The sequence below is a fragment of the Nigerium massiliense genome, assembly GCF_000826085.1.
GTDB lineage: Bacteria > Actinomycetota > Actinomycetes > Propionibacteriales > Propionibacteriaceae > Propioniciclava > Propioniciclava massiliense.
Genome location: NZ_CCYM01000002.1, coordinates 172,224 through 228,876 on the forward strand (window position 1 = coordinate 172,224; position 56,653 = coordinate 228,876).

At 71.0% G+C, this 56,653-nt stretch carries 49 protein-coding genes, 2 tRNA genes and 1 pseudogene (2 of these 52 only partly in view); 20 read left to right on the forward strand and 32 right to left on the reverse strand.

Annotated elements, in window-relative coordinates; genetic code table 11:
• Both cobO and BN1187_RS02280 read left to right on the forward strand, forming a co-directional pair.
• Positions 1-473 carry the 3' portion of a cob(I)yrinic acid a,c-diamide adenosyltransferase gene (gene cobO, locus BN1187_RS02275; protein WP_040158355.1) on the forward strand. The gene continues 136 nt to the left of window position 1, outside the view, so only the last 473 of its 609 coding nucleotides appear in the window; its start codon lies off the left edge, out of view; its stop codon occupies positions 471-473.
• Positions 473-3,004 carry a bifunctional hydrogenobyrinic acid a,c-diamide synthase/histidinol phosphate aminotransferase CobBC gene (locus BN1187_RS02280; protein WP_040158358.1) on the forward strand — a complete coding sequence of 844 codons (2,532 nt, stop codon included), beginning with the start codon at positions 473-475 and terminating at the stop codon, positions 3,002-3,004. The genes cobO and BN1187_RS02280 overlap by 1 nt, the downstream gene beginning before the upstream one ends.
• Before the next feature lie 17 nt (positions 3,005-3,021).
• Here the strand turns inward: BN1187_RS02280 and BN1187_RS14170 are convergent, their stop codons facing one another.
• Positions 3,022-3,921, reverse strand: a complete 900-nt coding sequence (locus tag BN1187_RS14170) for a hypothetical protein (protein WP_157754724.1) — start codon at positions 3,919-3,921, stop codon at positions 3,022-3,024.
• 163 nt (positions 3,922-4,084) lie between these two features.
• On the opposite strand from BN1187_RS14170, the gene BN1187_RS02295 reads away from it, so the two are divergent.
• A complete protein-coding gene (locus BN1187_RS02295; protein ID WP_040158365.1) occupies positions 4,085-5,881 on the forward strand; it encodes an alpha-amylase family glycosyl hydrolase in 1,797 nt (598 codons plus the stop codon).
• 197 nt (positions 5,882-6,078) lie between these two features.
• Here BN1187_RS02295 and BN1187_RS02300 read toward each other — a convergent pair whose 3' ends face one another.
• Together BN1187_RS02300 and BN1187_RS02305 are read right to left on the reverse strand one after the other, a co-directional pair.
• The gene (locus BN1187_RS02300) at positions 6,079-6,696 is read right to left on the reverse strand and encodes a hypothetical protein (protein WP_040158368.1); all 618 of its coding nucleotides are present in this window, start codon (positions 6,694-6,696) and stop codon (positions 6,079-6,081) included.
• A 72-nt stretch (positions 6,697-6,768) separates the two neighbouring features.
• Positions 6,769-7,158: a helix-turn-helix domain-containing protein gene (locus BN1187_RS02305; protein ID WP_052462390.1), complete on the reverse strand. Its 390-nt coding sequence runs from the start codon at positions 7,156-7,158 to the stop codon at positions 6,769-6,771.
• Between the two features lie 233 nt (positions 7,159-7,391).
• Here BN1187_RS02305 and BN1187_RS02310 point away from each other — a divergent pair, with 233 nt between their 5' ends.
• On the forward strand, positions 7,392-8,399 hold the full coding sequence (locus tag BN1187_RS02310) for an acyl-CoA thioester hydrolase/BAAT C-terminal domain-containing protein (RefSeq protein ID WP_052462190.1): 1,008 nt from the start codon (positions 7,392-7,394) through the stop codon (positions 8,397-8,399).
• Between the two features lie 7 nt (positions 8,400-8,406).
• Here BN1187_RS02310 and BN1187_RS02315 read toward each other — a convergent pair whose 3' ends face one another.
• Complete coding sequence (locus BN1187_RS02315) at positions 8,407-9,207, reverse strand: class I SAM-dependent methyltransferase (protein WP_052462193.1); 801 nt, start codon at positions 9,205-9,207, stop codon at positions 8,407-8,409.
• Between the two features lie 106 nt (positions 9,208-9,313).
• Here BN1187_RS02315 and msrA point away from each other — a divergent pair, with 106 nt between their 5' ends.
• The 4 genes from msrA to BN1187_RS02335 all read left to right on the forward strand — a co-directional run bounded on the left by msrA (position 9,314) and on the right by BN1187_RS02335 (position 11,417).
• A complete protein-coding gene (msrA, locus tag BN1187_RS02320) occupies positions 9,314-10,000 on the forward strand; it encodes a peptide-methionine (S)-S-oxide reductase MsrA (protein WP_082034542.1) in 687 nt (228 codons plus the stop codon).
• Positions 10,001-10,096: 96 nt separating this feature from the next.
• The gene (locus tag BN1187_RS14555; protein ID WP_218184552.1) at positions 10,097-10,735 is read left to right on the forward strand and encodes an OB-fold putative lipoprotein; all 639 of its coding nucleotides are present in this window, start codon (positions 10,097-10,099) and stop codon (positions 10,733-10,735) included.
• Between the two features lie 162 nt (positions 10,736-10,897).
• Positions 10,898-11,095 (forward strand): hypothetical protein, encoded by a 198-nt coding sequence (locus tag BN1187_RS02330; RefSeq protein WP_040158371.1) that lies wholly within the window; start codon positions 10,898-10,900, stop codon positions 11,093-11,095.
• Positions 11,079-11,417, forward strand: a complete 339-nt coding sequence (locus BN1187_RS02335; RefSeq protein ID WP_040158373.1) for a type II toxin-antitoxin system PemK/MazF family toxin — start codon at positions 11,079-11,081, stop codon at positions 11,415-11,417. Before BN1187_RS02330 ends, BN1187_RS02335 begins: the two co-directional genes overlap by 17 nt.
• 236 nt (positions 11,418-11,653) lie before the next feature.
• Here the strand turns inward: BN1187_RS02335 and BN1187_RS02340 are convergent, their stop codons facing one another.
• Both BN1187_RS02340 and exaC read right to left on the reverse strand, forming a co-directional pair.
• Complete coding sequence (locus BN1187_RS02340; protein WP_082034452.1) at positions 11,654-12,103, reverse strand: DUF779 domain-containing protein; 450 nt, start codon at positions 12,101-12,103, stop codon at positions 11,654-11,656.
• 4 nt (positions 12,104-12,107) lie between these two features.
• Entirely contained in the window at positions 12,108-13,631 is a 1,524-nt protein-coding gene (exaC, locus tag BN1187_RS02345) for an acetaldehyde dehydrogenase ExaC (RefSeq protein ID WP_040158375.1), read from the reverse strand.
• Between the two features lie 185 nt (positions 13,632-13,816).
• Here exaC and BN1187_RS02350 point away from each other — a divergent pair, with 185 nt between their 5' ends.
• The 3 genes from BN1187_RS02350 (at position 13,817) to BN1187_RS02360 (ending at position 17,911) form a co-directional block, all read left to right on the forward strand.
• Positions 13,817-14,881 carry a Gfo/Idh/MocA family protein gene (locus BN1187_RS02350; RefSeq protein WP_082034453.1) on the forward strand — a complete coding sequence of 355 codons (1,065 nt, stop codon included), beginning with the start codon at positions 13,817-13,819 and terminating at the stop codon, positions 14,879-14,881.
• Between the two features lie 9 nt (positions 14,882-14,890).
• A complete protein-coding gene (locus BN1187_RS02355) occupies positions 14,891-16,885 on the forward strand; it encodes a S9 family peptidase (RefSeq protein ID WP_040158377.1) in 1,995 nt (664 codons plus the stop codon).
• Positions 16,886-16,948: 63 nt separating this feature from the next.
• Positions 16,949-17,911 (forward strand): hypothetical protein, encoded by a 963-nt coding sequence (locus BN1187_RS02360; protein ID WP_147675049.1) that lies wholly within the window; start codon positions 16,949-16,951, stop codon positions 17,909-17,911.
• Positions 17,912-17,914: 3 nt separating this feature from the next.
• On the opposite strand, the gene ypfJ is transcribed toward BN1187_RS02360, so the two are convergent.
• Positions 17,915-18,784 carry a KPN_02809 family neutral zinc metallopeptidase gene (gene ypfJ, locus BN1187_RS02365; protein WP_040158381.1) on the reverse strand — a complete coding sequence of 290 codons (870 nt, stop codon included), beginning with the start codon at positions 18,782-18,784 and terminating at the stop codon, positions 17,915-17,917.
• Positions 18,785-18,914: 130 nt separating this feature from the next.
• Between ypfJ and BN1187_RS02370 the strand changes: the two genes are divergently transcribed.
• Entirely contained in the window at positions 18,915-19,640 is a 726-nt protein-coding gene (locus BN1187_RS02370; RefSeq protein WP_072041936.1) for an NUDIX hydrolase, read from the forward strand.
• Between the two features lie 57 nt (positions 19,641-19,697).
• Here BN1187_RS02370 and BN1187_RS02375 read toward each other — a convergent pair whose 3' ends face one another.
• Together BN1187_RS02375 and BN1187_RS02380 are read right to left on the reverse strand one after the other, a co-directional pair.
• Complete coding sequence (locus BN1187_RS02375) at positions 19,698-20,531, reverse strand: Bax inhibitor-1/YccA family protein (RefSeq protein WP_040158384.1); 834 nt, start codon at positions 20,529-20,531, stop codon at positions 19,698-19,700.
• Positions 20,532-20,700: 169 nt separating this feature from the next.
• A complete protein-coding gene (locus BN1187_RS02380) occupies positions 20,701-21,840 on the reverse strand; it encodes a glycerol dehydrogenase (RefSeq protein WP_040158387.1) in 1,140 nt (379 codons plus the stop codon).
• A gap of 230 nt (positions 21,841-22,070) precedes the next feature.
• On the opposite strand from BN1187_RS02380, the gene BN1187_RS02385 reads away from it, so the two are divergent.
• On the forward strand, positions 22,071-23,657 hold the full coding sequence (locus tag BN1187_RS02385) for an FAD-dependent monooxygenase (protein ID WP_052462195.1): 1,587 nt from the start codon (positions 22,071-22,073) through the stop codon (positions 23,655-23,657).
• Positions 23,658-23,669: 12 nt separating this feature from the next.
• Here BN1187_RS02385 and BN1187_RS02390 read toward each other — a convergent pair.
• The 7 genes from BN1187_RS02390 to BN1187_RS02420 all read right to left on the reverse strand — a co-directional run bounded on the left by BN1187_RS02390 (position 23,670) and on the right by BN1187_RS02420 (position 29,006).
• Positions 23,670-23,742 (reverse strand) — tRNA-Leu (locus tag BN1187_RS02390).
• Positions 23,743-23,854: 112 nt separating this feature from the next.
• Positions 23,855-24,793, reverse strand: coding sequence for a Ppx/GppA phosphatase family protein (locus tag BN1187_RS02395; protein WP_040158388.1), 939 nt, complete (start codon positions 24,791-24,793; stop codon positions 23,855-23,857).
• A complete protein-coding gene (locus tag BN1187_RS02400; RefSeq protein WP_040159746.1) occupies positions 24,786-25,256 on the reverse strand; it encodes a DUF501 domain-containing protein in 471 nt (156 codons plus the stop codon). The genes BN1187_RS02395 and BN1187_RS02400 overlap by 8 nt, the downstream gene beginning before the upstream one ends.
• A gap of 106 nt (positions 25,257-25,362) precedes the next feature.
• Entirely contained in the window at positions 25,363-25,950 is a 588-nt protein-coding gene (locus tag BN1187_RS02405; protein WP_097677296.1) for an FtsB family cell division protein, read from the reverse strand.
• 159 nt (positions 25,951-26,109) lie between these two features.
• A complete protein-coding gene (gene eno / locus BN1187_RS02410) occupies positions 26,110-27,396 on the reverse strand; it encodes a phosphopyruvate hydratase (RefSeq protein ID WP_040158391.1) in 1,287 nt (428 codons plus the stop codon).
• Between the two features lie 270 nt (positions 27,397-27,666).
• Complete coding sequence (locus BN1187_RS02415; RefSeq protein ID WP_052462395.1) at positions 27,667-28,284, reverse strand: nucleoside triphosphate pyrophosphohydrolase; 618 nt, start codon at positions 28,282-28,284, stop codon at positions 27,667-27,669.
• Positions 28,285-28,325: 41 nt separating this feature from the next.
• Entirely contained in the window at positions 28,326-29,006 is a 681-nt protein-coding gene (locus BN1187_RS02420) for a SurA N-terminal domain-containing protein (RefSeq protein ID WP_157754725.1), read from the reverse strand.
• Between BN1187_RS02420 and BN1187_RS14780 the strand changes: the two genes are divergently transcribed.
• Positions 29,005-30,501 (forward strand): serine hydrolase domain-containing protein, encoded by a 1,497-nt coding sequence (locus BN1187_RS14780; protein ID WP_052462196.1) that lies wholly within the window; start codon positions 29,005-29,007, stop codon positions 30,499-30,501. The two genes, BN1187_RS02420 and BN1187_RS14780, sit on opposite strands and share 2 nt — an antisense overlap.
• Before the next feature lie 260 nt (positions 30,502-30,761).
• On the opposite strand, the pseudogene BN1187_RS14785 reads toward BN1187_RS14780, so the two are convergent.
• Both BN1187_RS14785 and mfd read right to left on the reverse strand, forming a co-directional pair.
• Positions 30,762-30,995: pseudogene (locus BN1187_RS14785) on the reverse strand (sigma factor); the annotation flags it as partial.
• A gap of 129 nt (positions 30,996-31,124) precedes the next feature.
• Positions 31,125-34,580, reverse strand: a complete 3,456-nt coding sequence (gene mfd, locus BN1187_RS02435) for a transcription-repair coupling factor (RefSeq protein WP_052462197.1) — start codon at positions 34,578-34,580, stop codon at positions 31,125-31,127.
• Positions 34,581-34,693: 113 nt separating this feature from the next.
• Between mfd and purL the strand changes: the two genes are divergently transcribed.
• The gene (gene purL, locus BN1187_RS02440) at positions 34,694-38,641 is read left to right on the forward strand and encodes a phosphoribosylformylglycinamidine synthase (RefSeq protein ID WP_052462200.1); all 3,948 of its coding nucleotides are present in this window, start codon (positions 34,694-34,696) and stop codon (positions 38,639-38,641) included.
• Positions 38,642-38,778: 137 nt separating this feature from the next.
• Here the strand turns inward: purL and BN1187_RS02445 are convergent, their stop codons facing one another.
• The gene (locus BN1187_RS02445; RefSeq protein WP_235750551.1) at positions 38,779-41,031 is read right to left on the reverse strand and encodes an ATP-binding cassette domain-containing protein; all 2,253 of its coding nucleotides are present in this window, start codon (positions 41,029-41,031) and stop codon (positions 38,779-38,781) included.
• A 141-nt stretch (positions 41,032-41,172) separates the two neighbouring features.
• On the opposite strand from BN1187_RS02445, the gene BN1187_RS02450 reads away from it, so the two are divergent.
• Positions 41,173-41,934, forward strand: a complete 762-nt coding sequence (locus tag BN1187_RS02450) for a TetR/AcrR family transcriptional regulator (protein WP_040158406.1) — start codon at positions 41,173-41,175, stop codon at positions 41,932-41,934.
• Between the two features lie 19 nt (positions 41,935-41,953).
• Here the strand turns inward: BN1187_RS02450 and BN1187_RS02455 are convergent, their stop codons facing one another.
• The 4 genes from BN1187_RS02455 to BN1187_RS02470 all read right to left on the reverse strand — a co-directional run bounded on the left by BN1187_RS02455 (position 41,954) and on the right by BN1187_RS02470 (position 46,215).
• Complete coding sequence (locus BN1187_RS02455) at positions 41,954-43,000, reverse strand: SGNH/GDSL hydrolase family protein (protein ID WP_218184553.1); 1,047 nt, start codon at positions 42,998-43,000, stop codon at positions 41,954-41,956.
• Between the two features lie 150 nt (positions 43,001-43,150).
• Positions 43,151-43,750: an aminoacyl-tRNA hydrolase gene (pth, locus tag BN1187_RS02460; protein ID WP_040158408.1), complete on the reverse strand. Its 600-nt coding sequence runs from the start codon at positions 43,748-43,750 to the stop codon at positions 43,151-43,153.
• 1 nt (position 43,751) lies between these two features.
• The gene (locus BN1187_RS02465) at positions 43,752-44,441 is read right to left on the reverse strand and encodes a 50S ribosomal protein L25/general stress protein Ctc (RefSeq protein WP_040158411.1); all 690 of its coding nucleotides are present in this window, start codon (positions 44,439-44,441) and stop codon (positions 43,752-43,754) included.
• A gap of 148 nt (positions 44,442-44,589) precedes the next feature.
• On the reverse strand, positions 44,590-46,215 hold the full coding sequence (locus BN1187_RS02470) for an MFS transporter (RefSeq protein ID WP_082034456.1): 1,626 nt from the start codon (positions 46,213-46,215) through the stop codon (positions 44,590-44,592).
• Positions 46,216-46,288: 73 nt separating this feature from the next.
• Between BN1187_RS02470 and BN1187_RS02475 the strand changes: the two genes are divergently transcribed.
• Complete coding sequence (locus tag BN1187_RS02475; protein WP_040158415.1) at positions 46,289-46,561, forward strand: hypothetical protein; 273 nt, start codon at positions 46,289-46,291, stop codon at positions 46,559-46,561.
• A 36-nt stretch (positions 46,562-46,597) separates the two neighbouring features.
• Here the strand turns inward: BN1187_RS02475 and BN1187_RS02480 are convergent, their stop codons facing one another.
• The 3 genes from BN1187_RS02480 to BN1187_RS02490 all read right to left on the reverse strand — a co-directional run bounded on the left by BN1187_RS02480 (position 46,598) and on the right by BN1187_RS02490 (position 49,141).
• Entirely contained in the window at positions 46,598-47,578 is a 981-nt protein-coding gene (locus tag BN1187_RS02480; protein ID WP_040158418.1) for a ribose-phosphate diphosphokinase, read from the reverse strand.
• A 117-nt stretch (positions 47,579-47,695) separates the two neighbouring features.
• Positions 47,696-49,030 carry a bifunctional UDP-N-acetylglucosamine diphosphorylase/glucosamine-1-phosphate N-acetyltransferase GlmU gene (glmU, locus tag BN1187_RS02485; protein WP_235750552.1) on the reverse strand — a complete coding sequence of 445 codons (1,335 nt, stop codon included), beginning with the start codon at positions 49,028-49,030 and terminating at the stop codon, positions 47,696-47,698.
• Positions 49,031-49,062: 32 nt separating this feature from the next.
• A tRNA-Gln gene (locus BN1187_RS02490) sits at positions 49,063-49,141 on the reverse strand.
• 169 nt (positions 49,142-49,310) lie between these two features.
• On the opposite strand from BN1187_RS02490, the gene BN1187_RS02495 reads away from it, so the two are divergent.
• Entirely contained in the window at positions 49,311-49,967 is a 657-nt protein-coding gene (locus tag BN1187_RS02495) for a TetR/AcrR family transcriptional regulator (RefSeq protein ID WP_052462201.1), read from the forward strand.
• 122 nt (positions 49,968-50,089) lie between these two features.
• Here the strand turns inward: BN1187_RS02495 and BN1187_RS02500 are convergent, their stop codons facing one another.
• The 6 genes from BN1187_RS02500 to rsmI form a co-directional block, all read right to left on the reverse strand.
• A complete protein-coding gene (locus tag BN1187_RS02500) occupies positions 50,090-50,347 on the reverse strand; it encodes a type II toxin-antitoxin system RelE family toxin (protein ID WP_072041939.1) in 258 nt (85 codons plus the stop codon).
• A complete protein-coding gene (locus BN1187_RS02505; protein WP_040158421.1) occupies positions 50,344-50,625 on the reverse strand; it encodes a type II toxin-antitoxin system Phd/YefM family antitoxin in 282 nt (93 codons plus the stop codon). Before BN1187_RS02505 ends, BN1187_RS02500 begins: the two co-directional genes overlap by 4 nt.
• 64 nt (positions 50,626-50,689) lie before the next feature.
• Positions 50,690-51,622, reverse strand: coding sequence for a 4-(cytidine 5'-diphospho)-2-C-methyl-D-erythritol kinase (locus tag BN1187_RS02510; protein WP_040158422.1), 933 nt, complete (start codon positions 51,620-51,622; stop codon positions 50,690-50,692).
• A gap of 34 nt (positions 51,623-51,656) precedes the next feature.
• The gene (gene rsmA, locus BN1187_RS02515) at positions 51,657-52,529 is read right to left on the reverse strand and encodes a 16S rRNA (adenine(1518)-N(6)/adenine(1519)-N(6))-dimethyltransferase RsmA (RefSeq protein ID WP_040158424.1); all 873 of its coding nucleotides are present in this window, start codon (positions 52,527-52,529) and stop codon (positions 51,657-51,659) included.
• Positions 52,522-53,373 (reverse strand): TatD family hydrolase, encoded by an 852-nt coding sequence (locus BN1187_RS02520; RefSeq protein ID WP_040158427.1) that lies wholly within the window; start codon positions 53,371-53,373, stop codon positions 52,522-52,524. Before BN1187_RS02520 ends, rsmA begins: the two co-directional genes overlap by 8 nt.
• A complete protein-coding gene (gene rsmI, locus BN1187_RS02525; RefSeq protein ID WP_235750553.1) occupies positions 53,370-54,236 on the reverse strand; it encodes a 16S rRNA (cytidine(1402)-2'-O)-methyltransferase in 867 nt (288 codons plus the stop codon). The genes BN1187_RS02520 and rsmI overlap by 4 nt, the downstream gene beginning before the upstream one ends.
• Positions 54,237-54,448: 212 nt before the next feature.
• On the opposite strand from rsmI, the gene BN1187_RS02530 reads away from it, so the two are divergent.
• Both BN1187_RS02530 and BN1187_RS02535 read left to right on the forward strand, forming a co-directional pair.
• Positions 54,449-55,993 carry a dolichyl-phosphate-mannose--protein mannosyltransferase gene (locus tag BN1187_RS02530; RefSeq protein WP_052462397.1) on the forward strand — a complete coding sequence of 515 codons (1,545 nt, stop codon included), beginning with the start codon at positions 54,449-54,451 and terminating at the stop codon, positions 55,991-55,993.
• A gap of 251 nt (positions 55,994-56,244) precedes the next feature.
• On the forward strand, positions 56,245-56,653 hold the 5' portion of the coding sequence (locus BN1187_RS02535; RefSeq protein WP_157754726.1) for an ABC transporter family substrate-binding protein. 1,094 nt of this gene lie beyond the right edge of the window; only the first 409 of its 1,503 coding nucleotides appear in the window; the start codon lies at positions 56,245-56,247; its stop codon lies beyond the right edge, outside the window.

Here is a 56,653-nt window from a genome sequence, read left to right on the forward strand (position 1 = left end):
GGGCGCAGGGGTGGTCGATCGGGGTGTTCCAGTTCGTGAAGTCCGCCAAGTGGCGCACGGGCGAGCGGGCCGCTTTCGCCGCGCTGGACGAACACCACCGCCGCACCGGGGAAGGCGGCCCCGTCGAGTGGCAGTCGCTCGGCGCGGGCTGGACGTGGCTGCGCTCGACGGCGGGCGTCGACCAGGCCGCGCTGGCCCGGGCCGGCTGGGAGCGCGTCGCCGGACAGTTGGCCGCTGAGGCCCACCAGCTCTACGTCCTCGACGAGTTCACCTACGTCCTCGCCAACGGCTGGGTCGGCACCGAGGAGGTGCTCGCCGCGCTGGCGTCCCGGCCCGGCACCCAGCACGTCGTCATCACCGGACGCCGCGCCCCGGCCGAGCTGATCGAGGCCGCCGACCTCGTGAGCGACGTCCACAAGCTGAAGCACCCGTTCGACGGCGGCGCCAAGGGCCAGCCGGGGATCGAGTGGTGATGCCCGGACCGACCGTGCCGCCGCCGGCGCCCGTCCCGCGGATCGTCCTCGCCGCGCCGGGCTCGGGCGCCGGCAAGACCACCGTCAGCTTCGGGCTGATGGCCGCGCTCGGGGCCGCGGGCGACCGGGTCGCGCCGTTCAAGGTCGGCCCCGACTACATCGACCCGGGCTACCACGCCCTCGCCACCGGACGCCCCGGCCGCAACCTCGACCCCTACCTCTGCGGCGAGGACCTGATGGCCCCGCTGCTGCTGCACGGTGCCGCGGGCGCGGACGTCGCGGTGATCGAGGGGGTCATGGGTCTGTACGACGGACGCCTCGGCGAGACCCCCGGCCGCGGCGGCCATCCGGTGCGCGGCTTCGGCTCCACCGCCCACGTCGCCACCCTGCTGGACGCCCCCGTGCTGCTCGTGCTGGACGCCGCGCACGCGTCCCGCACCACCGCGGCCGTCGCGCACGGCCTCGCCACGTACCCCGGCGCTCCCCGGATCGCCGGCGTCCTGCTGAACCGGGCCGGTTCCCCGCGCGCGATCGCCGAGACCGAGCGCGCGCTCGCCGACGTCGGCCTGCCGCTGTTCGGCGCGCTCCCCCGCACCCCCGACCTGGTCATCCCGTCGCGCCACCTGGGCCTGGTCACCGCCGCCGAGTGGCGCGACGCCCGCGAGGCGATCGAGGTCGCCGGCCGCGTCGTCGCCGACCACGTCGCCCTGGACGCCGTGCGCGCGCTCGCCGCGTCCGCCCCCGTCCTCGACGTCGGGCCCTGGGACCCGGCCGCCGTCACCACGCGCGTCCCCGGCCGGCCCCGCGTCGCCGTCGCCGGCGGCCGCGCTTTCACGTTCCGGTACGCCGAGACCACCGAGCTGCTGGACGCCGCCGGCTGCGACGTCGTCGCGTTCGACCCGCTCGCCGACGACGCGCTGCCCGCCGGGACGTCCGCGCTCTACCTCGGCGGTGGTTTCCCCGAACTGCACGCCGAGGACCTCGCCGGCAACGCGCCGCTGCGCGAGGACATCCGCGCCGCAGTGGCCGCCGGCCTGCCCACCTACGCCGAATGCGCCGGGCTGCTCTATCTGGCGCGCACCCTGGACGGGCTACCGATGGCCGGGGCGCTGCCGGTGGACGCCCGGATGGCCCCGCGGCTGACGCTCGGTTACCACGAGGCCGTCGCGGCGTCCGACTCGGTGGTCACCCGGGCGGGCGAACGCGTCCGTGCGCACGAGTTCCACCGCACGGTGACCGAACCCTCCGCCGACGGCCCCGACGCGGACGCCTCGCCGCCCATCCCGGCGCTCGGCACCGCGTGGACGGTCGCCGATCCCGCCCGCGGCCTCGCGGCTCACCCGGAGGGCTCCGCCGGGCCGAGCGTCCTGGCGTCCTACCAGCACGTCCACTGGGCCGGCCACCCGCGGCTCGCCCAGCGGTTCGCCGACGCGGCCGCCGCCTTCGCCTCCTCCGGCACCTCCTGGACGCCGCGGGCCGCGGTCCGGACGCCCCCGCCCGACCTGGACCACCACGGGGACGCCGACCTGCGCCCCGGCGCGGTCGACCTCGCGGTCAACGTCCGCGAAGGCGCCCCGCCCGACTGGCTCGTCCGCGCCGTGGTCGCCGACCCGGACGCCTGGGCGGCCTACCCCGACCCGACGCGAGCCCGGGACGCCCTGGCGACCCGGCACGGCGTCGACCCCGCGTGCGTCCTGCCGGCCGCTGGCGGCGCGGAGGCGTTCGCCCTGATCGCCCGGGCCCTGACCCCGGCCGTCCCCGTCGTCGTCCACCCGCAGTTCACCGAGCCGGAGGCGGCGCTCCGCGAGGCCGGCGCGCGCGTCCGGCGGGTCTACCTGTGCCCCGCCGCCGGCTTCGCCCTCGACCCGTCGCTCGTCCCATCACGCGCCGACCTCGTCGTCGTGGGGAACCCGACGAACCCGACCGGCGTCCTGCACCCGGCCTCGGCGCTGCAGTCACTGCGCCGCCCCGGCCGCACGCTCGTGGTCGACGAGGCCTTCATGGACTTCGTGCCCGGCGAGCCGGAGTCGCTGATAAGCGGCGACCTCACGGGGCTGCTCGTGGCGCGGTCGCTGACGAAGATGTGGGGCATCGCCGGGCTGCGCGCCGGCTACGTCGTCGGCGATCCCGCCCTGATCGAGCGGCTCGCCGCGCAGCAGGGACCGTGGGCGGTCCCGACCCCAGCGCTCGACGCGATGATCGCCTGCAGCACCCCGGAGGCGCTCGCCGAGGCGGACGCCGTGGCAACCCGCGTCGAGGCCGACCGAGCCCACCTCGTCGCCGCTCTCGGCGAGGCCGGCTACCGCGTGCCGGGCGACCCGAGGACGCCGTTCGTCCTCGTGGACACCGCGCCCGCGGGCCCGGCGTCGGTGCGCCAACCGCTGCTGGACGCCGGGTTCGCCGTCCGTCGCGGCGAGACGTTCCCCGGCCTGGGGCCGTCCTGGGTCAGGGTCGCCGTCCGCTCACCGGAGACGTCGCTGGCCTTGGCGCGGGCGCTGGAGACGCTCCGGCTGCACCGCGAGGACGCCTGACCGACGCGAACGCCTGCTCAGCCGCCCAGGATCTGGTTGGTGACGTTGCGCATGTTCACCACGGCCTCGACGGTGCTCGGTGCGGTGAGGCCGACGATCGCCTCCGAGGACTCCTCCGCGTAGGCGACGGTGGCGCCGTTGCGGATCAGCAGGTACACCGTGCCGCCGGGACGGTCGGTCCACTTGTCACCCTGCTTGCCCTGCATCACGTAGTTGACGCGGTAGCCGACGCCGCCGGCCGTCTTCACCGGCTGCACCACGTTGGCGTAGCGGTTCTCGGTGTCCTGCGCGTCGGGGCCGCGGAACGGGCAACCGCGCTCGCCGGTCGCGACGTCCTCGACGTAGCGAAGGGCCGTCGCCTCGTCGCCGAACACGATCGCGCCCTCGATCTGCAGCATCTCCGGCCCGTCCTTCTCCAGGAAGCGGCTCGACCGGCGGCCGTCCAGCGACGGCGGACGGTTGCACAGCGACAGCACCGGGGCGTTCCGCGACTCGGCGTAGCCGTCCTGGCCCTCGTGCGGGAGCTTCACGCCGGCGGGCAGCGTCCCGAGGCTCGCCGGGACGGTCGCCGGGGCATCCACGGGGGTCGGGGACGGCGACGCGGGCGCCGAGGGCTGCGTCGGGCTCGGCGTGCTCGCCGTGTCCGTCTGGGTCGGCGTCGGTGACGGGGACGGCGTGGCCGTCACCGTCGTGGTCTGCGTGACGGTCGGCTGCGGGGTCTCGGTGGTCTGCGTGTCGGTGGGCGCAGGCATCTGCGGCGTGGTCGGGGCCGTCTCGGTCGGGCTCTGGGCCGGCATCGACGGGACGCTCGGCGTGGCCGTCCCGGCCGTCCCCTGAGAGCAGCCGGCCAGGGCCAACGACGTCAGCGCCGCGAGGACGCCGGTCTTCAATACGCGACGAGCGTGGGCGTGGGTCATCGGGTCTCTTCTCGTCCGGCGGGTGTGTGCCGACAATAACGGCTCGGCCGCCCAACGCGCGCTGGCTGGCGTCATGCCCGCCCTGACGGATACGTTCTGACGCCGACGCGCGTTGTCACGCTCAGGCCAGACGGCGTCCGCGTCAGCCGATGAAAGGAAATCTGTGACGAACACCACCAGCACGCCCGTCGTCGAGGGCATGGGGGCGATCCCGACCTCCTCGGGCACCGGCTTCCGGGTCTGGGCGCCCAACGCCGACTCGGTCGCCGTCTTCGGGGAGTTCAACGACTGGTCGACGGACGCCGACCCGCTCACCAGCGAGGGAAACGGCTACTGGTACGGCTTCGTCCCGGCCGCGAAGACCGGCGACGAGTACAAGTTCTGGCTCACCAACGGCGAAGACTCCTTCGCCCGCGTCGACCCGTACGCCCGCCAGGTCACCAACTCGATCGGCAACGGCATCATCTACGACCACGCCTCCTTCGACTGGGAGGGCGACTCCGCGAACTGCCCGCCGCACCACGAGCTCGTCATCTACGAGATGCACGTCGGCTCGTTCGCCACCGGCGAGGGCGACGTCGGCCGCTTCGACGACGTCATCGGCAAGCTCGACTACCTCAAGTCGCTCGGAATCAACGCCATCCAGGTGATGCCGGTCACCGAGTTCGCCGGCGACCGCTCCTGGGGCTACAACCCGGCGCACATCTTCGCCGTCGAGAGCGGCTACGGCGGCCCGGACGCCTACAAGACCCTCATCAAGGAGGCGCACCGCCGCGGGCTCGCCGTCATCCAGGACGTCGTCTACAACCACTTCGGTCCCTCCGACCTCGACCTGTGGACGTTCGACGGCTGGAGCGACAACGGCAAGGGCGGCATCTACTTCTACAACGATGACCGCAGCGCCACTCCCTGGGGCGACACCCGGCCCGATTACGGACGCGGCGAGGTGCGTCAGTTCATCCGCGACAACGCGATGATGTGGCTCGCGGACTACCACCTGGACGGCCTGCGCTTCGACATGACGCCCTACATGCGCAGCGTCTCGGGCGGCGGCTTCGACCTGGCCGAGGGCTGGCAGCTGATGCGCTGGATCACCGACTCCGTCCGCGAGGAGTTCCCCGGCCGCATCACGATCGCCGAGGACCTGCACGGCTACGACCGCCTCACCGGCCGCGACGACGACGGCGCCGGCTTCCACGCCCAGTGGGACGGCGAGTTCGTCCACCCCGTTCGGCAGGCCATCATCACCCCGTCGGACGATGTGCGCTCGCTGTCGACGATCGCGGACGCCATCCGGCACGACTACAACGGCGACGGCTTCCAGCGCGTCATCTACACCGAGTCGCACGACGATGTCGCGAACGGCTCGGCGCGGGTGCCGAACGAGATCGACCCCGGCGACGAAACCGGCTGGTGGGCGCAGAAGCGCTCGACGATCGGCGGCGCGCTGGTGATGACGTCGCCGGGTATCCCGATGATCTTCCAGGGACAGGAGGCGCTGGAGGGCGGCTGGTTCTCCGACACCGACCCGATCGACTGGGACCGCAACGCGAACTTCTCCGGTATCGCCCGCCTCTACCAGGACCTGATCGATCTGAGGCTCAACCGCGGCGGCGTCACGCGCGGGCTCACGGGCCACGGCCTCAACGTCTTCCACGTCAACGAGGACGCCAACGTCATCGCCTTCCAGCGCTGGGCCGAGCACGGCCCCGGCGACGACATCCTCGTGGTCGTGAACCTGCACCACGAGCCGCGCGAGAGGTACCGCGTCGGCGTCCCCAGCGGCGGGCTGTGGAAGCTGCGCTTCAACAGCGATGCGTCCCTGTACAGCTCGATCTTCGGCGACTACGACAGCTTCGATTTCGAGCCGTTCGACGAGGACGAGGACGGCATGGCGCTCCACACCGATCTCAACATCGGGCCCTACACCGTCCTGATCTACAGCCAGGACCCGGCCTGACGCGGTCTCCTCGCCGCCCGATCTTGAGGACGCCTACCGGTCCGAGGCGTCCCCCGATGACCCGCCGCCGCGGCGTCCCGGACGCGGAAGCGCCCCCGAACCGGGTGGTTCGGGGGCGCTGGCCGGGTTGAACTCGATCGACCACCCTCACTCGCGCACGCTCTGCGGCGCGGCGACGGACAGCCGGGCGCGTCAGCTCACACGCGCGGCGGCTCGGGGGTGTCGGTCGGGTGCTCGTCGACGGGCGCGTCGGCGATGACGGTCTCCTCGATGACCTCCTGCTCGAGCGGGACCTCGCCGCTCGCCTTCGCCGGGTCGGTCGCGGCCTTCTCCTCGGCGACGGTCTGCGGGTCGGCGTCCACGTCGTCGAAGTCGAACGGGCCGCGGCCGTCCTTCGGCTGCGCGGCGGCCGGCGGGCGGTTCATCAGGTTGCGGCCGCGCTCGGCCATGTCGCGGTAGCCCTTGGTGGCCTCCTCGACGAAGCGGTTCACCTGCTCGGAGAGCTGGTCGAGGAACTGCTTCCCAGCGGGATCCCCCGTGTTGTTCGGGTGCGTCTCCTGGTACTGGGTCTTCTGGTTCTCGAAGAACGCCTTGGCCTTGTCGGCCACCGTGTTGGCGAAACCGGCGGCAGCGTAGGCGGTCTCCGACGCGAACTTCATGGCCTGTTCGCCCAGCTTCTCGGTGTCGAGGCGGCCGCCGTTGTTCTGGTCGCCCGTGGTGCCGCGCTCCGCGCCGCCCTCGGTGTCGTCCAGGCGCGACTCGTCGACGCGCGGCTGCTCGTTCTTGGTGTTGTCGAAGTTGTTCTGCTCGGTCATCCGATTACTCCTTGGTTCGGGCCGGTGGGTGGTTCCGGCTGATTCTGCTCGTCGTGCTGGATCATGCCCGGCTCACCCCTGGGTTCCGTCACGTTGCCCGGAGCCGGAGATGAACGCCGTATAAATCTCGAGGAGCGCCTGCTTCTGTGCTTCAGACAGCCGACCGTCGTTGCGGATCGCGCCGGGCACCGACGTGGACCGCTCCTGTCCGGGGTCGAGCAGGCCGGCGCGTTGGAACAGGGTCTCTGCGGACACCGACAGTGCGGTGGCCAGACTCTGCAACACCTCGGCGGACGGCTTGCGCAGCCCCCGTTCGATCTGACTGACATAGGGATTCGAGATCCCGGCGCGCTCGGCCAGTTGGCGTAACGACATCTCCGCCGCGCGACGCTGGGAGGCGATGAACTCGCCGAGAGTGGCGCGCTGGGCCGCCTCGTCCTCGGTTCGCTCGTCGTCTTCCATGCCCACCATGGTGCTAGCAAGAGTTAGCAGATACAACCCCTCGGACGCCAGGGTTGGCCCTGGAGGAACCCTGACTTGCCCCGTCGCCGCCTCGAACCGACGCCGAGCCGCTAGCCATCGTTAGCAAACCGAGATCCGGGATGACCACCCCGGCATTGGTCGGTTGCGAAGACCGCGGAGGCTGCGGTTAGCTAGAAAAACGTCTCCCACCCTTTTGGTACCGAGGAGCAGCCATGGCCGATCGTCGCCGGATCGTCAAACGACTCGCAATCGGGTGCGGCGGGCTGCTCGCGTTGGTGGTGAACGCGGCCGTCGTGCTGATGTTCTTCAACCCGTGGGCGCCCAAGGTCACCGTCACCGATCCCGGTCAGGGTGGCACGCGCATCACCGAGAACGGCCTGCTCGGCAACTACTACCCAGCCGTAGGCGCCGAGCGCCGGCCCGGCGTCCTCGTGTTCGGCGGCTCCGAAGGCGGGCTGAGCCAGGGCAGCGACCGCATCGCTCGTACGCTCAGCAAGGAGGGATTCTCCGCGCTGGCGATCTCCTACTGGGGCGGCCCCGGCCAGAACCCGCGCATGGAGAAGGTGCCTCTGGAGACCTTCGACACCGCGCTCGGCTGGCTGGGCCGGCAGCCGAGCGTGGATCCGCAGCGGCTCGGGATCATGGGCGCTTCCAAGGGCGGCGAGGCGTCGCTGCTCGTCGCGTCCCGCAACCCGCAGGTTCGAGCGGCCGTGGGCTACGTCCCGTCCAGCGTGGTCTGGCAGGGGTTCGACCAGGCGCAGCCCTGGCGGATGGCGTTCGGGATGGAGTCCACCTGGAGCGCCGGCGGCCAGCCCGTGCCGCCGCTGCCGTACAGCAGCCGGTACCGCGGCGGCGACCTGGTCGACCTCTACCGCATGTCGCTGGAGGACAACCTCGCCGCGCACCCCGAGGCCGTCATCCCTGTCGAGAAGGCGCGAGGCCCTCTGCTGCTGATCTGCGGCGAGAAGGACACGATGTGGCCGTCGTGCGCGATGTCCGCCGACGTGAAGAAGCGCGCCACCGAGCATGGCCACCCCGCGGTCACGGTGCTCGCCTACGCGGACGCCGGGCACATGATCTTCGGGCCGCCGGTGCCGACGAACATCGAGTTCTACGACAAGCTCGGCGTGCTCGGCGGGACGCCGGACGCGAACAACGCGGCCGCGGCCGACAGCTGGCCCAAGGTGGTCACGTTCCTGACCAGGCAGCTGAAGTCCTGAGGACGCCTCAGGCGTCTGGGCTGCTCCGGTGCTTGCGGCGCGCCGGCGGCAGCCCTTGCTTGGCCAGGCCGGCGCGCGCGGTCAGTCGGTAGCGCGTGAGACGGGTGAGCAGGGGGTAGGGGATCTCGCGGTCATCCGGGCCGGGCCAGTCGGCGTCCAGTTGCTCACTGACGGCGTCCAGCCGTCGGCGTTTGGCCTCGTCGGATGCGGTGCGCCAATAGCTGAACGTCGTCACCAGGTCGCGCAGGTCGCGCTTGGAGATCGGCCGCGTCCAGGCGACGACGTGCTCCTCGCGCGGCTGCAGGTCGGGGTGCAGGAACCGCGGGAGCCGTCGCGTCACGGCCCGTCGCTGCTTGAGGCCGCGCTGCGCGAGTTGGTACCGGGCGACCCAGTCCACCTCGGTGTCGGCGTCGTTCCACAACATGGCGAGCGTCCCGCCGGGCCGAAGCAGGCGCAGCGCCTCGACGGCTGCGGCCGCGTGGTCCGTCCAGTGCCAGGACTGGCCGTAGCAAACGGCGTCCACGCAGGCGTCCGGCAGGCCCGTGCGCTCCCCCGTCGCCCGGACGCGGCGGGCCTCGGGATGCAGCGCCGCCAACGTCGCGAGCATCGGCTCGGACGGCTCCACGGCGACCACCCGGTGCCCCGCGGCGAGCAGCGCCGCAGTGAGCTTGCCGGTGCCGGCGCCGACGTCCGCGACGTCGCTGGGCGACTCCAGCAGCCAACCGATCGCCTCGTCCGGGTAGCCGGGACGCAGCGCGTCGTAACGGTCGGCGTCCGTGTCGAACGGGCCGGGGCTGGGGGCGTCCACCGGGTCATCATGCCAACCCCGCGGACGCTGGCGCGGGACGGCACCCTCGGCGGGAATGTCCGGGGCCGGTCGCTGGTTAGGCTGAAGGAACGAGGAGGTGGTGCCGATGTTCGGCATGACGAGGCAGGTCGATCCGCGGGTCGCGCTCAAGGGCCGTGACGAGTCGGTGCTGGGCACGTGTGTGCACGAGATCTACGGCACGGACGTGCGGGAGGTCCCGCAGGGATCGCAGGTCGCGTACTTCGCGCTGGGGTGCTTCTGGGGCGCCGAGAAGGAGTACTGGGAGCGCACGGGCGTGACGTCCACGGCCGTCGGGTACATGGGCGGGTTCACCCCGAACCCCACCTACGAAGAGGTCTGCTCCGGACGCACCGGGCATGCCGAGACCGTCCGGGTGTGTTTTGACCCCGAGCGCATCAGCTACGCCGATCTGGTGCGGGTGTTCTTCGAGGTGCACGACCCCACACAGGGCATGCGCCAAGGCAACGACATCGGCACGCAGTACCGCTCGGCGATCTACACCACGGATGACGAGCAAGCCGAGACGGTGCAGCGCGTCCGCGACGAGTTCCAGCAGGCGTTCTCGGAGGCCGGCTACGGCGAGATCACCACGGAGGTCGCCCCGGCCGGCGAGTTCTATTTCGCTGAGTGCTACCACCAGCAGTACCTGAACAAGAACCCGGGTGGTTACTGCCCGAACCACTCGACCGGGGTGAGGGTGCGGGAAGGTTGGCAGTCCGAGCCGACGCGGGTCCACGATCTCCTCGACGAGGACAAGTTTCGGGACAGCTAGTCGCAAAAAGACCGGCGTGATGCTAGCGTGACCTTCTCGCGGACAAGGGTGTCGTGTCCGCTGTCACTACCCCTTGACCAAAGAAGGCACGACCTCATGTCGCACAGCGTCAACGAACCCACCCAGCCGCCGTACCCGCCGCGAAACCAGCCCCCGTACCCGCCGCAGAACCAGCCGCCCTACCCGCAGCAGAACCGGCCGCCCTACCCGCCCAATCACCGTGATGCGAAGGCACAAGCGAAGGCTGCGAGGGCTTACGCCAAGTCGACGCGGCCCTGGTACGCCAAGAAGCGCACGTGGCTTCTCGGACTTCTCGCGCTCCTTTTCATCGTCGGCATCTTCCAGATGGGCAATGGTGGAGACGCTCCGGCACAGACCAACGCTCCGGCCAACAACGCGCCTGCTACCACTCCCGCGGCTGCTCCGCTCGTGGTCACCGCGGACAAGCTGCTTCGCGACCTCGAAGCGAACGCTCTCAAGGCCAACAACACCTACATCGATAAGAGGGTGAAGGTGACCGGCAAGGTCGACAACATCGACGCCCAAGGTGCGTACTTCAGCATTGGCCCCAGGAATGGACGCATAAGCTTCCACAGCATCCTCATGAACATCGAGCCTGATCTGAAGGACAAGGTCGCCAATCTCAAAGACGGCCAGTCTGTGACCGCCATCGGCACGGTCACGGACGTCGGTGAAGTGATGGGATACGCCATCGATGTGGAGAGCATCGGCTAGGGCGTGTCTCCCGAATCTGCGGTGGGTGTCGGCGAAGGTGATCGCATGTCGCGGAAGCTGGGCGCGCCCCGGTCCTGCCGAGCCGGCTAAGCAGTGCGCCATCGAGCACATGCCGCCAGCTACGTGTAGACGATTCCGTCTACACAGGCCTATCCTCGTTGCATGATACAGACCACGACGATCAGGGTGAGTAAGAGCACGCAGGCCCAGATCGCGCTCCTTGCCGACAAGCGGCACGAGACCGTGGACCAGACCGTCAGGGCGGCCCTGCGGGCGCTTCGTCAGGATGCGATGGCGGTTGACCTGTCGACCGACCTCGAAGAGGACGAGTCGGAGTGGCTCGATGCTGACGCCGGGTGACGTCGTCGAGGTGGACCTCGGCACGCCTATTGGCAGCGAAGCCGGCCTTCGCCGCCCGGCCATCGTCGTCACAGCGGGACGAATCCTGTGCGGCGGCCCGAACGTCGTCCAGGTCGTGCCACTGACCCGCACGATCCGCCGAGGCAGCGTCGAGGTGCGCGTCGAGCCTGACGAAGGGAATCGTCTCTGGGCCCCTTCAGCCGCTCAGTGTCAGCACGTGCGCTCCGTGGCCATGAGCCGCATCGTCGCTCAACAAGGCAATGTCGGTGCCGTCATCCTCGGCGAGGTCCGCGAAACCATCGCGCTCCTCATCGACCTCTGACGCGCGCGCTCATGCCGCTGTCGGTTTACATGTGGTCGAGGGTGTACTCGGGGCTGGCGAGCTCTCCGCCCTGGGGGGTGCCTGGGAGCGGAGAGACGTCGGGGCCGAGGATCGCGCTGGCGCAAGAAGATCGGTCGAGCTTCAGTTCTTTTCGTGGTCGACGGGAAACCCCGGGGATTGCGTACCTGGGCCACGCCGCGGGGCAGCAGGGCCGAGCATGGGTGGTCAGCTGCCGCTCAGGCGTCCAGCGCGTCTTTCTCATCGGCGGTGAACAGCCGGCTGCGGGTCAGGAACCGCTTGCCCGTCGGCCCCTCCAACGAGAAGCCCGCGCCGCGTCCGGGGACGACGTCGATCGTCAGGCGGGTGTGCTTCCAGGCGGCGAACTGGCTGCGGGAGATCCACACCTGCACGGGGTCGATGTCAGGGATGTGTACGTCGCCGAGGTGGACGTCGGAGTCCCCGGTGAGGAAGTCGCCCTCCGGGTAGCACATCGGGGCGGAGCCATCACAGCAGCCGCCGGACTGATGGAACATCACGGGGCCGTGCTGGGCCACCAGTTCGACGATGAGCGCCGCCGCCGCGGGCGTGACGGCCACCCGGGCGGGCCCCTGCGTCGGGAGTTCGGTGTACCCGGCGGCCGGGGGAGGACACATCTCCCCCGGCGCGGGCGTCGTCGGTTCGGTCATCGGCTCAGAAGAAGCCGAGCTTATCCGGCGAGTAGGAGACGAGCAGGTTCTTCGTCTGCTGGTAGTGGTCGAGCATCATGAGGTGGTTCTCGCGGCCGATGCCAGACTGCTTGTAGCCACCGAACGCGGCGTGCGCCGGGTAGTGGTGGTAGCAGTTCGTCCACACGCGCCCGGCCTTGATGGCCCGGCCCATCGTGTAGGCGCGGTGGGTGCTGCGCGACCAGACGCCGGCGCCCAGCCCGTAGAGGGTGTCGTTGGCGATCTGCAGCGCCTCGGCGTCGTCGGCGAACTTCGTCACCGAGACGACGGGGCCGAAGATCTCCTCCTGGAAGATGCGCATCGAGTTCACGCCCTCGAAGACCGTCGGCTCGATGTAGTAGCCGCCCGACAACTCACCGCCCAGGTCGACGGGATTGCCGCCGGTGAGGATCTTGGCGCCCTCCTGCTTGCCGATGTCGAGGTACGACATGATCTTCTCGTACTGGTCGTTGGACGCCTGCGCGCCCATCATCGTGTCGGTGTCGAGCGGATGACCCCGCTTGACCGCCTCGACGCGCTTGATGCCGTCCGCGACGAACTCGTCGTAGATCGACTCCTGGATGAGCGCGCGGCTGGGGCAGGTGCACACCTCTCCGTTGTTGAGCGCGAAGAAGGCGAAGCCCTCGAGCGCCTTGTCGTAGAAGGCGTCCTTCTTGTCGGCGATGTCCTCGAAGAAGACGTTCGGGCTCTTGCCGCCGAGCTCCAAGGTGACCGGGATGATGTTCTGGCTGGCGTACTGCATGATCAGCCGTCCGGTGGTGGTCTCGCCGGTGAACGCGATCTTGGCGATGCGGGGGTTTGATGCCAGCGGCTTGCCCGCCTCGACGCCGAAGCCGTTGACGATGTTGACCACGCCGGGCGGCAGCAGGTCGCCGATGAGCTCGATGAGTTTGAGGATCGACCACGGCGTCTGCTCGGCCGGCTTCAGCACGACGGCGTTGCCGGCGGCCAGCGCCGGGGCGAGCTTCCACACGCCCATCAGGATCGGGAAGTTCCACGGGATGATCTGGCCGACGACGCCGAGCGGCTCGTGGAAGTGGTAGGCGACGGTGTCCTCATCGAGCTGGCTGAGGCGGCCCTCCTGGGCGCGAATCGCGCCCGCGAAGTAGCGGAAGTGGTCGATCGCCAGCGGGATGTCGGCGTTCAGGGTCTCGCGGACGGCCTTGCCGTTGTCCCAGGTCTCGGCAACGGCGATGTCTTCGAGATTCTCCTCCATGCGGTCGGCGATCTTGTTCAGGATGACCGCGCGCTCGGCTGGGGACGTCTTGCCCCAGGCGTCCGCGGCCGCGTGCGCGGCATCGAGGGCTTTCTCGATGTCCTCGGCGGTGCCGCGGCCCACCTCGGTGAAGGCCTGCCCCGTGACAGGCGTGATGTTCTCGAAGTACTCGCCCTTGACCGGATCGACGAACTCGCCGCCGATGTAATGCCCGTAGCGAGATTTGACCTCAATGCCGGAATCGGAGGATCCCGGAGACGCATAGACGGTCATGACTGCTCCCCTCATTGGTGCGGTTGGCGGCACTGTGCCTTGCAAACGTCGTTCTGGCTAGGGGGCGAGAAGACTGTGACGTCATCGTCACCGCGGCGGCCCTTTCGGGTGTGCGCCGCCCGCGGGAGGGAAACCGCGGCTCGGGCCGTCCTACAGTGGGCTCGAACCCGATTCCGGAGGACGCCATGCCGTACCCGCTCGCCCTGCCGCCGTCCCTGCGCCCGCTGGTGCCCGATGATCTGGTCGCCGACCCGGCCGAGTGCCCGCCCGTGCGCTGGGGCATCCTCGGGGCGGGCACCATCGCCGCGGCGTTCGCCCGGGACGTCCGGCGCAGCGGCGCCTCGGTCGAGCTGGTGGGCTCCCGGGACGCCGACCGGGCCGCCGCGTTCGCGTCCGAGCACGGGGTGCCCGGCTCCGTCGGCGGGTACGACGCGCTCGCCGCGTCCGACCGCATCGACGCCGTGTACGTCGCGACCCCGCACTCCGAGCACCGCCGCTGCGCCCTGCTGGCCCTCGAGGCCGGCAAGCACGTGCTGGTCGAGAAGGCGTTCGCCCGCAACCGCGAGGAGGCCGTCGAGATCATCGAGGCGGCCCGGTTCGCCGGGCTGTTCGCGATGGAGGCCCTGTGGTCGCGCTTCCTGCCCCACCATCGGGTGGCCCGGCATCTCGTCCAGACGGGCGCCCTGGGCGACCTCGTGCAGGCCTGCGCCGACCTCGGCGATCGGCTGGCCGACGTCCCCCGCATGCACGACCCCGCACTCGCCGGCGGCGCGCTGCTCGACCTCGGCGTCTACCCGATCTCGCTGCTGCAATCGCTGTTCGGCACCCCTGACGAGGTGCACACCGACGGAACGCTCTACCCCACCGGCGTGGACGCCTCGTCGATCGTCGTCATGCGCCGGGGGGATGCCCGCGCGGTCGCCGCGTCCACGATGCTGGCCACCACCTCGAACAGCGGCTGGGTCTCCGGCACCCGCGGGCGGCTCCGTTTCCCGGCCCCGTTGCACAGCCCCGGCCCGCTCGAGGTGACCCTCGGCGACGCCGCGCCCGTCGTCGTCCACCCGCCCGTCGCGGGCGGCTACCAGTTCGAGATCGCCGAGGCATCGCGCTGCGTCGCGGCCGGCTTGCCCGAGTCGCCGATCATGCCGCACGCCGACACCCTCGACGTCATGACGATCCTGGACGACGCGCGTGGCGCCCTCGGCGTGGTCTACCCGGGCGAGGGCGGCCTGGCGCCCCAGACGGTCTAGCCTGACCCCATGCGCCCTGTCGATCTGCCGCTGTTCACCTCCGTCTCCGCCCCGTTCGTCGCGCCGGACCACGCGTGGGCGGTCGTCTCGGTCACCCACCCCGACCTGGCGGCGGACGCCTACGTGGGCCAGCTGTGGCGCGTCGACCTGACCGGCGAGCGCGAACCGCGCCGGCTCACCCGCGGCTTCAGCGACGTCCGCCCCCGGGTGTCCCCGGACGGCTCCCTCGTCGGGTTCCTGCGCTCCCAGCCGGGCGGTGCACCCCAGGTCCACATCCTGCCGACGGACGGCGGCGAGGCCGTCCAGGTGACGGACCAGAAGCTCGGCGTGCTCGAGTTCGAGTTCTCCCCCGACGGCGGCACGATCGCGTTCATCGCCCGCGTCCCCGAGGACGGCCGCTACGGCACCCTCGAGGGGGTCGAGGCCCGCGCCGAGGACCCGCGGCACATCACCACCCTCAAGTACTCCGCCAACGGGCTGGGCTGGACGAACGACCGCCGCCGGCACGTCTTCGTCGTCGAGACCCCCGACCCGTTCGGCGCGCCCGCCGTCACCCCGGTCGGACGCGCCGCGCGCGACCTGGGCACGGACACCCCGCCCTCCGCTGTGCCCGACGCCCGGCAGATCACGGACGGCGACTACGACCACTGGGCGCCGTGCTTCACCCCCGACGGCCAAGCGCTCATCGTCACCTCCGCCCGGCACGAGACCCGCGACCTGGACCTCGTCACAAATCTGTACCGGCTGCGCAAGGGCGACGACCCCACCCTCATCGAGACGCCGTCGACCGCGGACGACGCCTGCTTCTCCGCCGACGGGCAGACCCTGTTCTTCATCGGCGAGGACCTCGGCGCGGACGGCCTCGACTTCGTCGGACACTCCGCAGGAGTCTTCGCGATGCCCGCCGACGGCGGCGAGGCCCGCCGGCTGACGGACACCGCCCTGCACGTCTCCGGCCCGCTTCGCCCGGCAGGCCCCGACGGCGTCCTCGCGCTGGCGAACGTCCGCGGCCACAGCACCCTCGTGCGGGTGAGCGCCGGCGGCGACGTGGACGTGTGGGAGGAAGACTCGGCGGTGCTGGCCGCCGCCGACGCCGGCAGCATGGGCGTCCTCGCCACGGTCACCGACCCGAGCACCCCGGCCGAGTTGGCGCTCCTCGACGACCGTGGCGAGACCCGCCTGACCGACGTCAACGGCCCGCTGCGAGCGGCGTGCGAGCCGGTCGTCCCCGCCGAGCTCGAGGCGTCCTCCCGCGACGGCTACCCGGTGCACGGCTGGGTGTTCACGCCGGTCGGGCCGGGGCCGCACCCGGTGGTGCTCGCGATCCACGGTGGCCCGTTCGCCTCGTACAGCGCCGACTTCTTCGACGAGTTCCAGGTGCTGGTCGAGGCCGGCTACGCGGTGGTGGCCTGCAACCCCCGCGGTGCCGCCGGCTACGGGGAAGAGCACGGACGCGCGACCCGCGGCGACTTCGGCAACCTGGACGCGGCGGACGTCCTCGCCTTCCTCGACCACGCGCTCGAGGTCTCCCCCGGGCTGGACGCCTCCCGCGTCGGCGTGATGGGCGGCTCCTACGGCGGGTACCTGACGGCCTGGATCATCGCCCACGACCACCGATTCGCGGGTGCCATCGTCGAGCGCGGCTTCCTCGACCCGGCCTCCTTCATCGGACCGTCCGACATCGGATCGTTCTTCGTCGCCCAGTACAACGGCGCCGACCTCGACCGCTTGAACGCCCAGTCGCCGACCCTGCTGACCGACCAGGTCACCACGCCCACGCTGGTCATCCACTCCGAGGACGACCTGCGCTGCCCGCTCAGCCAGGCGCTGCGCTACTACACGCGGCTGAAGCAGGCGGGCGCGGACGCCGAACTCCTGGTGTTCCCGGGCGAGAACCACGAACTGTCCCGATCGGGCACCCCGCAGCACCGGCTGCAGCGCTTCGATGCCATTCTCGCCTTCTGGGCGCGGCACCTTCCCACGGCACACTCCTCGAAGGCGTGAGACACATACAGGAACCCGTGACCTGGTCGTAATTTAACGGCGATTTTGGGTAACCTCTTTAGCGTGCCTGTGTTCCACGTCGCGCGTCGGAGCTGCTGCGCGATCGTGGCGGCGTGCTTCCTGTTGTCCGGCTGCGTCAGCGACGGTCCCGTGGTCAGTTCGCCCACCACGATGGCCGGCACCTCGAGTCCGAGCGCGTCGCCACTGCCCGACCTGACCCAGCCCCGGGTGGCGCGCGCGGTCGTCGACCAGCTGATCAAGGCGTCCGGCAGCAACCGCGTGATCATGGTCGAGGTGCGCGCGCACGACGCCTCCGTCAGCGTGCTGAACGCGACCGACCAGGCCGAGACGTGGTCGTCCCGCGACGGACGCCCGGAGAAGATCGCCTCCGACCTCACCTACGTCGATCAGGCGGTGTTCGACCCGTCCGACTACGACCTCGACAACGTCGGGGCCCTGTTCCGCGCGGCCGCGTCAGTGTCCGGCTCCGATGAGCAGCAGGAGCTGCAGATCGTCGATCGCCAGACCATCGACCCGGCGTCGTCGGAGGTGTTGATGGCGGTCTCCACCAACCCCGAGACCCGCACCGTGTTCTTCCACAAGGACGGGTCGCTGCTCCCCACCCTCGACTTCCGCACCCAGTGGGGCATCGCGGAGGGACTCAACAACGTCGTCGCCCAGCACTCCCAGGCGATCCAGGTCGGTGTCGGCTCGCAGGCCGGCGCTTACCTCGACTTCGCCGGCCCCGACCAGACCATCACGCGCCGCCAGCGCACCCCGCGCTTCCCGGTCACGCTGAATCAGCGCAACGAGCGGCCGTCCATGCCCGCGTTCGATCCCAGCATGGTGCGCCCCGACGTGATCTGGCGCGTGCTCACCGCCGGGCAGAACCGCGCCAGCGTGCCCTACGGCGAGCAGTGGTCGGTGGTCGTCGACGACCGCGCCGGCACCGGGAGCCCACGGATGCGCTTCACCATCGGCTCCAAGCAGGTCGTCACCGACCTCTCCGGCAACTCGGTTCGCTGAGCGTCAGGCGCCCGACCCGAAGGTATTGCAACGCTGCGGGTCGCCGGTGGAGAAGCCGGTCGCCGTCCACTTCTTGCGTTGCGCGGACGAGCCGTGCGTCCAGGCGTCCGGGTTCACCCCGCCGCCGCTCTTCCGCTGGATACGGTCGTCGCCGACGGAGACCGCCGCGTCGATGGCGCGGTTGAGGTCGTCCTGGGTGATGGAGGTGATCACCGAGTGGGGGTCGTCGGTGGCGTGCTTGAGCCAGACGCCCGCGTAGCAATCGGCCTGGAGCTCGAGGGCGACGCCGGCCGAGTTCTGGCCGGTCTGGCGGCCCTGCGACTGCACCTTCTCCATGACGCCGGTGAGGTTCTGCACGTGGTGGCCGTACTCGTGGGCGATCACGTACGCCTCGGCCGCGTCGCCGCCCTGGGCGCCGAGCTCGCCCTTGAGCATCTGGTCGAAGAACGTGGGGTCGAGGTAGACCGTCATGTCGTTCGGGCAGTAGAACGGGCCCACCTGAGACGTCGCCGTGCCGCAGCCCGTCGAGATCTGGCTGTCGAACGTCTTGGTCGTGGCCCGCTGATAGTTCTGGCCCATCGCCTGCGACCAGTAGCCCTGGACGGAGTTGGTGTAGGCCACGAAGCGGCAGTTGCGATCCTGCTCGATGGACGCCCCGGAGGTGCAGTGCGCGTACGGGTTCGGCGCGCTCCCCCGCCCGGACGGCTGCTGGCCCTGCTGGGCCCCGCCCAGGATGACGCCCGGGTCGATGCCCAGGAACAGGGCGAGCAGCACGACGATCAAACCGACGCCGCCGCCGACCGCGATGCGGCCTCCGCCGCCGCCTCCGCCCATCTGAGAGGGATCCAGTTGGGCCCCCGAGTTGTACTGCATAACGTCCTCCGTGACGTGCCGATCCGACGTCGGGAGCCTACCCCCCGGGGCCGTCACAATCGGAGGTCGCTCTCCCACCAGGGCGTGAGTCGACTGGATTGTGACCATAGGACCTTGCATAGTGGCAGGTATGCAGATCGTCGGCGTGGAGGTGGGAGGCGGGTCACCTGTCTTCTCCTACACGCTTGCCCACGGCGAAGATCCGCATCAGCGAGCCTGGGAAGAGGGCTACAAGGTCACCCGCCCGCTGTCCGCGACGGGCACGGTGGAGGATCTGACCGTCACCCTGCAGGTCACCCCGCACGGACGCCGCGTCGTCCCCCGCGGCCCCCAACGCACCCGCACCCTGGTGCGCGGACTGAGGCTGGACGACATCGATCCGGTGCGCCGACAGCGCCTGGCGGCGTACGCGCTCATCGTCAGCGACCGCGGCATCTTGGCCACCGAGTTCTCCGAACGGACGGCCGTCCCGGGCATGTGGAGCCTGCCGGGCGGCGGCATCGACGCCGGGGAGAACCCCTCGCAGACCGTGCAGCGCGAAGTCTACGAAGAGACCGGCCAGCACGCGGTGGTCCGCCAATTCATCGATATCCAGACCGATCACTGGATCGGCCTGGCGCCGAACGGCACCGTCGAGGACTTCCACGCGGTCCGGCTGATCTACGCCGCCACCTGCCACTGGCCCAACGACCCCGTCGTCCACGACGCTGGGGGTACCACCGCCGACTCGGCCTGGATCAGCCCCGAGCGCTGGCGCGAGTTGCCGTGGTCGACCGGCGCGAAGTCCCTGCTGACCCGCCACGCCCCCACCCAGATCCGGCTGTGGCGCTGGGAGAAACGGCAGCGCCTCGCCTGAGGACGCGAGAACGGCCCGCCCCGGAGGGGGCGGGCCGTTGTAGCTGGTGGTCGGGCGTCAGTTGCTGCGGAAGTACGACAGGACCCGCAGGATCTCGGTGTAGAGCCAGACCATCGTGACGGTCAGGCCGAAGGCCGCGCGCCACGACTCGCTGTCGGGGGCGTGGTTGCGGATGCCCTGCTCGACGTAGTCGAAGTCGAGCACGAGGTTCGCCACCGCGAGGACCACGAAGACGATCGACACCAGGATGGTCAGCGGGGTGGCGCCGGCGCCGGCCCCGCGGATCCCGAGATCGATGCCGGCCAGCGCGAGCCCCAGGTTCAGGAGCATCAGGACGGCGGCGGCGATCGTGGCGATTCCGACGATACGGCGGAACCGCTGCGTGACCCGGATGCGGAAGAACTTGTACGCGGCCAGCGTCACGGCGGCGGCCACGAACGTGGCGAAGATGGCCTGCACGACGATGCCGTCCCAGAGGGACTCGAACATCGCGCTGAACCCGCCGATGAAGACCCCCTCGACGACCGAGTAGACCAGCACGCCGGCCGGGTTGACCCTGCGGCGTAGCGAGACGAACAGGACGGTGACGAAGCCGACCAGGGCGCTGCCGAGCGTGACCGGCACCAGCAGCGTCGACGGCAGGAACATGAACGTCAGCGCGGCAGCGGCGATGAGCACGCCCATCGTGATGGCCGTCTTGGTGATGACGTCATCGATGGTCATCAGCCCGAGCCCACGGCCGCGCTCCGGTTGTCCCTGCGGCTGGTAGCCCTGCGGCTGGTAGCCCTGCTGGCCGCCGTGCGGCTGCGTCTGGTACGGGTCGTAGCCGCCCTGCTGCCCCTGCGCGGGCTGGAAGGCGACCGGCTTGTTGAAGACGGGATTGTTCGGCATCTGTTTCCTCTCGTCGGACACATCCATGGTACGAAACATGGACAAGTCGGCATTTCTTCCCGTCCTCGGGGCCCCCGGCCCACCGGGCACGTCCACGTCGCGCGGTGGATGACGCGGGCGGACGGACGCCCCGCCGGCGCCGGTCCGGCGGGGCCCCCCTGGCTCGAGGTCAGTGCCTGGCGTAGTACATCACCGGCTCCGGCAGGCCCTTGTCGGCGCGGATGCGGCGAGAGAGCCCCTCGGCGGCGATCAGCGCGTTCACGACGAGGTCCGGGGTGACCGGGAACGGCATGTTGTGGATGGTCTCCCCCTCCGCCGTGGCCGCCTTGGCGACGGCGTGGAGTTCGTCGGCGTCCTCCGGGCGGAGCCCGACCTCCGTCAGCGTGTTCGGCAGTCCGACCCGCGTCGTGAACTCGACGAAGGCCTCGATCTCCTCGGCGGGCGCCCCCTCCATCACCAGTTGGGTCATCGAGCCGAGGTTCACCTTCTGACCGTGGTCGAGGCCGTGGGTCTGCGGCGCAGCCGTCAGACCGTTGTGGATGGCGTGCGCCGCGGCCAGTCCCCCGGACTCGAACCCGAGCCCCGACAGCAGGGTGTTCGCCTCGACGACGGACTCCAGCGCGGGCGTGACGACGTGGGCGCGGACGGCGTCCAGCGCGGGCAGCGCGTTCTCCCACAGCATGTCCCAGCAGAGCTGCGCCAGCGCGGTGCCGGCGTGGGTCGGGCGTCCGCCAGCCATCGTCGACCCCTGGCCGCGGCGAGTGGCGCGTGCCTCGAGCCACGTCGCGAGGGCGTCCCCGATGCCGGCGACCAGGAACCGCACCGGGGCGTCGGCGACCAATTGGGTGTCGATGAGGACCAGGTCGGGGTTCTTCGGGAAGAACCGGTACTCCAGGAACTCCCCGGCCTCCGTGTAGATGACGGACAGCGCCGAGGTGGGCGCGTCCGAGGACGCCGCGGTGGGGATGCTGGCCCAGGCGACGCCGGCGTCGAACCCAGCGGCCTTCACCGAGTCGATCGCGGAGCCGCCACCGAAGGCGACGATGATGTCGTGGCCGCCGTCCTTGATCGCCGAGGCGAGCGACGTCACGGTCTCGGGGGTGGCGAACCCCTCGAATTGCACACGCTTGACGGGCAGGTCGGCATCGCCGAAGCCCTTGGTGACGGGCTCCTCGACGAGGCCCCACACGACGTCGTCGGCGACGAGCAGGGGCTTCGAGCCCAGCTGCTCGAGGTGGGTGCCGAGTTCGGCCAGGGCGCCCGCCCCCTGCACGTAGCGAGACGGGCTGGCGAGAACAGACATGGTCATGACGGTCCCCTCTTCGTTGCGGGGCCCACGCGCGACCGCCGAGAGGGTTCGCTCGTGGCACCCCGTGGTCGGTTCTGTCCTTCCAGACTAGGCGTGCGCGGCGGCCGACGAGCGCGAACAGTTCCGGCGGCACGGACATGCACGCACTCCTGAACGGACGACCGCGGGTCCGCGGGCCTGAGCCGGCGAGGGACGGCATCCGAGGCCGCCGCCAGCGTAGGCTGAGCGCCATGACAGGCGAGCCCCTCGTCGATCGTCCGGACGAGACGGACGTGCTGATCGTCGGAGCCGGCCCCACCGGGCTCATGGCCGGCGCGTGGTGCGCGAAGCTCGGGCTCGACGCGGTGGTCGTGGACGGCAAGGACGGCCCCACGCGCGAGTCGCGGGCCCTCGTCCTGCAGTCCCGTTCGGTCGAGATCTACCGCCAACTCGGCCTCGCCGACGCGGCGTTGGAGCGCGCCGTGTTCGTCCGCGAAGGCCGCCCCGGCGTCGGGTCGCGCACGCTCGGCGCCGTCCGGCTGGATCGCCTAGGACAGGGGCTGACGCCGTTTCCCGGGCTGCACGTCCTTGAGCAGAGTGCCAACGAGACGCTGCTCTCGGAGCACCTCGCCGCGGCCGGGCGCCCCGTACGCTGGCGGCACGCCTTCGCGGGCCTGACGCCGCGTCCGGACGGCCGCACCGAGGTCCTGCTGGACGGCCCGGAGGGACGACGCCGCATCCTGGCCCGCTACGTCATCGGCGCGGACGGCGCGTCGTCCCCGGTGCGGCACGCGGTGGGCATCGGATTCCCCGGCGGCACCAGCCCGTTCACGTTCTACGTGCTGGACGGCGCGGGGGTCACGGGCGTCGGCGACGGGGTCAACCTGCGCGTCTCGGCGAGCCACCTCCTGCTGTCGTTCCCAATGGGCACCGACGAGCACGGCCAGCGGGCCCGGCTGATCGGCGTCCTGCACAGCGACGAGACCGACGGCGCCTTCCACCTGACCGGCGACCTCGACGCGCAGAAGCGAGCGCGCTCGGTGCTCGCGAGGGTCTTCGGCATCGGCTACGCGCACGCCAACTGGTTCTCGACCTACCGGGTCCACCACCGTGTCGCGGACGCGTTCCGCCGCGGCGGCGTCTTCCTCGCCGGGGACGCCGCGCACGTCCACTCGCCCGTCGGCGCGCAGGGCATGAACACGGGGCTGCAGGACGCGCAGAACCTCGTCGTCACGGTCGCCGACGTGCTCACCAGACGGGCCGACGCCGGCACGCTCGACCGCTACGAGGCCGAGCGGCGCCCGGTGGCCCAACGGCTGATCCACAGCACAGACCGGGTGTTCGCCACGGTCACGTCCGCGCACCCGCTCGCCCGGTTCCTGCGCACCCGCGTGCTCCCGGTGGTCTGGCCGATCGCCACCCGCGTCGTCCCCCGGCTGCCGCTGGGCGGACGACTGTTCGGTTACCTCGCACAACTCCGCATCCGGTACCGGATGACGCCGAGCACCCGCCCCCGCAGCCGCACCCAGCGAGCCATCGTCAACCGGGCGCTCGGACGCCGCCTGCCCTGGGTGCCGGACGCGCGCCACGCCGGGCCCTTGTCCGCGGGCGACGGGCGGGGCGACAACCACGAGCCCCTCACCGACGCCACCTGGCAGCTGCACGCGTACGGTCCGGCGGCGACGGCGTCCGCTGAGGCCCTGGCGCGGCACCACCGGGGGCGGCTCGGCGACCTTGTCGTCCACCGGCTCGCCGCGGCGCCACGACACGGGCTGCCGGAGGGGACGGCGCTGCTGGTGCGCCCGGACGGCTTCGTCGCCGACATCGCGTTCGCCTAGCCGCGCCGGCAGTGCCCTCGGTGGGATTCGAACCCACACTGGAGCGGGTTTAAGCCGCCTGCCTCTGCCCTTGGGCTACGAGGGCGCTCCGCCAGCCTACCGAGCCGTGCCTGGCACCTGGGCCGGACACCCCTCGTGCCGCGGACGCCCCCGGCCGCGACGGGCCGGAGCAGATGCCCCGGTTCAGGCGCGCGGGCTCAGGCGCGGGCCAGCAGATCGAGGACGAGGCCGTCCAAGATGTCGGACTCGCTGACCGACAGCGCGGTCGCCACGCGCGCGCCGACGCGGGAGGCGATGAGCGCGCCGGCGCAGATGACGTCGGCCCGCTTGGGCGGCATGCTCGGGAGCTCCAGCACCTGGGCGACGGGGCTGGTCAGCAGGCGGTGCGTGACGGCGTCCAGGTCGTCCTTGCTGACCACCGACCCATGCACGACGCTGCGGTCGTAGGTCTCGAGGCCCAGCACGACGGCCGACAGGCACGTCGCGGTGCCGCCGACGCCGAACCACGTGCGCGCGGCGCCGAAGTCGATGCCGGAGCCGTCCAGCAGGCCGTCCACGAACCTGGTGGCGTCGGCGATCTCGGCCTCGGTGGGCGGGTCTGAGTGCAGGAACCGCTCCCGCAGGCGCACCGACCCCATGTCGAGCGAGACCGCGCCGAGCAACTCGGGGCGCCCGCCCGCGAACGAGCCGAGCACCAACTCGGTGGAGCCGCCGCCGATGTCCATGACGAGGGCCGGCACGTCGGCGTCCGGCGCGGCGGACAGCGCGCCGACGAAGCTCAGTCGGGCCTCCTCATCGCCGGAGATGATCTCGGCGTCGACGCCGAGCCGCTCGCGCACCCCGGCGAAGAACTCGTCCCGGTTGGTGGCGTCCCGGGCGGCGGAGGTGGCGACCATGCGGACGGCGCTCGCGCCCGCCCGGCGGATGCGCGCGGCGAAATCGTCCAGCGCGGCCATCGTGCGCTCCAGCGCCTCGGGAGCGAAGCGACGGGTGGCGTCCACACCCTGACCGAGCCGGGTCAGATGCAGGTCGCGGTCGACCTCGGTGAAGGCCCCGTCGCCGTCGGAGCGGGCGATCAGCAGCCGCACCGAGTTGGTCCCGCAGTCGATCGCCGCGACCGTCGTGGTCTCACTCATGGCTCTCCCAGAAGTTGCCGATCATCGCGACTGCTTCGTCGCCCAGCGGGTTGACGCCCGGCCCCACCGCCAGGGCGTGCGCGACGAGGACGTGCAGGCACTTCACGCGGGACGGCATGCCGCCGGCGCTGACGCCCTGGATCTCCTCGACCTCGCCGAGCGTCTCCCGATCGCTGAGGTAGGACTCATGCGCCCGGTAGTAGGCGGCGGACAGGGCCGGGTCGTCCGCGAGCCGCTGGGTCATCTCGGCCATCACCCCGTTGGCCTCCAGCGTGGAGCACGCGGCGACGGCCTTCGGGTGGGTCAGGTAGTACAGGGTCGGGAACGGCGTGCCGTCGTCCAGCCGCGGCTCCGTGACCACCACCCCCGGCTCGCCGGTGGGCGTGCGCCACGCGATCCCGACCACCCCACGTGGCGGGCGTCCGAGCTGCTCGGTGATCACTGCGGCGTCCGCGTCCGTCATCTGATCGAAGCTGTGCACGTCGCCACCCTAGCGACGACGGCGAACCGGACGGCGACCGAGCGCAGAAATGAGCGTCGGTGCCGGACGCCCGCGGCGTCCACCGGGGTCAGCGGCGCGCGGGGGCCGGATGGTCGGCGGCCTCGATGGAGCCGGCAAGGCGGTCCCACCAGCGCGGGGTCATGTCGGTGACGCCGGCGCGGTCGAGCGCGCCGGACTCCTCGCTGCCGGTCAGCACCGTGCCGTCCGCCCCGATCACGCGGTAGCCCACCTCGCCGGGCATCACCCAGCCGAGCCGGGTGCGCGCCTGGCTCTTGACGTAGTTGGGATCGTTCCAGCGGTTGAGCTGGTCTTCGAGCTGGGTGACGCGCTGCTGCCGCTCGGTGACCTGCTGTTGCGCCTGGGTGATCGTGGCCTGCTGGTTGAGGTAGGTGCGCAGCGAGTTCGCGTACGACAGGGCCAGCAGCGCCAGCACGGCGAAGAGGATCAGGGCGCGGTGCGTGAAGGCGAGTCCCTTGCCGCGTCCCCCCGGGCGGAGGCGTCCCTTCAGCGCGGAGAACCGGCCCCGCGGGGCCGCCGACGCGCCGGTGAACTCGGAGGCTTCCACCGGCGTGGCCGCCGATCGGGCACCCCGCTGGCGCCGCATGGTGCGCGTCGGGCCGGTCGGCTGACGCGTCAGTCGCTTGTCCCGTGCCATGGCTGCCCCCTCTCGATTCGCGCTCCAGAATAGGCGGCCCGCCCGCGCGATCGTGGGAGGCGGACGCCGCCGCGCCGTCCGCCGCGCGCTCGCCCGGAGAAGAACGACGGCGCCGGCCGTCCCCGAGGGGACGACCGGCGCCGGCGGTTCAGCAGCGAGTCACTTGCGGTTGGTGTACCGCGGGAAGGCGTCGAGACCGGCGTAGGTCGCGGCGTCGTCCAGGTCCTCCTCGATGCGGAGCAGCTGGTTGTACTTCGCGACGCGCTCGGAGCGGGCCGGCGCACCGGTCTTGATCTGGCCGCAGTTGGTGGCGACGGCGAGGTCGGCGATCGTGGTGTCCTCGGTCTCGCCGGAACGGTGGCTCATCATGCAGTGGTAGCCCGCACGGTGCGCCATGTCCACGGCGTCCAGGGTCTCGCTGAGCGAGCCGATCTGGTTGACCTTCACGAGCAGCGCGTTCGCGGTGTCGTTCTCGATGCCGCGGGCGAGGCGCTCGGGGTTGGTGACGAACAGGTCGTCGCCGACGAGCTGGACCTTCTCACCGAGCTGCTCGGTGATCTTCTTCCAGCCGTCCCAGTCTTCCTCGTTCAGCGGATCCTCGATGGAGACCAGCGGGTAGGCGTCCACCCACTCGGAGTAGATCGCGATCATCTCGTCGCTGGACTTCTTCTGGCCCTCGAAGTCGTAGGCGTCGTTCTCGAAGAACTCGGACGCGGCGACGTCGAGCGCGAGGCAGATGTCGGTGCCCGGCTCCAGCCCGGCGGCCTTGATGGCCTCGAGGATGAGGTCGAGCGCGGCGCGGTTGCTCTCGAGGTTCGGCGCGAAGCCGCCCTCGTCGCCCAGGCCGGTGGCCAGGCCCTTGTCCTTCAGCACCTTCTTCAGCGCGTGGTACACGGCCGCGCCCATCTCAAGGGCCTCGGCGAAGGTCTCCGCGCCGACCGGAGCGATCATGAACTCCTGGATGTCGACGTTGGAGTCAGCGTGCGAGCCGCCGTTGAGGATGTTCATCATCGGGACGGGCAGCACGTGGGCGTTGGGGCCGCCGACGTAGCGGTACAGCGGCAGCGCGGCCGACTCGGCGGCGGCGCGGGCGACGGCCAGGGAGACACCCAGGATCGCGTTGGCGCCCAGCTTGCCCTTGTTGTCGGTGCCGTCCAGCTCGAGCATGGTCACGTCGACCAGGCGCTGCTGATCGGCCTCGAGACCCATCACCTCGGTGGCGATCTGCTCCTGGACGTTCTCGACGGCCTTCAGGACTCCCTTGCCGCCGTAGCGCTTCTTGTCGCCGTCGCGGAGCTCGACGGCCTCGAAAGCGCCAGTGGAAGCGCCGGAGGGAACCGCAGCGCGGCCCTCGGAACCGTCATCAAGAATGACCTGAACCTCAACGGTGGGGTTGCCGCGGGAGTCGAGGATCTCGCGAGCGTCGACGAATTCGATGGTTGCCACGATTCTGCCTTTCATTGAAAGTACCGTTCGTGGCTCACTCTAGTGGTTCGGGCTCTCGCCTAGAGGGGTGGCTGTGGAACGTTCACCGGGCTGCAACCCGCCGGGCATCCGTCACCGCGGGCAGGTGCACCATTCGCCCGCGGGCACCTGAGCCTTCACCTGGTCGATGTGCTCGCCGCACCCCGCCCACGTCGTCTTCCCACATTTGTCACAGGTCACCGGACGGCACATGGCGCGCTCCTCTCGCTCGCTGGCTTCTCGCCGGTCAGCCTACTCCGGCCGCTGGACGGCTCGATCGTCGCCCTGGACGGCCGCGCGTTCGGCGTCCTGGATTCGGGCTTCGAGGGCGCGGAGCGCGGCCCGGGTGGCCTGGTCGGCGTCCACCCCGGACGCCTGCGCACGGGCGACGAGCGCCACGATCTGCGTCCCGACCTCGTCCGCGGTGATCGGCTCGTCGGGCAGTTCGACCCCGACGCCGTGGGCGCGGGTGCGGGAGACGACCTTGCCGGCGCGGGCCAGCACGGCGAGCGGGGACGCGATGCCGTCCAGCGCCGAGCGGCGTCCCTTCTCCTGCTTCTTGCGCTGCTCCCAGGAGGCGACCTTGTCGACGGGGGCATCCTCGCCGGCAAAGATGTGCGGGTGCCGGCGGATGAGTTTGTCGGCGATGCCGTCGGCGACGTCGTCGACGGTGAAGCGGCCGGTCTCGGCGGCGATCTCGCTGTGGAAGAACACCTGCAAGAGGAGGTCGCCGAGCTCCTCGCGCAGGTCGGCGTCCGTGCCGGTCTCGATCGCCTCGACGACCTCGCCGGTCTCCTCGATCAGGTGGTTGACCAGGCTGGCGTGGGTCTGCTCGGCGTCCCAGGGGCACTCGTGCCGCAGGACGTGCATCACCTCGGCGAGCCGGTCGAGCCCGGGGTGCCGGGCGTCGGTCACGGCTGCGGCGTCGCCGTCGGCACCGGGTTGCTGAGGCTGCCGGTGGTGCCCGACAGCTGGCAGCTCTCGGGGATGAACTGTCCGTAGCGCGGGTTGACCGTCACGTCGAGCTTCGAGCAGCCGGTGAGGAACTTGTCCTCGCCGATCTTGCGGGCGACCGCGACATACGTGGTGGCGTTGTCGACGTATTGCTTGCCGCCCTCTGTCTGCGCGAGATGAGCCAGCTGCGGAACCTGCGCGATGATCTGCTGTCGCTGCGCCGGGGTGATCGTCATGTTGTTCTGCTGGGCGAGCTGCTGCGACACCGCGCCGAGGATCGCGCTGTTCACCACCGACAGCCGGATCTGGGACGGCTGCGTCTGCAGCGCGTTGGCCAGGTCGGTCGTCTGGGTCTGGATGGTGTCCTCGGAGATCGTCGTGCCGCCGACCGTCGCCGCGTTCTGCGGGTTCTGGGCGGCACAGCCCGTCAGCGCCAGTGCCAGGACCGCGCCGGTGGCGGCGAGCGTGCGGGCTGCGTTCTTCATCTCGAGCTGCTCCCTAGGGACGTGACGGACGTCGATGAACACGAGCGATCCTAGCTGCAGATCGACTGGCGGATGCACAAGGACGGCCCACGCCGCACGGCGCTCGTCGATCTCCTCGCCGGGCGGCCTCGGCCGGGACAAGAATGGGTTCATGGCCTCCACACCATCGCCCGCCCCTGGTTCTCGCCTCCGTTCCCTCCTCATCGTCCTCGCGTGCGCCATCGCCGGCGCCCTGCTGTTCGCGCTGGCCGGGCCACGCACCGCCCCGCTCGGACCGGCCCGCGGCGATGAGACGCTCGCCCGGGACCTACGGGCCGCGCTCGACCGACCCGACGGCTACCCCGCCGTCAGCGCCGCGCGCCTGAGCGGCGGCAAGGTCACCTGGGCGGGCTTCGGCGACGTCACCGCCGACTCTCGCTTCGAGCTGGGCTCGATCACCAAGACCTTCGACGGCCTGTTGCTGGCGGACGCAACTCAGCGCGGCGAGGTCAAGCTGACCGACCGGTTGGACGCTCACCTGCCCGAGCTCGCCGGGACGCCGGTCGGCGAGGTGACGCTGGAGGAGCTGGCCAGCCACCGGTCCGGCCTGCCCTCGCTCGCGAGGACGGACTGGGCGGCGATCGTCGTCCAGGACCTGGCCGGCGCCGCGCTGAGCGACTACACGTCCAGCACCCCGGCGTCCCTGATCGAGCAGGTCCGGACGGTGCCGCTGACGGGCCGGGGCACCATGCAGTACTCCAACCTGGGCGCGGCGCTGCTCGGCCAGGCGCTGACGCGCGCCGCCGGCGTCCCGGATTGGCCGACGCTGGTGCACACGCGGGTGTTCGATCGCCTCGGCATGACGGCCACCCACATCGCTCCGGCGGGCTCCCCCGCCCCGGACCTGATGCAGCCCCACCAGTCGAACGGTCATGCCATCGAGCCGTGGACGGGACTGGGTTATGCGCCCGCCGGGCTCGGGGTCACCACGACCGCGAGCGATCTGGCCCGCTACGCCCAGGCGATCCTGGACGGCAAGGCGCCGGGGATGAGCGCGCTGGACCCTCGGTGGCCGACCTCTATTCCCGGGAACGAGATCGGGCTCGCCTGGATGGTCGCCTCGCCGGACGATCGCCCCGTCGTGTGGCACAACGGCGGCACCGGCGGGACGCGCACCGCGCTGATGATCGACCGGAAGGCCGGGACGGCCGCGCTGGTGCTGACCAATACGTCGGTCGACGTGACCGGTACCGCCGCGCGCTTGGTGCACCGCCCCGAGGCCTGGTCTCTCCCGCCGATGCCGGTCGACACTGACACGGTCGGGTGGGTCGCGATCGGTCTGGTCGTCGTGCTGGTCGCGGCGTGGGCGGCCGTGCTGGGCCGCAGCCGGACGAGGATCGTCGGTCAGCTGCTGGGCGCCGCCGGCGCGGTGCTGCTGTGGTGGATCGCCGCCCCGTGGGACTGGTCGCCGGCCTGGCTGTTCGGCGCCGCGCTCGGGTTGACGGTCGGCGGTGTGGTCGCGACGGTCCTGCGCTGGGGCTCCCTGCCGTGGCGGCCGCCGCGTCGGGCGTGGCTGGCCGTCGTCGCCGGAGTGCTTGGTGTGGCGTGGTTCGCCGCGATGGTGGCCGTCGCCGTGGCCGTGGGGGTGGCGGCGTCCTCGGTCGCGTGAGACCGGCGGCCCCGCCGACGGCGGAACTGACCGCGCCCGTTGGACACGGCCAGTTCCGCAGGGTCACTTCTGGGTCGCCGTGTGCGCCGTCCCCTGGGCGTCGCGCCAGGCGATCGTCGTCGCGAGCGGCCACTTGACCGCGCCCGTTCGGGCAGCCGGGCCAGCAGGCCGGCGATCTCGGCGCGGTCGGCGACGCGGTCGCTCGGCTCGGCGGGCGACGCGTCGGGGAGGTCGGCGACCAGCACCTCGCGGCGGTGCCGGCGCCAGCGGTCGATGGTGTCGTTGACGAGGGCGCGGCGCGTGTACGCGAGCGCCTCGTCATGCCGCACCCGCGGCCAGGCCAGGTAGGTCTTGATCAGCGCCGCCTGCACCAAGTCGGCGGCGAGGGTCCGGTCGCCGGTGAGCAGCCAGGCGGTGCGGCTGAGAGACCCGCTCGCCTCCGCCACGAACGCGGCGAACGAGGCGTCCCGATCGTCTTTGCTCGGTCTGTCCATCACGCTCCCCTTCGTTGAGGTCTTCACCCTGCACTACGGACGAGGGGCGCGTGGGGTTGCCTGTCTGGGGGAATCGGCCGGGGACGTCTTTCCTCGGCCGACCTGGACGTTGGCGAGCAGGCCGGCCGGTCAGCCGAACAGCGCGGTGACGGCCTGGGTGGCCCACTCCAGCAGCGCCAGGTCCTTGACGGGTTGGCCGCCGATCGGGCGGGTCATCGGACGCGGCAGCAGCACCTGCTTGGACGCCTTGTGCACCTTCGCCCCGGGATAGAGCCGATTGAGGCGCAGCACCCGCGACTCGGGCAGCTCGGCCGGGCTGAGCCGGATGAAGGTGCCGGCCGAGATCACCTCGGTGAGGCCGACGCTGCGGCACAGCAGCCGGAACCGGGCGACCTCCAGCAGCGCGGTCACCGGTTCGGGCGGGGTGCCGTAGCGGTCGACGAGTTCGTCCCGAACGGCGTTGAGATCGGCGACCTCCCGAACCTGCGCGATGCGCTTGTACATCTCGAGGCGCAGCCGCTCCGATTCGACGTAGTCGACGGGCAGGTGCGCCTCGACGGGCAGCTCGATCTTCATCTCGGGTTCGGGCTCGGTGTCCTCGCCGCGGAAGTCGGCGACGGCCTCGCCGACGAGCCGGATGTAGAGGTCGAAGCCGACGTCGGCGATGTGTCCCGACTGTTCGCCGCCCAGCAGGTTGCCGGCGCCGCGGATCTCCAGGTCCTTCATCGCGATCGCCATGCCGGCGCCCAGGTCGGTGTGGGCGGCCATCGTCGAGAGCCGGTCGTGCGCGGTCTCGGTCAGCGGCTTGTCGGCCGGGTAGAGGAAGTAGGCGTAGCCGCGCTCGCGTCCGCGCCCGACGCGTCCGCGCAGCTGGTGCAGCTGGGACAGGCCCATCAGGTCGGCGCGCTCGATGATGAGGGTGTTGGCCGTCGAGATGTCCAGGCCGGCCTCGACGATCGTGGTGCAGACCAGGACGTCGGCCTTGCGCTCCCAGAAGTCGACCATCACTTGCTCGAGCGCCTTCTCGTTCATCTGGCCGTGCGCGACCGCGACCCTCGCCTCGGGGACGAGGTCCTGGATGTGCGCGGCCGCCTTGCCGATGCTGTTCACCCGGTTGTGGATGAAGAACACCTGACCCTCGCGGGCCAGCTCGCGCCGGATCGCCGCGCGCACCTGCCCGTCGTCGTACGGTCCGGCGAAGGTCAGGACGGGGTGGCGTTCCTCGGGCGGGGTCGCGATGACGCTCATCTCGCGGATGCCCGTGACGGCCATCTCAAGCGTGCGCGGGATGGGGGTGGCCGACATGGCGAGGACGTCCACGTTGAGGCGCAGCTTCTTCAGCGCCTCCTTGTGCTCGACGCCGAAGCGCTGCTCCTCGTCGATGATCACCAGACCCAGATCCTTGAACTGCACCTGATCGCTGAGCAGCCGGTGCGTCCCGATGGCGACGTCGACCGAACCGTCCGCCAGCCCCTCGACCGTCTTCTTGATCTCGGCGTTCGTCTGGAAACGGCTGAGCTGCGCCACGGTGACGGGGAAGCCGGCGTAGCGGTCGGCGAACGTCTGGAAGTGCTGTTGGACGAGCAGCGTCGTCGGCACGAGGACGGCGACCTGCTTGCCGTCCATCACCGCCTTGAACGCCGCGCGCACCGCGATCTCGGTCTTGCCGTACCCGACGTCACCGCAGATGAGCCGGTCCATCGGGACGACCTGCTGCATGTCGGCCTTCACCTCGGTGATCGCGGCCAGCTGGTCGGGGGTCTCGACGTAGGTGAAGGCATCCTCGAGCTCGCGCTGCCACACGGTGTCGACGCCGAACGCGTGGCCCTTGGTCGCCTGCCGGGCGGCGTAGAGCTTGATGAGCTCGGCGGCGATCTCGCGGACGGCCTTGCGGGCCCGGCTCTTGCGCCGCGCCCAATCGGAGCCGCCGAGGCGGTCGAGCGAGGGGGCGTCCCCGCCGACGTAGCGGGTGACCTGGTCGAGCTGGTCCATGGGCAGGAACAGCCGGTCGCCCGGCTGGCCGCGCTTGGACGGCGCGTACTCGACGACCAGGTACTCGCGCGTCGAGCCGGCGACGGTGCGCTGCACCATCTCGACGTAGCGGCCGACGCCGTGCTGCTCGTGGACGATGTAGTCGCCGGACGTCAGCTCGAGCGGGTCGATCGCGTTCTTGCGCCGCGCCGGCATCTTGCGGGCCGACTTGTCGACATCGCGCTGGCCGGAGAGGTCGCCGGCGGTGAAGACGTTGAGCTTGATCGTCTCGACGCGGAAGCCGTGCGGCAGGTCGGCGACCACGACGGAGACGCGCCCCGCCAGCTCGGCGCCGGCGAGGATCTCGGCCATGCGGGTGGCCCGGCCGTTGTTGTCGGCGACGAGGACGACCGTCCAGCCGCTGTGCGCGGCGTCGGAGATGGCCTCGACCGCCCGCTCGGTGTCGCCGCGGTACACCTCGTTCTCCACGGCATCGACGCGCAGAGACTCGGGATCCTCGGCGAAGGAGGACAACGTCCACCAGGCCAGGCCGCGGTCGACGGCGTCGGTGCGCACCTCGCCCAACGCCCGGTAGGCGGACGCCTCCAGGTCGATCGGCGCCTTGCCGCCCTCCGCGGCGGCCGTCCAGGACGCGCGCAGGAACTCCTGGGACGTCTCGTGCAGCTCGAGCGCGCGGGCCCGCACCTTCTCGGGGTCGCTGACGAGGACCAGCGTCTCGGCCGGCACGACGTCGACGAGCAGTTCGAGACCGTCCACGAGCGCGGCGGACAGCGCCTCCATGCCATCGACGGCGTGCCCGTCGGCGATGCGCTCGAACACGTCGCGCAGCTGGTCGGGCACCGCGCCGTTTCGGGCGTGCTCATGCGCGCGCTCGCGGACCTTCTCGGTGATCAGCATCTCCCGGCACGGGGACGCCGTGATCTCCGGCAGCAACGCCTCGTCCGAGCGCTGGTCGGCGATCTGGAAGTGCCGGATCTCCTCGACGGTGTCGCCGAAGAAGTCGACGCGGATCGGGTGCTCCTCCGTCGGTGGGAAGACGTCGATGATGCCGCCGCGCACCGCGAACTCGCCGCGCCGCTCGACGAGGTCCACACGGACATACGCCGCGTCCACGAGCATGCGCGCGACGTCCTCGATGTCGTAGTCCTCCCCCGCGACCAGCCGCACCGGCAGCAGGTCGCCCAGCCCCTTCACCTGGGGCTGCAGGGCGGCGCGGACCGGGGCCACGATGATGCGCGGCGCGGGCCGCTCGTCGTGGCCGGCGAGCCGGCGCAGGACGTCGAGGCGGCGTCCCACGGTGTCGGAACGGGGCGAGAGGCGCTCGTGCGGCAGGGTCTCCCAGGCCGGGTAGTAGCTGACCGCGTCCTCGCCGAGCAGCGATGCCAGGGACGCGGTGAGCGCCTCCGCCTCGCGGTACGTCGAGGTGATGACCAGCTGGGGCCGTTCGGGTTCCAGCGCCGCCACCATGAGCGGCCGCATGGCCTCGGGGATGGCGATGTCCAACGTCGGCTCGGACCCGGTGTGAGCGGCCTCGACGAGCTGCTTGATCACGGGTTCGGAGGCGACGAACTCGAGAAGGCCGTCAAGATCCACGGGGTGCAGTCTAGGTGGTCCGCCACCGCGTCCGGCTGGTCGGCGGAGCGTCGGCACCGGGCCCACCGGTAGCCTGGCTGGCGTCCAAGACTGAGACCATCCGGAGGGCCATCGTGACGCCGACCTCGTCCCATACCTATTGCATCCTCGAGGTGCCGGGCGGTTCGGCCCTCTCCCCCTTCCGGGCGGCGGCCGTCATGGGCCGCCTTCAGCAGGTGGCGCCGCGGGTGAGCGGGGTCACCGCGCGCTACGTCCACCTCGTGGCGTCCGATTCCGCGCTGACCCCGGACGCCGCCGAGGCCGTCGCGGCGATCCTCGACTACGGTGACGCGCCGTCCGCCGCCCCGCAGGGCGCGACCGCGACCATCGTCGTGTCGCCCCGTCTCGGCACCATCTCGCCGTGGGCGTCCAAGGCCACCGACATCGTCCGCAACTGCGGCATCGAGGTGCACCGCGTCGAGCGGGTCACCGAGTACACGCTCGCCCTCGACGGCGAGCTGTCTGATGACCAGTGGCAGGCCTGCGCGGACGTCCTGCACGATCGCATGACCGAATCGGCGCTGCCCGGCCTCGAGGCCGCCGAGGCCGTGTTCGCCGAGAAGGACGCCGAGCCGATGGAGCACGTCGACGTGCGCGGTCGCGGCCGCGCGGCCCTCGTCGAGGCGAACGCCGCCTACGGCCTGGCCCTCTCGGACGACGAGGTCGACTACCTCGTGGACGCCTTCACCGCCCTCGACCGCAACCCCACCGACGTCGAGCTCATGATGTTCGCGCAGATGAACTCCGAGCACTGCCGCCACAAGATCTTCAACGCCGACTTCGTGATCGACGGCGAGCCGCAGGACAGCTCGCTGTTCGGCATGATCCGCAACACCGAGAAGGTGGCGGGCGGGCCGGCGTCCGGCACCGTCGTGGCGTACTCCGACAACTCCTCGGTCATGGAGGGCGGGCAGGCCACCCGCTTCCTCCCCGCCCCGGACGACGCCCACGCCGGCCCCGCGCCCTACGCGGAGCGCCCCGGCGAGGTCCACGTCCTGATGAAGGTCGAGACGCACAACCACCCGACCGCGATCTCGCCGTTCCCCGGCGCCGCGACGGGCTCGGGCGGCGAGATCCGCGACGAGGGCGCCACCGGGCGCGGGTCGCAGCCGAAGGCGGGCCTGACCGGGTTCATCGTGTCCAACCTGAACCTGCCCGGCACCGACGAGCCCTGGGAGGCCGAGCGGTACGGCGCGCCGGACCACCTCGCGTCCCCGCTGGAGATCATGACCGAGGCGCCGCTGGGCGCCGCCGCGTTCAACAACGAGTTCGGACGCCCCGGCCTCGGCGGGTTCTTCCGCGTGTACGAGCAGACAGTGGACAGCGTCCGCCGCGGCTACCACAAGCCGATCATGAGCGCCGGCGGTCTCGGACAGATCGCGGCCGAGCAGACCGAGAAGGTGCGCTTCGGCGAGGGATCCCTGCTGATCCAGCTGGGCGGCCCCGGTATGCGCATCGGCATGGGTGGCGGTGCGGCGTCCTCGATGGCGTCCGGCACGAACGCCGCGGCGCTCGACTTCGACTCGGTGCAGCGCGGCAACCCCGAGATGGAGCGGCGCGCCCAGGAGGTCATCACGGCGTGCGCCGCGCTGGGCGACGAGAACCCGATCCTCGCGATCCACGACGTGGGCGCCGGCGGTCTCTCGAACGCGTTCCCCGAGCTGGTGGACGACGCCGGCATGGGCGCCCGCTTCGACCTGGACGCTGTGCCGCTGGAGGAATCCGGCCTGGCGCCCAAGGAGATCTGGAGCAACGAGAGCCAGGAGCGCTACGTCCTGGCCATCGCCCCCGACGCGTTGGAGCGCTTCGCCGCCATCTGCGCCCGCGAGCGGGCCCCGTTCGCCGTGGTCGGGCGGGCGTTCGACGACGGACGCCTCGTGCTCGCCGACAACGGCATCGAGGGCGGCCCCGGCGACGACCCTGCGGCCGACATGCCATTGCAGGTGCTGCTCGGCAAGCCGCCGAAGATGCTGCGCAACGTCACCCGACTCGAACGCTCCGGGGACGCCTTCGACCTGGCGCCGTTCGACGACGCCGCAGCGGTGCGCGAGTCGGCCTACGCCGTGCTGCGCCACCCGAGCGTCGCCTCCAAGCGCTTCCTGATCACCATCGGCGACCGCACCGTCGGCGGACTGACGCACCGCGACCAGATGGTCGGCCCGTGGCAGGTGCCGGTGGCCGACGTCGCCGTCACCCTCACCGACCACGTCGGGTTCGCCGGTCAGGCGATGAGCTCCGGCGAGCGGACGCCGCTGGCCTCCGTCGACGCGCCCGCGTCCGGCCGGATGGCGGTCGGCGAGGCGATCACGAACCTGCTCGCCGCCCCGATCACGCTCAACCGGGTCAAGCTGTCGGCCAACTGGATGGCCGCCTGCGGCGAGCCCGGCGAGGACGCCGCCCTCTACGACACCGTCCGCGCTGTCGGCCTGGAGCTGTGCCCGGCGCTCGACGTCAGCATCCCCGTCGGCAAGGACTCCTTGTCGATGCGCACCACGTGGTCGGACGCCGACGGCGCCAAGCAGGTCACCTCGCCGGTGTCTTTGGTCGTCACCGCCTTCGCCTCGCTGACGGACGTCCGCGGCACGCTCACCCCGCAGGTCGCTCCCGGCCAGACGCTGCTGCTCGTCGACCTCGGCGCCGGAGCGGACCGCCTCGGCGGCTCGATGTTCGCCCAGGTCAACGACGCGTTCGGCGACGCGGTCCCCAACCTCGACGACCCCGCGCGCCTCGTCGCGCTGGTGGACGCCGTCAACGAACTCCGCGACGCCGGGCTGATCGCCGCCTACCACGACCGCTCCGACGGCGGCCTGTGGGCGGCGGCGGTGGAGATGGCACTGGCCGGGTCGACCGGCCTCGATCTGGACGTGGCGTCCGTCGCGGCACTGTTCACCGAGGAACTCGGCGCCGTGCTGGCTGTGCCCGCGGCGTCCGTCGCCGAGGCGTCGGCCGTGCTCACCAGGCACGGCCTGGGCGACCTGACCCGACAGGTGGGCGCCACCAGTCCGGGCGGCTCCCCCGCCCCGGCCGGGGCCCGGGTGAGCGTCGCGATCGCCGGACGCCCCACGTTGGACGAGCCGCTCCGCTTGCTGGGTCAGGCATGGGACGAGGTGTCGTGGCGGATGGCCGCCCTGCGCGACAACCCCGCCTGCGCCGACGCCGAGCACGCCGCGTTCGCCGCGGACGGCGACCCCGGCCTGTACGTCAAGACGACGTTCGACCCGCGCGAGGACGTCGCCGCCCCCTCCATCGCCACGGGCGCCCGCCCCAGGGTGGCGATCCTGCGCGAGCAGGGCGTCAACAGCCACGTGGAGACCGCCTACGCGTTCCACACGGCGGGATTCGAGGCCGTCGACGTCCACATGACCGACCTGCAGCACGGCCGCTTCGACCTCGCGGACGCGGCCGGCCTGGTCGCCGTCGGCGGGTTCTCCTACGGAGACACGCTCGGCGCGGGCGAGGGCTGGGCGCGGTCGATCCTGCACAACCCGGCGCTGACGGACGCCTTCGCGTCCTTCTTCGCCCGGCCCGACACGTTCGGCCTCGGCATCTGCAACGGCTGCCAGATGTTCGGCGCCCTCGCCGAGCTCATCCCGGGTGCTGAGGCCTGGCCGCTGTTCCGCCGCAACACCTCCGAACAGTTCGAGGCGCGGCTGTCGCTGGTCGAGGTGCTGGACTCCCCGTCCCTTTTCACCGCGGGCATGGCGGGGTCGCGGCTCCCGATCGCGGTGTCCCACGGTGAGGGCCGCGCCGACTTCGCCACCCGAGGCGACGCCGGCGCCGTGCACGGCGTCCTGCGCTACGTCGACAACCACGGACGTCCGACCGAGGCCTACCCGGCCAACCCGAACGGCTCGCCCGGCGGGCTCACCGCGGTGACGACGCCGGACGGCCGGTTCACCGCGATGATGCCGCACCCCGAGCGGGTGCTCCGCAACCTCCAGCTGAGCTGGACGAGCGGCGAGGTGGGCGACGCGAGCCCGTGGCTGCGGCTGTTCCGCAACGCACGGGCCCACCTCGGCTGAATCTCCCGCCCCGAACAGTTCGGAGCAACGGCGACGCTTACCTGTACTGACCGGACACGTTGATCAATCGCCGGCTGGTCGCCGCGAGCCGGTCAGCGAAGCCGGGCGGATTGGACCTCGGGCATGGGGTCTTCAGGTCAGGCCCGCGCGGATCGCCGGTTCTGCAGGTGGCGGCGGAGGTACTCGCCCGTGTGGGTGTCTGTGCGGGCGAGGTCGGTGACGCTGCCGGTGAACTGCACGAGTCCGCCGTTGTGACCGCCGTCGGGTCCTAGATCGACGACGTGGTCGGCGGCTGCGATGACGTCGAGGTCGTGCTCGATGACGATGACCGTGCGGCCGTCGTCGACGAGGCGGTGCAGCAGGTCGACGAGCCGGCCGGTGTCGTTGGGGTGCAGTCCTGTGGTGGGTTCGTCCAGGACGATGATGTCCGCGCCGGCCGTGAGCTCGCGAGCCAGCTTGAGGCGCTGTCGTTCCCCGCCGGACAAGGTGATGAGGTTCTGGCCGAGGGTGACGTAGCCGAGCCCGACTTGTGAGGCTGTGGTGAGTAGCCGGACGAGGCGGGTGTCGGTGAAGTGGTCGCGCGCCTCGTCGATGGTCAGCTCGAAGACGTCCGCGATGGTCAGCCCGTCCACTGTGTGCCGTAGGGCGCCTGGGCGGAAGCGCCTGCCCCCGCATGTCTCGCAGGGGGTCGTGACCGAGTCTGCGAAGCCGAGGTCGATGAAGGTCAGGCCGGTGCCTTCGCAGGCGCGGCAGCCGCCGTCGGCGTTGGGTGAGAAGAGCCCGGCGGGCTGGCCTGTCGCCTTGGGGTAGATGCGACGGATCTCGTCGAGCATGCCGGTCCAGGAAGCTGGCGTGGAGCGGCGCGAGCCGCGGATCGGGCCTTGGTCGACGAGGACCGCATCGGGGGCCACCTGGGGTAGGTGCCCGTGGATCAGGGAAGACTTTCCCGAGCCAGCGACGCCGGTCACGACGGTGAGGACGCCGAGGGGGATGTCGACGCTGACGTCACGCAGGTTGTGCGAACGGGCGTGCTCGATGCGCAGCAGACCGGTGCTCACGCGTGGTTCGCGGTCCGTGACGTGGTGGGCCCGCAGCGCTGCACCCGTCGGGGTGTCGGTGCCGCGCAGCTGTTCGAAGCTGCCCTGGAAGACGAGTCGGCCGCCGTGTGGTCCGGGGGCTGGGCCGATCTCGATGACCTGGTCCGCGATGGCCATGATGGCGGGGTCGTGCTCGACGACCAGGACGGTGTTTCCCTTGTCGCGCAAGTCGATCAGCAGCTGGGCGAGCCGGTCGACATCTCGCGCGTGCAGGCCGGTGGTCGGCTCGTCGAAGATGTACAGCATGTCGTTGAGCGTGCTGCCGAGGTGCCCCACCATGCGCACCCGCTGCGCCTCACCGCCGGACAGGGTGGCGGTGGCCCGGTCGAGGCTGAGATAACCCAGGCCGAGCTCGATGAGACGGTCGAGCTGGGTGGTGATCTCGTCGACGACGGTGCGGAGCGGGCCGAGGTCCCATCCACGCATCGTGTCGCTCAGGTCGCTGACCTGCATCGCGTACGCGGCTGGGAGCATGAGTCCGTCGATGTGGGCGGTGCGGGCAGCCGCGTTCAACCGTGTGCCGCCGCAGTCGGTGCAGGGCTGCTCGGTGACCAGCCTGTCGTATGCCTTCTTGGCCTCCCCCTTGAGTTGGGCAGGGTCCTTGGCGAGCTGGATTCGCCTGAACCGCACCAGGACCCCTTCGTACTCGCCCGGGAGGGCATGCGGACCGGTGGGCTCCACCTCGCCGGGCGCCGCATCGAGGAGCAGGTGGCGTTCCTTGGTCGAGAACTGCTCGATCGGCACGTCGATGTCGAACAGCCCGCTGTCGGCGTAGCGGCGCCAAGCCAGTGACCCGGTCTTGTACTCGGGGTGGCGGAAGGGGCCTTCGCGTAGCGAGCGCGCTTCGTCGAGGAAGCCCTCGACATCGAGTGCCTTCTCTCGTCCGAGCCCTTGGCAGGTCGGGCACATGCCGGCCGGGTCGTTGAACGAGAAGGCGTAGGAGTACCCGACGTGTGGGTCGGCGCCTCGGGACCAGAGCATCCGCATCCAGTCGCCGATGTCGGTGAAGGTCGCCACCGTCGAACGGGGCCCGCCGACGAGGCGTCGCTGATCGATGACCACGGCTGCCGACAGGTTCTCCAGGAGATCGACGTCAGGGCGACCGTAGGACGGCAGGTAGTTCTGCGCGAACGCACTGAAGGTGGAGTTGATCTGGCGCTGCGCCTCTGCGGCGATGGTGTCGAAGACCAGAGACGACTTCCCCGACCCCGAGACACCGACCACCACGATCAGGCTGCGCTTGGCGAGGTCGAGGTCGAGGTTCTGCAGATTGTTCTGACGTGCACCGCGCACGCGAATCTCGTTGAGAGTCATGGCTTCGTCAGCCCCTCTGCCTCCAGAACCACCGTCATCCCGACACCTCCCCTTCGCGTCTACCGTACAACGTACGGTACAGACTGCCGCTATATTCCCGGTGTCGCAAGGAGGTCAGTCATGAAGCCGTCCAGACAGACTCACGCAAGCAGCGAGCCCGAACCGCTACGCCTGCTCCAGCTCCTGTGGAGCCCCGCCACAAAGATGGGTCGGTCCGGTACGACGCTGGACGCCGTGGTCGAGCGCGCGGTCAGGCTCGCCGACGCCGACGGGATCGGGGCGCTGACGATGCGCCGCCTCGCCGACGAGGTGGGCGTGGGTGCCATGACCCTGTACGGCTACGTCCCGGGCAAGCCCGAACTGGTCGAGCTGATGATCGACCGCGTGGCCACGACGACCTATGCGGGACGTGACAAGCCGGCCGATCTGCCCGACTGGCGCACCGCTGTGCGGCACATCGCGACCTGCAACTACGAACACGCCGTCGCGCACGGCTGGCTCGGCGACGTGTCCCCGGCCAGGCCGATCCTGGGGCCCGGGCACCTGGCGAAGTACGAGGACGAGCTCGCCCCGCTGGACGGCATAGGTCTGGACGACCTGACCATGGACCAAGCGCTGACGCACCTGCTCGCCACCACGCAGTACGCAGCCCGGTGGCACGTTGCGATGGACCGTGCCCGTGCCGAGAGCAGGCTCTCCGACGCGCAATGGTGGCAGACGGTCGGCCCTCGCCTCAGCGACATGCTCGGCGACAACGACCTGCCCATCTCCAGCCGGGTGGGTCACACCGTCGCCAACGCCGGCGACCCCGCAGGATTCTGTGCACGCGCGGTCGAGACCATCATCAGCGACCTCGAACAACGAGTCACCGACAACCCCTGACCGTCCCCGATCAATACACCTAGCGCGTCGCGGCGACGCTCATCCGCTCCAGGGTCGCGTTGCTGGCTCCGGACCGCTGGGCCCGGACGATCGCGTCCAGCTCGGCCCGCGTCACGCCCGCGGCGGCGGCCTTGCGCCGCGCCGCCGGGGTGGTCAGGTCGGGGATCGTGATCCGACCGCGGCGCGTGTCGGACGATGTCGTCGTCCCGGTGCGGACGGACGCTGCGCGCGTCCCCATGCCGGAGACCGGGCCGCCGACGCCCATCGCCGCGCTGGTGGGCGGCGCGTAGCCGTAGCGTTGGCCGTCCGCGTTCGGGTGGTACGAATCCCCGGCGCTCAGGGTGGTGAGGTTGGTGATCCACGCGGGCCGGTCGCAGACGGCGTGCCCGGCCATGATGCCGCGGACGTCGGCGAACGCGAAGCCCGCTTTGGCGGCCTCGCCGGCGAGGATCGCGTCGAGCCGGCGGGTGGCCGAGTTCAGCCGGCTCATCTCGTCTCCGGAGAAGAAGGTGAGCACGTGGCAGTCGGTGCCGTTGAACAGCAGCGGGTACCCGGTGACCGTCACTTTGGCGTGGGGCGCACGGGCCCGCACGGACGCGTACAGGCCGGCGAGCCGTCCGGGCAACGCGTTGTTCGCGGTGGCCAGCGCGTCGTCGATGGCGCCGTTGCAGTTCGACATCCACCCGGGCTGGGCGCACTCGGAGATCACGTGCGAGAACCCGACATCGTTGCCGCCGGCGCTGATGGTGACGTACGCCGTCGAGGCGTTCAGGGCGCCCAGTTGGCGTCCGGCGACGTCGGCGACCACGGCGCCGGAGCAGGCCTGCAGGTCGAGGGCCAGGCCTTGGCTTTGGGCGATGAGCACGTCGTGGGTGTTGGCGGAGCGGCGGCAGCCGCTGCCGTCGTTGATGTAGTTGCCCGCTCCGGCCCCGGCAGCGTAGGAGTCGCCGAGCGCGACGTAACCGGGGGCGGCGGTGGCCGCATGGGCGGGGGGCGCGGTCAGGACGCTGGACGCGCCGGCCACGATGGTCAGGGCCGCGAAGGCGCGGCGGATGAAGGTCTTCACCGGGGAAACTCCTGTCGAGGGGGACTCTGACTGGAGTTTTCACCATGGAAGCGGCGAGCGCACCGGGTCCGGCGAGGTTCTGACCGATGGTTAGCGACACGCGCGCAGAGGGAGCCGCGCCCATCGGGGGGCCGGGCCCGCTCCGCGGAGTCAGGAGTTGAAGCGGTTCTGCGCCGCGGGGAGCCCCTCGCGGATCAGCGCCTCGACGGCGTCCGCGGCGCGGTCGACGTCGAGGGCCAGGTCCTCCCGCAACGAGGCGGGGATCTGGTTGAGCACGTAGTCGGCCGGGGCCTGCCGGCCGGGCGGGCGTCCGATGCCGAAGCGGACGCGGTAGAAGTCGCCGCCGCCCAGACTCGAGCGGATCGACTTCAGCCCGTTGTGCCCGTTGTCGCCGCCGCCCTTCTTCAGGCGGAGCGTATGGGCGTCGATGTCGAGCTCGTCGTGGATGACGACCAGGTGGTCGGCCGCGATCTTGTAGAAGGCGGACGCCTTCGCCACGGCGACGCCGGAGTCGTTCATGTAGGTGCGGGGCTTGATCAGGACGACGCGCTCGGCGTCCGCGCCGATGCCGCCCATGCCCGTGGCGGTGAGCCGGGTCTCGCAGACGTCCGCGCGCATGCCCCGGGGCGCGGCGAAAGAGCCCGCCGCACGCCGCGCGAGCTCGTCCGCCACCATGAACCCGACGTTGTGCCGGGTGTTGGCGTAGGCCGGGCCGGGATTACCGAGCCCGGCCACCAGCCAGGCCGCCAAATTAGTTGTCGCCCTCGGAATCGCCCTCGGACTCCTCGGAGGACTCGCCCTCCTCGGACGCCTCGTCGGCAGCCTCGGCCTCGGGCTCCTCGCCCTCCTCGGTCGCCTCGGAGACGGCCTCGTCGAGCTCGGCCTCCAGCTCCTCTTCCGACTTGGCCTGGGACACCGAGACGATCAGCAGATCGGGGTCGCCGTTGAAGACCGTGCCCTCGGGGAGCTTCAGGTCCTTCGCCAGCACCTGGTCGCCGGCCACGAGGTCGGTGATGTCCACCTCGAGGTTGCTCGGGATGTCGATCGCCGGGGCGTCGACCTCAAGCACCTGCGCGTCGAGGTTGACGATGTTGTCCGGCTTGTCCTCGCCGACGAGCTGCACCGGCACCTCCACGGTCACGGTCTCGCCGCGGCGGACGGTGACCAGGTCGACGTGCTCGAGGAAGCCCCTGATCGGGTCGCGCTGCACCTGCTTGGGCAGCGCCAGGCCGGAGCGGCCGCCGTCGATCGTGATCGACAGCAGAGCGTTGGCGGTGCGCAGCGCGAGCAGGGTCTCGTGGCCCGGCAGGGTGATGTGAATGGGATCGGTGCCATGACCGTAGATGACGGCCGGCACCTTGTTGTCACGGCGGATGCGTCGGGCCGCGCCCTTGCCGAACTCGGTACGCGACTCGGCTTCGATCTTGATCTCGTCTGCCACTGGAAACTCCTCGAACCTCAACTGGGAAAATAGGGGGCTCGGCGACAGGCGGACACGGGACCTTGTCGATCACGGGTGTCGGGACACCCCTCGCCGAGGCAACCCTGCCAGCCTACCCGACGTACGCGCGGCGGCGAAATCCCTCCGCTCAGCCGCGCCTCTCGTCGACCAGCTCGCGAAGCACCGTGGTGTCGAGATCGCTCAGCCGGTCGACCAACACCTGCTTCTCAAGGCGCTGCAGGTCGGCCAGCGACATTGACGACAGCCGCGCGATGACGTCCTGCTTCGCCTCGTCCGGCGGGAGTTGCGCCGCCGGGGCGGGCGTGGGGGCCTGCTTGCCGAGGTCGCGCTTGCCGCCGCCCTTGGGGACGGTCGTGGTGATCGACAAGATGGCGAGCACGAGGAACACCAGGTTGACGCCGAGCGCGATCATGCCGGCCAGGCGGATCGCCGTGTTGTCGGTGCGGCCCTCCATCGTGACGACGTTGTCCATGAACGACCCGCTCGACCCGGCCATCGCGGTGAACACCGCCAGCGACACGGCAGCGCCGATCGCGCCGCCCAGCGAGGAGGCCATCTTGTAGATGCCCGCGCCGGAACCGGCCTGCGCGGCGGGCAGGTTGCTCAGCGCGGCGTCCGTCGACGGGGTGGCGTAGAACGCCAGGCCGAGGCCGAACAAACAGTAGGCGATGATCGCCAAGATGGCGTACTGGCCGATGAGCAGGTGGGTGGCCATCAGCAGCAGGCAGGCCACGATGACGATGAGCGTGCCCCAGATCATCGGCTTGCGCGGACCGAAGCGCTGCAGCAGCTTCTCGCCCACGCGGATGAACGCGATGATGAAGACGCCGTAGCCGATGGTCAGCAGGCCGGCGTCCCAGGCGGTGTAGGGCGAGCCGTCCGGCTTGTGCCCGGCGAGCTGGATCAGCTGCTGGGAGACGATCAGCATGCCGATGGTCGCGTTCAGCAGGAAGTTCGAGATCGTGGCACCGGTGAAGGTGGTGTTCACGAACAGCCCGAAGTCGATGAACGGGTTGGCCTGCTTCTTCTCCCAGAAGACGAACGCCACCCAGGCCGCGATCGCGACGGCGCCGAGCACCAGCACCGTGCTGCTCGTCCAGCCCGGGCCGGAGCCGAACAGCAGCACGATCATCAGCCCGAGCGTGCCGACGATGAAGAGCGCCAGGCCCACGATGTCGAACGCCTTGCGGCCGGTGTCCGGGACCCGGCTCTCGGGGGTGCCGAGGATCATCAGGATCGAGATCACCGAAATGACGATCGAGGCCATGAAGATGCCGCGCCAGCCGACGTACTGCACGACGGCGCCGCCGAACAACGCTGCCAGGCCGGAGCCACCCCACGACCCGATCGACCACATGGACACGGCTCGCTGGCGGGCGGGGCCGTCCCAGTAGGTCTTGAGCAGGGCCATCGTGGACGGCATGATGCAGGCCGCCGAGAAGCCCTGGATCGCGCGGCCGGCCAGCAGCAGCGGCAACGCGAGCGGCCCTGCGGCGAAGATGAGCAGCGCGGAGCCGATGATGCCCATGACCAGGCCGATCAGGGTGATGCGGACGCGGCCGACCTTGTCGGCCAAGCCGCCCATCAGCACGATGAAGAGTCCGGAGAACAGCGAGGTGATCGACACCGCGAGGTTCATCTGGGTGGCGTTGACGTAGCTGTTCCCGCCGGCGTTGATGTCGGCCAGGATCGCCGGGGCGACTGTGCCCTCAAGGACAAGATCCCGGCCCCCGACGTCGCACTCGGTCAGCACGTCCCGCGATGCTGTTGATGTCGCTGGGGATGTCCACCGGCACGGTTGAGCCGCCGCTGCTCAGGCGCGGGCGATGGGGCCGCGCGACTTCGGCAAGATCTGGTCGATGGCCGGCTCCGGCTACACCCTCGGCATGGCCGTCGGCGCGCCGATCTGGGGGGCCTTCTACGACCCGGTCACGAAGTCGTACACGACCGGCTTCTACCTCGCCCCGATCGCGCTGGCCATCGTCCTCGTGGGCTCGGTGATCGGCTCCCGGGCGGGCTACCGCCAGCACACGGCGATGCACGAGAAGGAACTCGCCGCCTGGGAGGCGGACGACGCGGAGGCCGCCCCGGCACGGTGACGGCGTGCCGGAACGGCGTCCCGCCGGAGGGGCGACCTACACGTGGGCGCCCTCGAACAGCTTGGTGACCGAACCGTCGGTGAAGACCTGCTGGATGGCCTCCGCGATCAGCGGAGCCACCGACAACACCGTGAGCTTCGGGATGTCGACCTCGTCCGGGATCGGCATCGTGTTCGTGACGATGACCTCCTCGAACGCGGACTCGTTGAGCCGCTGCGCGGCCGGCCCCGACAACACCGGATGCGTCGCGGCCGCGATGACGGCCTTCGCGCCGCGCTCCTTCAGCGTCTGGGCGGCCAGGCAGATCGTGCCGGCCGTGTCGATCATGTCGTCGACCAGCAGGCAGACCCGGTCGCGCACGTCGCCGACGACCTCGCCGACGGCGACCTCGTTGGCCTTGTTCGGGTCACGGCGCTTGTGGATGATCGCCAGCGGGGCGCCCAGGCGGTCGGAGTACGCATCGGCCAGGCGGACGCGGCCGGCGTCCGGGGAGACGACCGTCATCTCGTCCAGCGGGTACTTGCTGACGACGTAGTCGGCGAGCACGGGCAGCGCGATCAGATGGTCGACCGGGCCGTCGAAGAAGCCCTGGATCTGCGAGGCGTGCAGGTCGATCGACATCAGCCGGTCGGCGCCGGCCGTCTTGTACAGGTCGGCCACCAGGCGGGCCGAGATCGGCTCACGGCCGGCGTGCTTCTTGTCCTGGCGCGCGTAGGGGTAGAACGGGGAGACCACGGTGATGCGTTTGGCGGACGCGCGCTTGAGCGCGTCCACCATGATGAGCTGCTCCATCAGCCACTCGTTCACGGGGGCGCAGTGGCTCTGGATGACGAAGGCGTCCGCGCCGCGCACGGACTCCTCGAAGCGGACGTAGATCTCGGAGTTGGCGTACGTCAGCGACCGCGTGGGCACCAACTCGACGTGCAGAAGGTCGGCGACCTCCTCGGCCAGCTCCGGGAACGCACGCCCGGTGCACAGCATCAGGTGCTTCTCGTTCGGCCGTTTGATGCCGCTCACTCGGTTACTCCCTCACCCTGACGCGCCGCGCGGGCCGCCTCCGCGACCGGAGTGCCCGCCAGGCTCTTGTCGACCCAACCCGCTTCGTTCACCTGCTCGCCCCGCGCCACCGCGAGGTCACCCGCGGGCGACGTCGTCCGTGATGACGGAACCGCCCGCCACGTAGGCGCCGTCCGCCACCGTCACGGGCGCGAGAAGAACCGCCCCAGCGCCGATGAAACCGCCACGTCCGACCTCGGTGTGATGCTTGGCGGCCCCATCGTAGTTCCCGAAGACGACCCCGGGGCCGATGTTGGCCTCAGCGCCGACCTCGGCGTCTCCGACGTAGGCCACGTGCGGAATCTTCGCACCGCGTCCGACGCGCGCGTTCTTCGTCTCGACGAAGGTGCCGAGACGGACCTCCTCGCCGAGCTCGCTACCCGGACGGAGCAGGGCGTACGGGCCGACGGTGGCGCGGGCGCCGATGAGGGCCAGCGTGCAGTCGGAGCGGGTGACGGTGGCGTCCTCGTCGACCTCGACGTCCACCAGCGTGGTGTCGGGGCCGACGCGCGCCCCGGATTTGATGGTCGTCGCGCCGCGAAGGTGGGTGCCCGGGAGCAGCGTAACGTCCTGCTCGATGCTGACGGTGTCCTCGATCCAGGTGGTGTCCGGGTCGACGATGGTGACGCCCGCGCGCATCCAGCGCTCGCAGATGCGGCGGTTGACCTCTTTGCCCATCGCGGCCAGCTGCACGCGGTCGTTGATGCCCTCCGCCTGCCAAGCGTCGGTGAGCACCTGCGGGTGGACGCGGCCGCCGCTGCTGCGCGCGTAGCGGATCACGTCGGTGAGGTAGAGCTCACCCTGGGCGTTGTCGGTGGTCAGGGACGCGAGCCCGGCGCGCAGGACGTCGGCGTCGAAGACGTAGATGCCGGCGTTGATCTCGCGGATCGCGACCTGCTCGGGCGTGCAGTCCTTGCGCTCGACGATGGCGGTGACCTGGCCGTCGGCGTCCCGCACGACGCGTCCGTAGGAGCCGGCGTCGTCGAGGACGGTGGTGAGGACGGTCGCCGCGTCCCCGTGGCGCCGGTGGGTGGCGACGAGCTCGGCCAGCGTCTCGCCCGAGAGCATCGGGACGTCGCCCATGGTGACGACGACCTCACCCTGCACGTCGGGGATCGGCACGAGGCCCGATCGCACGGCGTCCCCGGTGCCGTTGGGCTGCTCCTGGACCGCGATCGTGACGTCGGGCGCGATCTCGGACAGGTGCGTCTGCACCTGCTCGCGCTGGTGACCCACCACGACCACGAGGCGCTCTGGTGAGACGGCGCGGGCGGCGTCCACCGCGCAACTGAGCAGCGTGCGGCCGGCCACCTCGTGCAGAAGCTTCGAGGTGCGGGACTTCATCCGGGTGCCAGCGCCGGCCGCGAGGACGACGACGGCCGCCACGCCTGGTTCGGACGTCGGTGCGGTCATGGGTTTCTCCCTCCGGGGACGGAACGCCTCCGCTCCCCGGGTAGGAGTCGAACCTACGTCGCTTGTCCTGATTCAAAGTCAGGCGGGCCCTGCCGGCAGACCAACCGGGGAACGCCCCGTCAGGCAGGGCTGGGTCGAGTCTAGAACGCCCGGCGATCGTTAGCGACTCGACGCCGACCGGCGCGGCGCGCAGCAGGGCCGCCCCTACCGCGACGCGACGTGGGACAATCGAGCAGTGAGTTCCGTCCCCGCTCCACGAGCCCGGCACGCGCGCGTCCGGATGACCCGCGCCGAGCGCCGCGAGCAACTCATCGAGGTCGCCACCGGGTTGTTCGCCGAGCGGGGGCTCGAAGGGACGTCGGTCGAGGAGATCGCGGCCCACGCCCAGGTCAGCAAGCCCGTGGTGTACGAGCACTTCGGCGGCAAGGAGGGGTTGTACGCGGTCGTCGTCGACCGTGAGATCAGGACCCTGCACGACGGCATCCACGTCGCCATCACCCGGCACACGAACCCGCGGCGGCTGATCGAGCTCGGCACCCTCGCGCTGCTCGACTACATCGAGGACCACCCCGACGGCTTCCGCATCATCGCCCGCGACTCGTCGCCGTACACGACCAGCGGCTCGTTCCAGACGATCCTGTCGTCGGTCGCCAGCCGGGTGGAGGGGCTGCTCGCCGAGCAGCTCGCCGGACGCGGCTTCGACCCACAGACGGCCCCGCTGTATTCCCAGATGCTCGTGGGGTTGGTGGCGCTCGCCGGTCAGTGGTGGGTGGACGCCCGCGTCACCTCCGGCATGAACAAGCCCGAGGTCGCCGCCCACCTGGTGAACCTGGCGTGGAACGGCATGCGGAACCTGCAGGTCTCCCCTCAACTGCGGATCGTCGACGATCACCAGCCCGAGGTCGACACCCCGTCCGAGCCCGACGACGTGGCCTGATGGTGCTGGGGCAGCATTTGCCTGGCCGGAGTGATTCCGCGATAAGGGCGGTTCGTCTTCGAGCCTGATTTCAGCCGCTAGATCGGGCGCTGACAAGCAAAAATGAACGGCCCGAGCATTGGTCAGCGGTACGCGTCAGAGCGGTGCACCACGCCAACAATGGTCACACGGTCATCGATGCGGTAAATAGTCCGGTAATCGCCTCGTCGGGCGCTGTGGAGTCCCTCGAGTTCGAACCGGAGGGCTTTGCCGACCCGACGGGGATTATCAGCAAGCGGGCCGTAGATGAACTCGACCGCCGCAGTTGCCACCTTCTCCGGCAACTTCTGAAGAGCGCGCTTAGCCGTGGGCGTCCATGCGATCTCACGCGGATCGCTCATCGACGCAGGGTCGCGAGGATGGCGTCCTTGCTGAGGATCTCAGCATCGCCATCGGCGAGCTCGGCGAGGCTGTCACGGATCTGGCCGACGACGTGGGGACGGCTCACAATCTCAAGGGTCTCCTCAAGGGAGGCGAGATCGTCGACACTGGTGAGAACGGCCGCCGGCTTGCCGTGCCGCGTGATGACGACGCGATCGTGTTCGCGTTCGACCTGGTCCACCACCTCGGACAGGTGGTTCTTGACATCCCGGAGGGCCATGCTGGGCTCGATCGCCATGGCTACAAGTGTAGCTACACAACGCATCGCATCAACACCCCCGCGTCACAACCCAGGTCACCGACTAAATGATCAGCTGCGCTCCCGGCACCGGACCGGCGACGCGGCGCACGGCGCGACACAGCCCCAGCGAGGACAGCTTCACCGACAGGTCGATCGCTGCGGACTCGTCCGCGGCGAGGAACGCGCACGTCGGCCCCGACCCCGACAGCAGGGACGCCAGCGCGCCCAGTTCCTTGCCGGCGTCCAACAGCGTCGCGAGCTCGGGACGCATCGCCATGGCGGGCTCGGCGAGGTCGTTGACCAGGTGCGGCGCGAGCGCGACGGGGTCGCCGGCGGCCAGCGCGGCGAGCAGCTCGGGCGGGACGTCCAGGTCCCGCTCGGGACGGGCGTCGTCCATCTGGTCGAAGAGCCGGAAGACCGCGGCGGTCGACAGCTCGAAGTCGGCGAACGCCAGCACCCAGTGATAGCAACCCCGGCTGAGCACCGGCACCAGCCGGTCGCCGCGCCGCTTGCCGAGGGCGGTCTGCCCGTGCAGAGCGAAGGGGACATCGGCGCCGAGCATCCCGCCCAGCTGCGCGAGCTCCGCCGGTCCGACGTCCAGATCCCACAGCACCGAGCAGGCCAGCAGCGCAGCGGCGCAGTCGGCCGACCCGCCCGCCATGCCGCCCGTGACGGGGATGGCCTTGCGGATCCGGATCTCCGCGCCGAGCCGCCCGGGATCCCCGTAGCGTTCGGCGAGCAACTTCGCGGCCCGGACGGCCAGATTGGCGTCCCCCGTCGGCACGAGCGAGCTCTGCTCCCCCGTCATGGTCACGCCGAACTCGCCGGCCGGCGCCGTGCGGACGGCGACCTCGTCCACGAGCGACACCGCCTGGAACACCGTCGCGAGCGGGTGGTACCCGTCCGGCTGCACCGGCCCCACCTTGAGGGCGAGGTTGATCTTCCCGGCGGCTCGCACGCGAACCCACTCATCCGCCTCGCCTCGCAACTGCATGGGGACGTTCCTACCAGTCACCCGCGTGTCCGGGCTAATGGACGCCCTGGGCGCGCGTATCCTGCGGCAGTTGCTCGGCGATGCGGGCGAACTCGCCCACGCCGAGGGTCTCGCCGCGGGCCGTCGGGTCGACGCCAGCGGCGGTCAGCGCGTCGGCGGCCGCGGCTGACGACCCGAACATGCCCGCGAGCGCGCCGCGCAGCATCTTGCGGCGCTGGGCGAAGGCGGCGTCGACCACGGCGAACACCTGCTCACGGGTCGCGGAGGTGGGCGGCGGCTCGCGGCGCGTGATACGCACGAGCCCGGACTCCACGTTGGGCACCGGCCAGAACACCTTCGGCGGCACCGTCCCGACCCGGACGGCCTCGGCGTACCAGGCCATCTTCACGCTCGGAACCCCGAAGACCTTCGAGCCGGGCGGGGCCACCAGGCGGTCGCACACCTCCAACTGCACCATGACGAGCCCGCGATCCCAGCTGCCGAAGGACGCCAGCAGGTGCAGCAGGACCGGAACGCTGACGTTGTACGGCAGGTTCGCCACGACGATGGTGGGCTGAGGGTCGGGCAGTTCGGTGACGGTGAGGGCGTCCTCCGCGATGACCCGGAGATCGTCCGCGCGGCCGGGCGCGTGCTCGGCGACCGTGGCGGGCAGCCGGCGAGCCAGGACGTCGTCGATCTCGATCGCCGTCACCGCGCGCGCTGCCTCAAGCAGGCCCAGGGTGAGCGAGCCGAGCCCAGGACCGATCTCGAGCACCACGTCATGCGGCGTCACGCCGGCCGCGGCGACGATGCGTCGCACCGTGTTGGCGTCGTGGACGAAGTTCTGCCCGCGCTGCTTGGTGGGCTTCAGCGCGAGTTCCGCGGCGAGCTGGCGCAGCGTGCGCGGGTCGAGCAGCCCCTCAGCCACGGTCGTCCCGCCCCTCGCCCCAGTCGCCGAAGACGGCGGTCGCGTTCGCGTGCAGGGCGTCGCACAGCGCCGCCAGGTCGTCCCCGCGCTGCTCGGCCAGGAACCGGGCGGTGACCGGCACCAGGTACGAGGCGTTCGGCGCGCCGCGGAACGGCACCGGCGTCAGATAGGGCGCGTCGGTCTCGACGAGCAGCCGGTCGGACGGCGTGATCCGCAGCGCCTCACGCAGAGCCTCGTTCGGCTTGAACGTCACCGTGCCGGGAAACGACAGCCAGGCCCCGGCGTCCAGGCACCGGCGGGCGAACGTCGCGTCGGCCGAGAAGCAGTGGAACTGGACGCGGTCGGGCCAGCCCTCGGCGTCCAGGACGTCCGCGATGTCGTCGTGGGCGTCCCGGTCGTGTATCACGAGCGCCTTGTCGTACGCCTTCGCCCAGGCGATGTGGGCCGCGAAAGCCTCCTTCTGGAGGCGCTGAGCGGCCGGCTCGGTCGTGCGGTAGTAGTCGAGCCCCGTCTCCCCCACCCCGCGCACCCGCGGATGGTCGATCAGGGCCTCGAGCCGCGCCAGCTCGGCGGGCAGCCGATCGCCGAGGCGGGCCGCGTCGTTGGGATGCAGGGCCACCGCGGCGACCACCCCGTCGAACCGCTCGGCGTGCGCGATCGCGCCGGCTGACGACTCCACGTCGACGCCGACGTCCACGAGCCGGGTGACGCCCACCGCGGCGGCGCGCCAGACGGACTCGTCGGCGCTCAGGCCGTCCTCCCCCTCGGCAACGCTGTCCAGGTGGGTGTGGGCGTCGGTCACCGGACGCGGGAGCGCCTCGGGCGCGCCGGGACGCTGCTTCACGATGTGACCTGCTTCCTCGCGGCGAGCGCCGCGTCGTAGAGCATTCCCTTGGCCAGGCCGGACGCCGCAGCGACGTCCGAGACCGCGGCCTTCATGCGCTCGCCGGCCTCGACCCGGGCGACGACGTCGGCGACCGCGTCGCCCAGGCTGGCGGCCCCTCGCTCGGCGCCGCCGATGACGACCGTGATCTCCCCGCGCACCCCCTCGACGGCCCACTGCGCCAGCTCCCCCAGTGGGGCGCGGACGACCTCCTCGTAGGTCTTGGTGAGCTCGCGGGCGACGACACCGGGCCGGTCGGCGCCGAACGCTTCGGCGGCGTCGGTGAGGAAAGCGGCGAGCCGGTGCGGCGCCTCGAAGAACACCATCGTTCGTTCCTCGGCGGCCAGCGACGCCAGCCGCCGCGCCCGCTCGCCGTGCTTGCGCGGCACGAATCCCTCGAAGCAGAACCGGTCGGTGGGCAGCCCCGACACCGCCAGCGCGGTCAGAACGGCCGACGGCCCCGGCACCGCCGTCACCCGATACCCGGCGGCGACGGCGGCGTTGACGATGCGGAAGCCCGGATCCGAGACCAGGGGCATGCCGGCGTCCGTCACCACGAGGACGCGCTTGCCGTCGGCTAGCGCCTCCAGCAGCAGGTCGACCCGGGACGCCTCGTTCCCGTCGAAGTACGAGACCACCGGCGCCGACAGCTCGACCCCGAGGCGGGCCGCCAAGATCTTGAGTCGCCGGGTGTCCTCGGCCGCGACCATCCCCGCGCGGCGCAGTTCACGCACCAGCGCCGGGCTGCCGTCGGCGAGGTCGCCGATGGGGGTCGCGGCCAGCACCAGCAGGCCCTGGCCGTCCACGTCGTCCGCTGAAGTCACCTGCCCAGTATGGCCACCTTCGACGCCTGGGTCGGGACGCCGCGTCCGCCGGCCGTGCCGGAGCACCTGGTGTCGCGGCTGCGTCCCCGTAGGATGACGGCGTGACAGACGCGAGCAGCGCCCCCGATCGGGCCGAGGCAGGGGCGGTGGCCGCCGCGACGAGCGACCCGGTCGACCGGCGAGGGGCCTCCCGCGCGCCGCGCCTGACACCGCTGACCACGCTCGACCGGCTGCGCGGCCCGTTGCCGAACGATCGGGCGGCGTCTTGGGCCGTGACGGTGGGGTTGGCGCTGTTCGCCTTCTGCCTGCGGGTCATCAACCTGGGCTACCCGCGCAACCTCGTCTTCGACGAGACCTACTACGCCAAGGACGCCTACTCACTCATCAAGTTCGGCTACGAGCGGTCCTGGCCCGAGACGGCCAACGACTCGATCCTGGCCGGAAACCCCGACGTGATGCAGAGCGGGCCGGCCTTCGTGGTGCACCCGCCGGTCGGGAAATGGCTGATCGGCGTCGGCGAGCAGCTGTTCGGCATGAACGCGTTCGGCTGGCGCATCGCCTCCTGCGTGTTCGGGGCCCTGCTCGTCGCCGCCACGATCCGGCTGGCGCGGCGCCTCTCGCGCTCGACGCTGATCGGCGGCATCGCCGGCGTCCTGCTGACGTTCGACGGCCTGGCGTTCACCATGTCGCGGATCGCGCTGCTCGATATCTTCCAGGCCTTCTTCCTCGTGACCGCGGTCGCGTGCGTGGTCGCCGACCGGGACTGGTTCCGCGATCGGCTCGCCGACCACCTCGTTAAGCGCTCGGCCACCGATCTGGGCGGCGGCTTCGGCCCGGTCGTGCTGTGGCGGCCGTGGCGGCTGGCCGCGGGCGTCGCTTTCGGACTCGCGCTGGGCACCAAGTGGAACTCGATCTACGTGCTGGCCGCCTTCGGCGTCCTCAGCGTGCTGTGGGACGTCGGCGCCCGTCGCCTCGCCGGGGCCGACTTCCGCTCCTGGCTGGCCCTGCTCGCCGACGGCCTGCCCGCCTTCTTCTGGATGGTGATCGTCGCCGCCGGCACGTACCTGGCGACCTGGACGGGCTGGCTCACCACGTCCGGCGGCTGGTCGCGGGACTGGGCCGCGCAGCACCCGGACGAGCCGCTGGCCCGCACCTTCGGGGACGCCCTCGGCTCGCTGTTCTGGTACCACAAGGAGATCTACGAGTTCCACACCGGTGACTTCATCAACGGCGCCACGCACCCCTACGACGCGAACCCGGCCGGCTGGCTGCTGATGCTGCGCCCGATCGGCATCGACGCCGTCAACGACATCAAGCCCGGCACCGACGGCTGCGCCGGACCCGAGAACTGCCTCCGGGTCATCAGCGGCATGGGCACACCGGTGCTGTGGTGGCTGGCGCTGCTCGCCCTCGTCGTCGCCGGCGTGTGGTGGATCGCCGGGCGCGACTGGCGGTTCGGGGTGCCGCTCGTCGGCGTCCTGTCGGTCTGGCTGCCCTGGTTCCAGTACACGGACCGGCCGCTCTTCTTCTTCTACGCGATCAACATCATCCCGTTCTCGGTGATCGCGCTGTCCCTGGTCATGGGGCTGCTGCTCGGCAGGTCCGACTCGCCGCATCGGCGTCGCGGGGGGATCATCTGCGGCGTCGCCGTGGCGCTCGTGATCGTGAACTTCGGCTACCTCTACCCGGTGCTGACCGACCAGCTCCTGCCCTATCACTCCTGGCTCTCCCGCATGTGGTTGCCGAGCTGGATCTGACGACGCTCCTGGCCGGGCGGCCGTCCGTGGTGAGGGAAGCGTAATGATTCGTGACGTGACCGCTCCCCCTTTGTAACACCGCGCTCCTGCTGCCGAGGCCGCCCCACGGGGTAGCGTGGCAAAGAAGTTGCGGCTGAGTCTCATACCTGGGGGGTGGCGGAGTGCGGAGCTTGCGGACCATCGCGTCTCTCGTCACCGCCGCTGCCCTGACCGCGGGCTGCAGCGCGTCACCGAGCCCCTCCTTGTCGCCCGTGGTGACCTCGAGCGCGACGCTGGTCACGAACTCGCAGGATCCCAAGAACCTCCGCGACGGCGGGACGCTGCGGGTGCCGATCCTCAAGTTCCCGACGCAGTGGAACCCGTTCGTCGCGGCCGCGGACGCCGACACCCGGAGCGTCCTCGACGCGGTGCGCCCGCGCGTCTTCGACTTCGCCGGCGACGGGACGCCCACCCCCGACCCCGACTTCGTCACCTCTGCGGACGCGACCCACGACGGCAAGACCGTCGCCACCCTCGCGCTGAACCCCGAGGCCGTCTGGGGCGACGGGGCGCCGATCACCGCGGGCGACTGGGTCGCCACGTGGACGTTCCTCACCGACCCGCCCGCCGGGGTCGACGTAGCTCGCCCGGCTGGCTTGACCGACGTCGAGTCGGTGCGCC

What these genes read in the sequence shown, in the direction of transcription:
- BN1187_RS02280 (WP_040158358.1), top strand. Translation starts at nt 473, where the DNA reads ATGCCCGGACCGACCGTGCCGCCGCCGGCGCCCGTCCCGCGGATCGTC.
- BN1187_RS14170 (WP_157754724.1), bottom strand. Translation starts at nt 3,921, where the DNA reads ATGACCCACGCCCACGCTCGTCGCGTATTGAAGACCGGCGTCCTCGCG.
- BN1187_RS02300 (WP_040158368.1), bottom strand. Translation starts at nt 6,696, where the DNA reads ATGACCGAGCAGAACAACTTCGACAACACCAAGAACGAGCAGCCGCGC.
- BN1187_RS02305 (WP_052462390.1), bottom strand. Translation starts at nt 7,158, where the DNA reads ATGGAAGACGACGAGCGAACCGAGGACGAGGCGGCCCAGCGCGCCACT.
- BN1187_RS02310 (WP_052462190.1), top strand. Translation starts at nt 7,392, where the DNA reads ATGGCCGATCGTCGCCGGATCGTCAAACGACTCGCAATCGGGTGCGGC.
- msrA (WP_082034542.1), top strand. Translation starts at nt 9,314, where the DNA reads ATGTTCGGCATGACGAGGCAGGTCGATCCGCGGGTCGCGCTCAAGGGC.
- BN1187_RS14555 (WP_218184552.1), top strand. Translation starts at nt 10,097, where the DNA reads ATGTCGCACAGCGTCAACGAACCCACCCAGCCGCCGTACCCGCCGCGA.
- BN1187_RS02330 (WP_040158371.1), top strand. Translation starts at nt 10,898, where the DNA reads ATGATACAGACCACGACGATCAGGGTGAGTAAGAGCACGCAGGCCCAG.
- BN1187_RS02335 (WP_040158373.1), top strand. Translation starts at nt 11,079, where the DNA reads ATGCTGACGCCGGGTGACGTCGTCGAGGTGGACCTCGGCACGCCTATT.
- BN1187_RS02340 (WP_082034452.1), bottom strand. Translation starts at nt 12,103, where the DNA reads ATGACCGAACCGACGACGCCCGCGCCGGGGGAGATGTGTCCTCCCCCG.
- exaC (WP_040158375.1), bottom strand. Translation starts at nt 13,631, where the DNA reads ATGACCGTCTATGCGTCTCCGGGATCCTCCGATTCCGGCATTGAGGTC.
- BN1187_RS02350 (WP_082034453.1), top strand. Translation starts at nt 13,817, where the DNA reads ATGCCGTACCCGCTCGCCCTGCCGCCGTCCCTGCGCCCGCTGGTGCCC.
- BN1187_RS02355 (WP_040158377.1), top strand. Translation starts at nt 14,891, where the DNA reads ATGCGCCCTGTCGATCTGCCGCTGTTCACCTCCGTCTCCGCCCCGTTC.
- ypfJ (WP_040158381.1), bottom strand. Translation starts at nt 18,784, where the DNA reads ATGCAGTACAACTCGGGGGCCCAACTGGATCCCTCTCAGATGGGCGGA.
- BN1187_RS02370 (WP_072041936.1), top strand. Translation starts at nt 18,915, where the DNA reads ATGCAGATCGTCGGCGTGGAGGTGGGAGGCGGGTCACCTGTCTTCTCC.
- BN1187_RS02375 (WP_040158384.1), bottom strand. Translation starts at nt 20,531, where the DNA reads ATGCCGAACAATCCCGTCTTCAACAAGCCGGTCGCCTTCCAGCCCGCG.
- BN1187_RS02380 (WP_040158387.1), bottom strand. Translation starts at nt 21,840, where the DNA reads ATGACCATGTCTGTTCTCGCCAGCCCGTCTCGCTACGTGCAGGGGGCG.
- BN1187_RS02385 (WP_052462195.1), top strand. Translation starts at nt 22,071, where the DNA reads ATGACAGGCGAGCCCCTCGTCGATCGTCCGGACGAGACGGACGTGCTG.
- BN1187_RS02395 (WP_040158388.1), bottom strand. Translation starts at nt 24,793, where the DNA reads ATGAGTGAGACCACGACGGTCGCGGCGATCGACTGCGGGACCAACTCG.
- BN1187_RS02400 (WP_040159746.1), bottom strand. Translation starts at nt 25,256, where the DNA reads ATGACGGACGCGGACGCCGCAGTGATCACCGAGCAGCTCGGACGCCCG.
- BN1187_RS02405 (WP_097677296.1), bottom strand. Translation starts at nt 25,950, where the DNA reads ATGGCACGGGACAAGCGACTGACGCGTCAGCCGACCGGCCCGACGCGC.
- BN1187_RS02415 (WP_052462395.1), bottom strand. Translation starts at nt 28,284, where the DNA reads ATGCACGTCCTGCGGCACGAGTGCCCCTGGGACGCCGAGCAGACCCAC.
- BN1187_RS14780 (WP_052462196.1), top strand. Translation starts at nt 29,005, where the DNA reads ATGGCCTCCACACCATCGCCCGCCCCTGGTTCTCGCCTCCGTTCCCTC.
- BN1187_RS02420 (WP_157754725.1), bottom strand. Translation starts at nt 29,006, where the DNA reads ATGAACCCATTCTTGTCCCGGCCGAGGCCGCCCGGCGAGGAGATCGAC.
- BN1187_RS02450 (WP_040158406.1), top strand. Translation starts at nt 41,173, where the DNA reads ATGAAGCCGTCCAGACAGACTCACGCAAGCAGCGAGCCCGAACCGCTA.
- BN1187_RS02475 (WP_040158415.1), top strand. Translation starts at nt 46,289, where the DNA reads ATGGGGCCGCGCGACTTCGGCAAGATCTGGTCGATGGCCGGCTCCGGC.
- glmU (WP_235750552.1), bottom strand. Translation starts at nt 49,030, where the DNA reads ATGACCGCACCGACGTCCGAACCAGGCGTGGCGGCCGTCGTCGTCCTC.
- BN1187_RS02495 (WP_052462201.1), top strand. Translation starts at nt 49,311, where the DNA reads ATGACCCGCGCCGAGCGCCGCGAGCAACTCATCGAGGTCGCCACCGGG.
- BN1187_RS02500 (WP_072041939.1), bottom strand. Translation starts at nt 50,347, where the DNA reads ATGAGCGATCCGCGTGAGATCGCATGGACGCCCACGGCTAAGCGCGCT.
- BN1187_RS02505 (WP_040158421.1), bottom strand. Translation starts at nt 50,625, where the DNA reads ATGGCGATCGAGCCCAGCATGGCCCTCCGGGATGTCAAGAACCACCTG.
- BN1187_RS02510 (WP_040158422.1), bottom strand. Translation starts at nt 51,622, where the DNA reads ATGCAGTTGCGAGGCGAGGCGGATGAGTGGGTTCGCGTGCGAGCCGCC.